A 57,671-nucleotide genomic window follows, 5' to 3' on the forward strand; every position below is an offset into this window, starting at 1 on the left:
CTGCGTGACGGCCCGGAAACGCTCGCCCGCCTTGGCGTTCAGCGTTTCAGCGACCGCTGCGACATCCGGATCGATGTCGATGCTCTCGATCAGCGCGATATCGAATCGGCGGTCGTCGAAAAACATGGCCGGCAACACGCCATACCAGCCGCCAAGCAGGATGATGTGTTTAAATTTCCCGCCAAGGCTTTCAAACAGCTTTTCGCGTGCCCATATCTTGCTTCCAACCTGCTTGTGGTTGAAGGCCGTGCCCAGGTCCGCGTCAGGATATTTGGCGACAACTTTCGCAAGGCCTTCTATCAGAGAGCTTCCCGTATAGGCGGACAGACCGCGGATAATATCGAAGGCGCTCTCGTGCCAATCTGTTGTGTTTGCTTCGTTTGTTCGGGTGGTTTTCATCATGCGCGTGTTGTAGTCTGGACTTTTCTGGAGTGCAAGGAATGCAAGTCAATCTGAAGGATGCCGCGGCCGTTTCGCCGTCCCTGGAGGCGGGAAAGGACATACCGCATCTGGCAGGACTTGGCGCAACCATGCGGCAGGTCTTTGCCGCGCACTTCATGCGCGACTGCCCGCACATCCTGGAAATCGGTGGCCACATCCGACCCATCACGCCTTATCTCACCCACCATCCACTGTCGGTGACCTCCGTCGACCCGAAGACCGAGGCTCACGAAGCGACCGAGCTGAACGGCGGGCAATGCCACGTGCGGCATATCCCTGCCAAGTTCCAGCAGATCGACTATCACTATCAGCCCGGCAGCTATGGCCTCGTTCTGCTCGGCTATTCGCTGAAACCGTTCGGCCGTAAGGATCCTCTCGGGGATCTGCTGTTTTCGCTGATCGACAATGCGAAAACCGTCGTTATCGAATACGCGCCCGAGCTTGAACGTGCTGCATCACAGGTGCCGCATATCGTCAGCCGCCCGTCCGTGACGGTCCGGGGACTGTTCGATCTTCACCTGCACGACCCGGAGATCGCCGGCACGCCCTACGCCGCCCGGCGCTTCTACGTCCTCGACACCCGCTATTCGGCTAGTTGAATTCACCCATGGAAAAACGCCTCGCCCGCTACATCTGGACCCATACCCGAGGCCAGCAACTCTGGATCCTTCTGGTCGTCGCCGTCTCGATGATTCCCTACTTCCTGTCGTTCGACCTGCCCAAGCAGATCGTCAACGGCCCCATCCAGGGCCAGGGCTTCGACCAGCCGGGCGCCACCCAGACTTTCATGAACATCAGTTTCGACCTGCCCTGGCTTGGCACCGTCACGCTCTTTGATGGCATCGAACTGACGCGTATGCAGACGCTGTTCGCACTCAGCATGGTTTTCCTCGTGCTGGTGATCATCAACGGGCTCTTCAAGTTCTACATCAATACCTACAAGGGCCGGCTTGGCGAACGGCTGCTGCGGCGCATCCGCTTCGAGCTTGTCGATCGTATCCTGCGTTTCCCGCCCAGCCAGTTCAAACGCATGAAGGGCGCCGAAGTCTCCAGCATGGTGAAGGACGAGGTCGAGCCCCTGGGCGGCTTCACCGGCGATGCCTTCGTCCAGCCGGCGCTGCTCGGCGGACAGGCGCTGACGGCACTGTTCTTCATCTTCATGCAGAATGTCTGGCTCGGCCTGATCGCCGCCGTCATGGTCGGCGTCCAGGCGCTGATCATTCCGCGCATGCGCCGACGGCTGCTCGTGCTCGGCCGCGAGCGCCAGATTACCGCCCGCGAGCTTGCCGGCCGCGTCAGCGAGATCGTCGACGGCATCGGCACGATCCACGCCTACGACACCTCGAACTACGAGCGCGCTGACATCGCATCCCGCCTGGGGCGCATTTTCAAGATCCGCTACGACCTCTATCAGTGGAAATTCCTGGTCAAGTTCATCAACAATTTCCTCGCCCAGCTGACGCCCTTCCTGTTCTACTGCATCGGCGGCTATCTGGCGCTGCAGGGCCGGCTCGACATCGGCCAGCTGATTGCCGTGATCAGCGCCTACAAGGACCTGCCCGGCCCGCTGAAGGACCTGATCGACTGGGACCAGACCCGTCAGGACGTCCAGGTGAAATATGTCCAGGTGGTCGAACAGTTCAGCGTCGACCGGACGATCGACCCGGCTATTCAAGCCATCGCCATCAAGGATGCCGGCTCGCTGAAGCATCCGTTGGCCGCGGTCAGCCTGTCGCTTGCCGATGACAGCGGCGCCAAGCTGCTGGAACGCGTTTCCGTGCAGATCCATCCCGGCGAGACGGTTGCCATCGTTGGCGGCGCCGCGGGCGGCGGCGACATGCTCGCGGAAGCCTTTGCGCGTCTTACCTGGCCGGAGAGCGGCAAGGTGACCGCCGGCGGCGACGATCTTCTGGAATTGCCCGAGTCCGTCACCGGACGGGCTATCTCCTATGTTTCGTCCGATGCCTACTTCTTCTATGGAAGTTTGCGCGACAACCTGCTTTACGGCCTGAAGCATGCGCCGCTGAAGGATGCCGTATACCAGGGCAGTGGTGCCACGCATCGCAAATGGCAGATCCACGAGGCAAAGCTGGCCGGGAATCCGGACTATGATGTCAACAGCGACTGGATCGACTACGAAGCCGCCAATGCGACCGAGGCGGGCGACCTCTTCGCCCCCATTCTCTCCGTTCTCGACACCGTTCAGCTATCGAAGGATATCCTCGACCTCGCGCTTCGCAGCACTGTATCGCCGAGCGACCATGCAGGCCTTGCCGAGGGTCTCGTCGAGATGCGCCACGCCCTTCGCGACGAGCTGGAAGAGGCGGGCCTGAGCAGCCTCGTCGTCTCCTTCGAGCCAGGCGCCTACAACACCGAGGCCACGGTCGGCGAAAACCTTTTGTTCGGCACGGCAACCGGCCCGGCCTTCATCGGCAAGGCAATCGGCAAGAATGCCTATTTCCGCTCGGTCGTCGGACGCACCGGGCTCGACCGCATCATGTTCGACATGGGCTACAGCATCGCCGAAAACGCGGTGGAGCTGTTCGCCGACCTGCCGCCGGATCATCCATTCTTCCAGCAGCTCACCTTCATGACGGCGGACGACATTCCGGAATACCAACTGCTGCTGCAGAAACTGAAAGGCAAGAGCTTCGATGGCGCCTCTGAAGATGACCGCGGGGCAATCATTCGCCTGAGCTTCCGCTACATCGAGCCGCGGCATCGCTTCGGTCTTCTGACCGACGAATTGATGGCGAAGATCGTCGATGTCCGCCGCCAGTTCCATGACGGAATGCCGGACAATATGCGCGGCGATATCGAACGTTACGACCCGGAACACTATCTGGCCTCGGCAAGCCTGATGGACAATATTCTGTTCGGCCGCATCAGCCACAAGCATTCCGACGGCTCGAAACGCATCCGCTCGATCGTCAGCTCGCTGTTGAACTCCCTCGGGTTGTTGGAGCGCGTGATCGATATCGGCCTGGACTTCAATCTCGGCGCCGGCGGCAAGCGCCTGACCGCCGTGCAGCGGCAGAAACTCAATCTGGCGCGCGCGCTGGTCCGCCGGTCGGACTATTATATCTTCAACCGGCCGCTTCCCGGCCTCGACCACCGCCTTCAGGACGAAATCGTCCGCGATGTCCTGAAACTCGTACGCCGGGACGGGAGGGATCCGGCGGTCATCTGGGTGCTGTCGAATACCGCGCTGTCGAGCCTGTTCGACCGTGTTCTGGTGTTTGACAGAGGCATGCTGGTGGAGGACGGCACGCATGCGACGCTTGTTGAGAATAACGGTATCTTTAAGGAACTTGTGTCATCATAATGTCAAAGGCGAAGTCCATGCGTGCGACGGGACGCAGGCATGGATATCCTTCCAAATGGAAGCGTTGGTGACCATCACCGGCGCGTGATCCGGAAGGAAGAAAATGGGGAATGGGCACGGAAATGCTTCTGAAGGATGAAGTTCAAATGCTGCGGCGCGTGCCGCTGTTTTCGAATGTCGAACCGGGAAAGCTGAAGCTTCTCGCCTTCACATCCGACCGTGTCAGCTATGATGCCGGCGAGGCCATTTTCCATCAGGGCGACACCGGCGACGCGGCCTATGTCGTGCTGGCCGGCAAGGCTGATATTCTCGTGGATTCCTCCACCGGGCCGATCAAGATCGCCGAAGTCGAGACAAATTCAATCGTCGGCGAGATTGCCATCCTTTGTGATGTCTCGCGAACCGCCACAGTGCAGACGACAACCGCGGTGGAAGCCCTGCGCATCCGCAAGGATCACTTCCTCAAGCTTTTGACCGATTTCCCCGAGATCACCATCGAGATCATGCGCGTTTTGGCCGACCGCCTGAGCCACACGACGAGCGAACTGTCCGAGGCCCGCAGCCGCGCGGCACGCAAGGCGCCGGAACAACCCGCCTGATCTCGCATTACTGCTGCGCGGTCTTTTTCTCGCCCTGCCGCAGATCAATCCGGCTGATCGCTCCGGTCATCCGGTCGATACTGAAATTGCCTGACGGCAGACCGGACGCGTATTTCCAGAACATCCGGAAGATGAGCGCAAACCGAGCCTGCGTCGCGTTCGTATCGCTCCAGTTGCCATCCGCGAAAAGCTGCCCCACTGCCCGGTACGACGCCATCCGCTCCCTCGTGATCCAGTCGAACGCCAGTTCGCTTCCCATCCGCAACCGATACCAGTCGGCCAGGAACTCCATCGCCGTAACCGAGAGCTGCGCAGCCCCTGCTCCCGCAGCCGCCAGCCGCTGCTGAAGCTCCGCGTCCGTGCGGGCAGCCGCAAGCGTGGCAATGGCATCCACAGCGGCGACCGGTTCGTCGATCAGCGCCAGCGCGGCCAGATCATCAAGGTCGAGGGTGCGGATCATCGCCGTGATGTCCTTCGGCCATTCGCGCTTCAGGTAGCGCCGTCCGACCAGATGGGCGAGATGTTCGAACAGGAAACCGCCGTAGTCATCGACATCCAGCAGGCTGCCTGCTTCCAGCCGCGACGGCACGATCTCCTTGTCATAGGCCAGCCTCAAATCTGCATCGAGCGGCATGGCATTGATCCCGACTGTCTCGATGTCGATGCGTTGCTCGCCGACCGTGACCACCTTGTAGGCCCCGGGAAAGGCAACCAGAGACGGCATCGCCACGTTGATCAGGAACCGATCGCCGTTGTCGTGGCGCGCGGTGTCATTGACATGCAGATGCCCGCTGAAATGAATGTCGATGCCCGCCGCAATCAGCGCTTCGGCAACGGCCCTCGTGGGGATACGTTCCGACATGCCCGTCCGGCCCAGGAGCGCCACCTCGTCATCGACCGTCGCGTCGAGCGGATCGAGAACGGGATAATGCGAAAACGCGAGCAGGCATTTGCCTTCATGGCGCGCACGCCCGGCAATATCCTTCATCCAGTCGAGAACGAAGCGCTTGTGCGTCAGCATGGCGTTCCAGCCGGCGCTGGTGCTATCGGCAAGGTCGCCGGCCTCGCCCGGGGACACGCCATCGACGGGTACAAAAACATTGGCATCGATCATCAGCAGCCAGACGCCGGGAAAGGGTTCGACCAGATAGGATGCGTCCATCAACGAGCGTGTGGTTTTGCCATCGGGTGACTGTACCTGATAGAACCGCGCTGCCGGATTCCCGTCCGTGCCGAACGGTGTTTCCCAATGAAGGTCGCCCGGCCGCGGAAAGAAGCCGAAATCTGCCATGGCATCGAGCCCATCCGGATATCCCCGGCAATACATCCGATCACTGGCGATGACCGAATGCGCGCCACGATCGCGCATATGCGGGTCGCTGCTGAGAATGCTGTAGCTGCCGTCCTCGTTCATGAACCGCTTGGCGCGATGCCGGCCGGCAGCGCCGAAAATGTCGTGATTGCCGACGGTGGCGTAGAAGCGCATGCCGAACCGCGCCGCATAATCATCGAGCACCCGTTTCACGCCCTTGACGGTTTCCACCTGCCCGTCGTCGGAATAGTCTCCGAGCAGCACGACATGGCGGATGCCACTGGCGGCGATTTCGTCGAGCGCATGATGGAACGCGAAATAGCTTTCGTTGAAGACGCGCGTCGAGCGGGCCGTATCGGCAAGCAGCCTGAATGTCAGCCGGCGATCGCCCTGCACGATGCCCGGAAAGCCATAGTCGGCGTATAGATCGTGAAAATGCGCATCGGCGATGACGGCAATGCGCGGATGCTTTGAGGATGGCATTCTTTGGTTGTTTTCCGTCTGCGCGTTCAAACCGGATTTGTTTCCTTTCGTCTCTGGCACATATGGAAAGAAAAAGCGAATTCGAGTCTCGCTTAACCCATGCAGTTTGGCTAACATGACGGCAATGAGGCTTGGTTAATCAAGCCCACCTTAAAAGACGACCTTAAGAATTAAGTGGGACAGTTGCAGAAGGACAGCCGATAGAGTTGGCCGTGACTGAGGCGAGAGAGTGAACGAAAACGTGTTTCGGGTGCGGTTATGGGGAGTGCGCGGCAGCCTCCCGGTCTCGGGGGCCGAATTCCAGAACTATGGCGGCAACACCATCTGCATCGAGATGCAATGCGGACCCCATAGGCTATTGTTCGATGCCGGCTCCGGATTGATGCCGGCGGGCCAGGCGCTCAAGTCCGAGGGCGTTTCCGATTTCAACCTGTTCTTCACCCACTGCCATTACGACCACATCGTCGGCCTTCCCTACCTGCCGGCGCTGTTCGATCCGCATGCCTCGGTAACTCTATGGTCCGGACATTTGGCCGGCCGCATGTCCACGCGCCAGATGATCGGCGAGTTCATGCGCCCGCCGTGGTTCCCCGTCGAGCCCGATATCTGCCGCGCTTCAATCAACTGCCGGGATTTTCGTTCCGGCGACGTGCTGTTTCCCTATCCCGATGTGGCGATCAGGACGGGCAGCCTCAACCATCCGGGCGGCGCGATCGGCTACCGCGTGGAATGGGGTGGCCGCGCCGTGGCGCTGGTGACGGATACTGAACACAAGCCGGGCACGCTCGATCCGGCGGTACTCGACCTGATCGATGGCGCCGACCTCTTTCTCTATGATTGCATGTATACCGACGACGAGATGCATCGCCATGTCGGCTACGGCCATTCCTCCTGGCAGCAGGCCATCCGGCTTGCCAAAACGGCGAAAGCCAAGCAGGTGGCGTTCATCCATCATTCGCCGTTGCGCACCGACAGCGAACTCGACGCCATTCAGCGGCTCGCCGAGCAGGAATTCGGCGGCGCCTTCATGGCCCGTGACGGCCAGGTGATCGACCTCTGAAAGCCGACCCTCCTCAGCCTTGATGGACCGGAGCTTTTTGCCCCCGCAGAATATCGGGGACCGGTGTCCAGAGGCATGCGGGATGGCGCGAGGTGACTGCGAACAGAGCGCTCATAAAATTCCAGACGGCGTCATCATGGACCAGATGGTGGGTCAGAAGCCCCATTGTCCCGCCATTGTCGAACATATGCCGCAAGCGTGCCACGATCTCGACCACCAATGCCTGTGGATCACGCCCGCCCCGCGTGCCGTGCCAATCCATGACATCCACATGGCTATTGATCAGGGGCAGGTCCGCCGGTTTTTCCGGGCCGTAGACCGACAGCGCCTCATAGCCGAGCCCGGCCAGATGCGGCACAAGCGCCGCATCGATGCGGTTCCACGGCGGCACGAGCATGGGGACGAACCGCCCGCTGTGCAGTCCGGCCAGACGATCAAAACCCTGCTTCAGTTCGCCAAGCACGGCGGCAGCCGGCCGGTGCCGGCCAAGCTCCTGCTTCTTCTCTTCAGCACCCGCGTAGTTTTTATGCGACCAGCCGTGGACCGCGACAGTGCATAACGGCTCCCGCTCCAGCCTCGCTGCAAGCGCTTCGCCCGTATGGGCCGGAATGATCGCCAACGTCAGCGGCACCGAAAATATGCCTGATATCTCCAAGAGCCGGTCGAGCGGCGCAGTCGGCTCGACGGCATCATCGTCCCGCAGCCAGAAGCGCGCTACCTTGCCCGTCTGCTGCCAGCGGCCCAGTTCCTCGACAATAGTCTTCTCGAAATCGTTCATGTTATCGTGCCTGTTTCAGGTGTTCATCGAGGATGATGCCCAGCCGCTCCGCCGCCCGGTCGAGCGAGCGTTCCTCGCTAGCAAATGGTCTTGCCGCGCGGGCCAGCGCCGTTCGCTCCTCATGCCGCGTCAACAGCCGCTCGATCGCCTGCGCATAGGCATCGATATCGCCGGGCGGCGTCAGCAGGCCCGTTCGCCCATGCGCCACCACTTCCGGCACGCCGGCGATCTCCTGCGCGACGACAGGCAAACCCGCCGCCTGCGCCTCGAGATAGGCAAGCCCATAGGCCTCGCCACAGCCGGGCCAGACATAGAGTGCCGAACGCGACAGAAGACCGGCGATGTCATCAGCGGGTTTTTCGCCGTGCCAGATGATCCGGCCCTCGTCGAAGCCGGCAAACAGCGCCCTCACCTCCGCTGCACGCGGCCCATCTCCGACGACGGACAGTTGCCAGGGCAGATGCATCAGCCGCGACAGAGCCTCGGCCAGCATGACGTAGCTCTGCATCTTATCGCCGGAGCGCATCATCGCCACGGTGATCAATCGCCCGGGCTCCGGCATGGGCTGCCTCGCAAGCATGAGGGCCGGGTCGATGAAGGGCGCAAGCAAGGCCAGACGCGCATCGGGCGCCGCGGCGGCAAGCCCGTCAAGATCGCGCCGTGTCAGGCAGATATTCACCGAAGCCTGCTTCACCGTTTCCAGCACCTGTTGCTGCGTCCCGGCCCACAGCCCGGTGTTGCGCCGGGCTGAATAGGATGCTTCCGCCGTCACGTAGCCTATTGCGAATTCCCGGGCGAGCGCCGGCCCGATGAGATCAGGCGCCTTGTAATAGGGATGGTAGCAGAACCAGGCATCGGGATTGCCTGTCTCTCGCCAGAGCGCCGAAAGCCGCTCCCTTTCCCCTTCCGCGGCAGTCGACAGAGCCTCGACGGCGGCGGCCGAAGCATCGGGCAGGAAAGCCCGCAACTCCGAAGCAATCTCCACCTGATGCCCCGCCCGCGCCAACGCCGCCATCAACAGACGCGCCATCAGCCGGTCCCCGGAGGGAACGGGATGGTTGGGGGATTTCAGCGGGCAATAAAAAGCGATCTTCATGAAGATGCGGTTCTAGAACATCGAACCGGCGATGGAAACGGCTGGAAGATGCGATTTGTCGAAAGACCGTCAACCCAGCGCCAGTTCCGTTTCCGCGTCGAAGAGATGCAGAGCATCCTCGTCGAAGGTAAACGCCTGCTTCATGCCCACCGTCAGCTTCGTGCGCGGCGGCAGGCAGGCGGTCACCCGCTGTCCGCTCACCCTGCCCGTCACCACCAGTTCCGGGCCTGTCAGTTCGACAACCTCGATCTCGACGTCAAGCACGCGATGGTCGGCCGTCTCCCCCACCAGCCGAAGCGCTTCGGGACGAACGCCGAGCTTGACCCGGCGTCCGGCAGCAACCACATTTTTCAGCCGAACCGGCAAGGCGATGACCGCGCCTCCATCCAACTGCACGCCCTCGCCTGTGACCACGCCATCGAGCACGTTCATCGGCGGCGAGCCGACGAAACCGGCGACATAGAGCGTGGCCGGATGGTCATAGACCTCCTCCGGCGTGCCGAGCTGCTCGATCCGGCCGTTGCGCATCACGGCGATCCGCGTCGCCAGCGTCATCGCCTCGATCTGGTCATGGGTGACGTAGACGATCGTCGTGCCGAGCATCTGGTGCAGCCGTTTCAGCTCGGTGCGTGTTTCCATGCGCAGCTTGGCGTCGAGATTGGAGAGCGGTTCGTCGAACAGGAAGACCTGGGGCTTGCGCACCAGCGCCCGGCCGATCGCGACGCGCTGGCGCTGGCCGCCGGAAAGCTGGCCGGGCTTGCGATCCAGCAGATTCTCGATCTGCAGCAGCTTGGCCGTTTCCTGCACCGCCCTTTCCCGTTCAGCCGCTGGAACCTTGCGCATTTCGAGACCAAAGCCGATGTTTCGATGGACCGAGAGGTTCGGATAGAGCGCATAGGACTGGAACACCATGGCAATGTCGCGGTCCTTCGGATGCACACCGAGGATCGAGCGCCCACCGATCCGGATATCGCCGCCCGATGCCTCGGCAAGTCCGGCAATGATATTGAGCAAGGTCGACTTGCCGCAACCCGATGATCCGAGAAGCACCAGGAATTCGCCGCTTTCCAGCGAGATATCGATGCCCTTCAACGTTTCGACAGCGCCATAGGTCTTGCGGATATTCTGGATCTCGAGCGCGCTCATGATGCGGCCTCTCCGGTTGCGTCCGATATGGGGCCGCCATAGCTGCGGGGGAGCGTGGAAATGGCACGCGAGGCGACGGCGGTGCCTGCCTTGAGGCAATCGGCAAGCGGCTTGGCATCCGCAAGCGCGGCCAGGAAAGCGGCATTGAAGACATCGCCGGCACCGATCGTATCGACGACCTTGACGGCAGGGGCGGTTGCGGAAACCAGCGCGCCGTCGGCACCGATGGCGATTGCCCCCTCGGGACCGCGCTTGACAACGACAATGGCGTTCTTGGGCATATGACGCTTGATTTCCCGCGCTGCCTCGACCGGATCGGACACTCCGGAAAGCGTCGTCGATTCCACCTCGTTCAAAAGCGCGCAGCCACAGCGCGAAAGCCAGCCGCGCGTCGCCTCCCGGTTCGCCTCCGTCCAGCCGTCGAGCGGCCAGCCGGTATCGAGCGCAACCGTGATACCGTGGCTGTCGGCCCAGTCGAACAGCGCCGGATAGTCGCGCGTCAGATCGTCGGTGAGGAAGGAGCCGCAAAGCAGCGCGTAGCCGCCGGACAGGCGAGCACCGTCGAGGGCGGCAAACACGCAATCGAGCGAAAACCGCGGCAGATGTCCGCGCGTGGTGAAGAACGTCCGTTCCCCGTCGGGATGGGTAATGCCGACCGAAAGCGTCGTGCCCTCCGGGCGGATCGGCCATTTTTCGGCGCGGCTTCCGAAGGATTCGCGCAGCCAGCGACCGAATTCATCGGTACCGGTATTGGCGGCGATGTCAAAATCGACGCCGAGCGCGCCCCAGGCAAGGGCTGCATTTCCAGCCGAGCCGCCGACCCGCAATTCGTCGTGATCGACGATGATCTCCGTGCCCGCCTTCGGCCAGGGCTCCGCCGGCCCGAGGATCAGGTCGACATTGACATTTCCGATGACGGCAAGCGGACGCATCTCATTCGCTCCGGGTGATCTTGGTGGAACGCACCGGCGTTCCCGCATTCTCGACACGAGCCTCGGCAAAGGCGATCATGAAGCGCTGGGCAACCGGCAGCATCGAGAAGATAGCAGCCAGCCCTGTCGCCGGTGCGAAACTCAGCGTCGTCGTCCCCTCCACCGGCGGCTGTCCGGAAGCATCGAACATGACGATCGGAGCCCCCGTCTCCACCGCCGACACAGCCATTGCCGTCACCAGATCGGCGGTCGCGTCATTGCCTCTGAACAGCACAACGCCAACCATCGGACCCAGCATTTCCATCGGACCATGCCGCAGTTGCCCGCCCTCCAGCGAAAAGCAGGGATAGCGCGACAGTTCGGTCAGCCCGAGCGCCAGCGCTTCCGCCAACCCCTGCAGACGACGGCCGGAGGTCACCACGGTTGCGACATTTTCAAAGACGGCAAGCGCCGCGGCAACATCGTTGGTAGCGGGTGCCGCAAGCACGTCCAGCGCCGGGCCTGAATCCTCGCCCAGCGCCGAAAGGATCGCCAGGTGCAGCGCGAAACTGACCGTCAGGCTGCGGGTCGCGGCAAAGGCGAGTTCCGTACCGCCGGCACCGATGAGGCAAGGTGCCGTTCTGGCCAGAAAGGATGTCCCCTCCAGCGTCAGGCCGAATGTGTCCTTGTTGCCGCCGGTCTCGGTAAACCAGCGCAGGACTTCCGCGCTTTCTCCCGACTGCGAGGTGATCAGAACCGTCCGCCCATCGATCGACAACGGTTCTCCCAGCTGTTCGGACAAGGTGACCGCGATCGCCTCGACGCCAAGCGCCCGGTAGAGCGGCTCGACGGCCCGGTTTGCGGCATGCGAGCCGCCCATGCCGAGCAGCAACAGGCGACCGGTGGCCTTCAGCGATGCGGCAATGGTCTTTGCCCGTTCAGCATTGCCCTCGAAGGAAGCAATGGCATCGGCATTCTGCCGCGCCATTTCGCGGTCTATTGCCTGAAGCCCTATCGGGCGGTTGTCGTTTGAAGTCATGGTCATCCCTTGACGCCGCCGCTGGTCAGCCCGGAAATCAGGGCCCGTTGCATGACAAGACCAATCACCACGGGCGGCAGGGCGGCCAGCACACCCGCGGTTGCGATCAGTCCGTAATCGGAGACACGGCCGCCGGCGAGATCGGCGATGGCGACGGTCAATGTCTTGGCGCGCAGGTCCGAGGTGAACAGCAGCGCGTAGAAAAATTCGTCCCAGGCCAGCAGGAAGGCAAACAGCGCCGAGGTCGCCATGACCGGGGCTGCCAGTGGCAGGGTGATGATCCGCAGCGTCGCAAACAGCCCTGCGCCGTCCATCATCGCCGCCGCCTCGATCTCCCTGGGGATGGCATCGAAGCCGGATTTCATCAGCCAGGTGGTGAAGGGCGCAAGAATGGTCAGATAGACCAGCGCCAGCCCGAACACGTTGTTGAGCAGGCCGAGATGCGCGAGGCCGAAATAGAGCGGCACCGCAAGCGCCACCGGCGGCAGCATATAGGTAGCGATCACCATGTAAAGCGACCAGCCGATCGACGGCGTGCGCGACACGGCCCACGCCGCGGGAATGGCAAGCGCCAGCGCCGCGATGGTCGCCATGCCGGCAACGAGGATGCTGTTGACCAGAGACGCAACAAAGGCAGCACCGGCACTGTTTTCGACGCTGGAGAGCAAGACGCCATAACGCGAGAAATCGATGGATTGCGGCCACCAGACAAGCGGTTTGGCCGTCAGGTCGGCCGCCGGCGAAATGCTCATGATGAACAGCCAGAGGAGCGGCGCAAGGATCACGGCGGCGAGCAGCAGCGCGCAGGCATGGATGAAGACGGAGAAGACAAAACTCTGGCGTTCCATCAGGCGTTGCTCCCTGCGGTCCGGCGGACGAGGACGGCATAGGCCGCAGCCAGCACCGCCACCAGAAGCGTGACGATCAGCGCCAGCGAGGCCCCCGACCCCGCACGTTGGAAGGAGAATGCTTCCTGATAGACGAGGATCGACAGCGTGCGCGTGCTGTTGGCCGGCCCGCCGCGGGTCATCACCCAGATGATGTCGAATACCTTGAACGCCTCGATGGTTCTGAGCACCAGCGCCACCACCAGCGGACCGGCGAGATAGGGCAGGATGACGAAGCGGAAACGAGCGAAAGGACCGGCGCCATCGACCAGCGATGCGGCGGTGATATCGCGCGGCACCGCCTGGAGTGCCGCAAGCGCGATCAACGCCACCAACGGAAAGTTCTTCCAGCAATCTGCAACGATCAGGGCGGCCAGCGCCGTGCCGGGCTCGCCGAGCCAGGAACGGTAGGCGTCGAGCAAACCGATCTGGGTGAGCGCGGCGTTCAGCGCGCCATATTCCGGATTATAGATCAGCCGCCAGAGGGTGGCGTTGACGACGGTCGGCAACGCCCAGGGCAGGATCATCAACCCGCGCAGCACGGTGCGTCCGTAAAATTGCTGATTGAGGAGAAGGGCTGCAAGAACGCCCAGAACCATTTCCGCGAAGACGGAGACGACGGCAAAGATGGTCGTGGTCACCAGCGTCCGCTGGAAATTGGAGCCCGAGAGCGTCTTCACATAATTGTCGATGCCGACGAAATTGCCTGATGTGCCGACAAGTTTGGCATCGGTGAAGGAAAGCCCGATCGTATCGGCAAGCGGCCAGCCGATGACGGCGATCATGACGGCGAGCAGCGGCAGCATCAGCAGCCATGCGCGTGTGGTCATCGATGTCCCGGTCATGGGGCAACTCTTCCTGAAAAGTTTATGGGATGCAAGGGTTGATGGAAGGGTCCGGGCGGCAGGGAGGGTGCCGCCCGGAGATCGGTGGATGCGAGACGGAAAGTCTCAGAGACCGCTATTCTCGGCGGCGGTCTTCAGGGCATCCTCCGGACTGGTCTGGCCGAGCAGGGCTTCCTGAATAGCCTGCTGCAGCGCGACGGAAAGTTCCTGGTATTTCGGCGTCGTCGGACGCGGATACATGGCGGCCAGCGATTGCTTGGCGGCGCCGATCAACTCTTCCTGGTCCTTGCTGACGGCGGGGTCTTCATAGGACGAGGCCCAGATCGGCAGGCTGAGCTTGGCATACTGGTTCTGCACCGCCTGCGAGGTCATGAAGGTGATGTATTTCCAGGCTTCGTCCGGATGCTTGCTGGTCGCGGTGATGCCAAGGCCCATCGAACCGTTGACGGCCGAAACCTCGCTCTTGCCCGCAACGCCCGGCGCCGGAACGACCCCGACCTTGCCGGCCACCTTGCTGTCCTTGCCGGCATTGGCGAGGTTGTACATGTAGGTCCAGTTCAGCGCGAAGGCGGCTTCGCCGTTCTCGAACACCTTGCGGACATCTTCCTCGAGGAATTCCTTGGAATTCGGGTTGGAGATACCGGATGAGTAGCTCGATACCATGTATTTCAGCGCATCGAGGCCGCCGCCGGTCTGAAAGTCCGGCTTGCCATCCTTCAGGAAGTCACCGCCGTACGCGCTGACCAGCGTCGTGTAATCGCAGATCGCGGCTTCTGCCTGCGACCAGCTCCAGGCGATCGGGGTGGCCAGCAGGCCCTTGTCCTTGATGGTCTTTGCCTGTTCGGCAAGCTCGTCCCAGGTCTTCGGCGGCGTCTTGATGCCGGCTTTTTCGAGGATTTCCTTGTTGTAGAACAGGTATTTCGTGTCGAGGATCCACGGCATGCCATAATAGGCGCCATCATACTGAACCGTCGTCCAGGCGCCGGGCAGCACGTTCTTCTTCATATCGTCGGTGACGCGCGAGGAGACGTCGACCAGAACCTTGTTGCTGGCATATTCGGCCGGCCAGATCACGTCGAACAGAACGACGTCGTAGCCGCCGCCCGATCCCTGCGCCAGAACCGTCTTGTCGTGCAGGCCTTCGTAAGGCACGAATTCAAGATTGACCTTGACGTCCGGATTGGTCTTGGCGAAGGCCTCCGTCATGGCGCGCACGTCCGCCTCGCTATAGGCCGCCTGCGCCATGAACAACGCGTTCAGCGTCGTTTCGGCATAGGCATTGGTGGCAAAAAATGCACCGATCAGAGTGGCGCCGATGAGCGCGTTGCGCTTGGATTTCAACATGTTTTTCCCTCTCCAGTGATGGACAACAATCGTTTTGTCGGCGCGAAGCAACACGCGCCCTTCCGCAAACCGCGCTGTCGCGGTGTCCGGCATGCCTTGTCGAAGTGTCGCACGGCCACTAGGAGTGATCCCGTCAGCCGTTTTGTTCCCTTAAAAGCTCTGCGGCTCTTTTTATTAAGTCAATTGCTTTGACTTATTTCTTGTTCAATATTCTAATGGTGTCAAGAGGAATTTCCGGGATGAACGAGATGCGGCCGATCCGGGCCAAGAGTGGCACCAACCAGGAGGGCACCAGCGCCCACAACCGCCGCGTCATGATCGACGCGCTGCGGCTGAACGGGCAATTATCGCGAGCCGATCTCGCCCGGGCGACGAAGCTCACCAAGCAGACGGTATCCAACATCATCGAGGATCTGGAACAGGATGGGCTGGTGGTGTCGCTGGCAGCCGTTCGCAACGGCCGTGGCCAGCCCTCGACTCCCTATCGGCTGGTGCCGGACGGCGCCTTCGCCATTGGCCTGCAGATCGACCGGCATGTCACCCGGGCGATCGCGGTTGATCTCGTCGGCACCGTGCTGGTGCGCGCCCAGGCAAACCTGCCGCCGGGCGGCCCGGCCAATGGCGCCAAGGTCATCCTCGATCTCATCGAACATGTCCGGACCGAACTCGCCGGCGTCGCCGATCAGGCCGAAAAGCGGCTTGTCGGCCTCGGCGTCGCCATGCCCGGTCCGTTCGGGCTGGCGACCGACAATGACGATCAGTGGATGATGGCCGCCTGGCAGAACTTTCCGCTGCTCGAAACGCTCGCCGCCGGCACCGGACTTGAAGTCGCGCTTCAGAACGACGCCACCGCCTGCGCAACCGCCGAGCGCATGGTCGGCGCGGCCCATGGTATCGACCATGCTGTCTGCCTTTATGTCGGCTACGGCATCGGTGCCGGCCTTATCCTCAACGGCGAACTCTATGCCGGCGGCAACGGCAATGCCGGCGAAATCGGCATGGTGCTTTTGCCACCCAGCGCCCGGCACCCAACGCAGGCCTCGCTCGAACACCGCGCGTCGCTCGCCTCGCTCTACCAGCACCTCGGTGCCGATCCGGCCGAGCCGGGCCTTCACGAGCGGCTGAACACATTGGTGAACAACGACGATCCGGCGGTTGTGTCATGGATCGATGCTGCCGCCGAAGAGCTGCGCTGGGGCGTGCAGCTTATCGAGACGATCTTCGACCCTCAGACCGTCATCCTGTGTTCCAGCGGGCCGGAGATACTCACCCGCAAGCTGTTCGAGGCCATCCCTCCGCTGCTGCCGTCCAACGCCGACCGCCCGGACCGGTCAGCGCCGCGCCTGCAACTGGGGATGACCGACCCGTGGTCGGTTGCACTCGGCGCCGCCGCCGAACCGATCAGCCGAGCCTTCGACCCGCGCTTTTCGGCCATCCTCAAGACGCGAGCCAATGCGCTGGGCTGACGTTCAGGCTGCGCGAAAGGCCATGACGAAACAGCCCAATGCGCCGATGGACGACAGGGTGCGCACATGGTTCCACCGGACCCAATCGACCAGATAGGTCGACGACCACAGGCGGGCGGCTTCGTCGCTGCCCGGCTGCAACGCTTCGAGCGCATTGTTCATCGGCACATTGAAGACCATCGTCACCAGGATCGTCCCACCGAGAAAGAGGAGCCCGCCGGCGATCAGGTAAATCCGCGCCGGGCCGCCATGGACGAAGCCGCCGGCAACGAGGACAAGCGACAGAACTGCCGTCCCCATGAAGGCGAGCAGGAATAATGGATTGAGGATCACCACGTTGATCGCCTGCATGGCGGCGATGCCCTGCTCGGCGGGCAAGCGTCCGAGCGCGCCCATGATGCAGACGGAGAAGATGAAGAACAGGCCGGCATTGATGCCGGCGCCGAGCGCCGCCGAAAAGATCAGCAAGGGGAAAAGCGCAGCCATCATTTCAGATCCTCCCAGATACCGGTTGCAGCCGTTTCGCGGCGCCCGGTCGTACCGTAAGGAAACTGCGGCGTATAAGATTGTCAACCGACAAGCCAGACTGAAGCGCCCGCCCCTCGCCACAGCGGGTTCGCATCAAAGGCCTGAAGAAATCAGCTCCGCAGCCTTTTCGGCAATCATGATCACTGGCGAATTGGTATTGCCCGAGACGATCGTCGGCATGATGGAGGCGTCCACCACCCGCAATTTCGCCAGCCCATGCACCCGCAACTGCGGATCGACCACCGCCATCGTATCGCTGCCCATCTTGCAGGTGCCGACCGGGTGAAAGATCGTTGTCGCAATGTCGCCGACGCGGCGGATCAGGTCCTCATCGCTCTGATATTCCGTTCCCGGCAGCATCTCCTGTGGCCGGTATTTGCGGATCGCCCCGGCCTGCATCAAACGGCGGGCCTGACGGATGGAATTGGTCGCGACAATCCGGTCGCCTTCGGTCGAAAGATAGTTCGGCCGGATTTCCGGGGCGACAGAAAGCTCCGGCCCGCCGATATGGACAGTGCCCCGGCTTTCCGGCCGCAGGTTGCAGACGGACACGGTGACGGCGGGGAACTTATGCAGCGGCTCGCCGAGCCGGTCGGTGCTGAGCGGCTGCACGTGATATTCGAGATCGGCCGTCGCCACCGCCGGATCGCTCTTGGCAAAGATGCCGAGCTGGCTCGGCGCCATCGACAGCGGTCCGGACCGACGCAGCATATATTCGAGCCCCATGCCGGCCCGCGTGAACAGGTTGTGATAGAGCTGGTTCAGCGTCTTTGCACCCTCAATCCGGAAGACCGTGCGAATCTGCAGATGGTCCTGCAGGTTTTCACCAACACCCGGAAGGTCGTGAGTTGGTTCGATTCCGGCACGGGACAACACATCCGGCCGGCCGATCCCTGAAAGCTCCAGAATTTTCGGCGAGTTGATCGCCCCGGCGGACAGAATGACCTCGCGGCTGGCATGGGCGAAATGGGTCTGCCCGTTCAGCCGGAACCGCACGCCGGTCACCATCCTGCCGTCGAACTCCAGCCGCTCGGTTTCAGCACCGGTCAGTACGCGCAAGTTAGCCCGCTTCATCGCCGGGCGTAGGAAAGCCTTGGTGGTGTTCCAGCGCAGGCCGCCGCGCTGGTTGACCTCGAAATAGCCCGACCCCTCATTGTCGCCGTCGTTGAAATCGTCGGTTTTGCGAATACCGAGTTCTTCGGCGGCATCGCGAAAGGCGTCGAGGATCGGCCAGGAGAGACGCTGCTTTTCCACCCGCCATTCGCCGCCCGCACCGTGCATCGGAGATTTGCCGCGATAATTGTCCTCGGATTTGAGGAAAAAAGGCAGCACGTCGTCCCAGCCCCAGCCGGAATTACCCGCCTGCCGCCAACCGTCATAGTCGGCAGCCTGCCCACGCATATAGATCATGCCGTTGATCGACGAGCAGCCGCCCAGCACCTTTCCACGCGGATACGGCAAAGATCGGCCGTTCAACCCGGCTTCCGCCGCCGTCTTCATCATCCAGTCGGTGCGCGGATTGCCCATACAGTAGAGATAGCCGATCGGCACATGCACCCAGTGATACCGGTCGCTTCCACCAGCCTCAAGCAAAAGCACGCGGTTCTTCGGATCGGCCGAGAGCCGGTTGGCCAGAACGCATCCCGCCGATCCCGCCCCGACAACGATGAAATCGTAGCTTCCTGCATCAATGGCCTGATCATTCACATGCATGTTCACGCCGCCACTCCCGCAACAACAGGCTGCACCGCCGTCAAACGCCGCCAGAGCGGTGCCATCGCGTCAGTGATATCGTTATAGAGAGCGTAGCGCCGCGCATAATGCGCCTCAAGCGAGACGTTCGGACGATAATGCCGCTCGGTCTGCACCATCGCCGCCGCACCCGCATCGAAATCAGCGAAGATACCGACGCCGGTTCCGGCCGCAATCGCCGCCCCCAGTGCACCGGTTTCCCGCGACCGGGCCACAGTAACGGAAACGCCGAGCACATCGGCAAAGATCTGCGGCCAGATCAGGCTGCGCGATCCGCCACCGGAGAGAACCGCCTCGTTGAATACGGCGCCGGCCTTGCGGATCGTCTCGATATGCGCGCGATGACCGAAGACGACCCCTTCGAGCAGCGCGCGAACGAGATGCCCCTTGGTGTGCCAGCCGGCAATGCCATAGAAACCTGCCCGCGCATGGCCGTCCTGCTGCGCGCCATAGAGATACGGATGGTAGAGCGGATCGTCCGTCGCGGGCTCGACCGCGCCTGCCAGCGCGCAAGCTGCATCGAACGGCGAAACACCTTCCGTATGCTCGCCTTCGAAGAATTCCCTGACCAGCCATTCGAGATTGGCGGCCGAGGTGGCACTGTTTTCCATCGCCATATAGCGGCTGCGATCGAAGGTCGAGGACATGAACACCGGTCCGTCAAGGTCGGGACCGTCGATGATCACCTGGTTGATGCTCCAGGTGCCGGCAATGATCGAGGCGCTGCCGGTGCGCGTCACGCCTGAGCCGAGCGCCGAGGCAACGACGTCGAACAGCCCGCCGACCACGGGCGTGCCGGCAGCAAGCCCGGTTTGCCTGGCCACCTCCTCCGTGACCGTGCCGGCAATGTCGGCACTTTCGATCAACGGCGGCAGGAGGTCCAAACAATCGCCGAGGCCATAGGCCTCCATCAGCGCCTTGTCGTAGCGGCGCTTAGCAAGATCGAGCAGGCCGGCACCGGACATATCCGACACTTCGCTGACACGCTCGCCGGTGAGGCGGTTGACGATGAAATCCTTGGAGAAGAACACCGTGCCGATCCGGTTGAACTGCTCCGGGCGGTAACGCTTCAGCCAGGCCAGCAATGTCGGCGTCTGCGATGGCCACGGCCGCTGACGGGCAATCGGATAGGTCCGGTCGCCGATTCCGGATTCGCGCCACTCATCGACCAGTCCTGCCGCCCGCGTATCGATTGACTGGATACCAAGCAGCGGCGCGCCGTCGCGATCGAGCGCATAGAGACCGTTGCCATGCCCGGCGCAACCGATCGCGGCGATCTCCTCCGGCTGGATCTTTGCCTTTTCGATGCAGGCGCGGATGACCTGCCTTGCATTCGCCCACAGTTCGTCAAGCCCGCGCTCGACATGGCCGGGACACGGCATGCGGCTGTGCCCTTCTTGGGACGCAGCGGCGATTTCGTTGCCCGCCCGGTCGAAAATCACCGCCTTGATCACGGTGTTTCCGGCGTCGAGCCCCAATAGATATTGTTTCATTCTGCCCCCTCCCAAGGTTCTGACAGTCTTGCGCGGTTCGGGCAGAAAGCCCAGCGCCGATCCCCTCTTCTCCCCAGCGGGGAGAAGGTTGCCCGAAGGGCCGGATGAGGGGGCGGCAGGCTCTGAATTCGCCGCCCCCTCATCGCCTCGCATACGCTCGGCACTTCTCCCCGGTGGGGATCACCCCTTACCCCTGCTGATAGAGCGCAAATGCCTGTTCGCCGCTGGCGTTATCATGGATGATCGCCATCAGCCCGCGCACCACGGCACTCGGATTGGCGTGCTGGTAGATGTTGCGCCCATAGACCATGCCCATTGCGCCCTGCCGCATCAAGGCCGCGGATTTGTCGAACACGGCGCGCAAATCTTCCTTGCCGCCGCCGCGCACCAGAACCGGGCATCTGGCCGCTTCCACGACCCTGTGGAAATCTTGCGGGTTGTCGGTCGGGTCGGCCTTGACGATATCGGCGCCCATCTCGCGTGCGAGCCGCGTCAGCGTGACGATCTTGTCGGCATCGCCATCGACCATATAGCCGCCCTTCTCAGTCACCGGCTGCATCACCAGCGGCTCGATCATCAGCGGCATGCCGTATTTGTCGCAATCGGCCCGCACGCGGGAAATGTTCTGCACGCACTGGCGAAACAGGTCCGGCTCGTCCGGCAGCATGAACAGGTTGACGACGACGCAGGCCGCATCCATCTCGAGCGCGCCGATCAGCGGCTCGGCTTCGTTCTGCAGCACCGCCCACATGTCGCGGTGGCGGATACGGTTATACGGATTGCCCATGTCGATGCGCATCACCAGCGCCGGCTTGTCCTTGCCGGGAACGTCCTGCAACAGGTCCGCCTGGCCATAATTCATCTGGATGGCATCCGGTCCGGCAGAAACCAGCGCCTTGACGACAGCCTGAATGTCCTCCAGCCCGTTGAGGAAGGACGGTTCGTTGCAGACGCCGTGATCAATCGCCACGTCGAGGCAGCGGCCGCTGCCGAACAGCCGGTTCATCCGGACTTTGCTGTTGTGTCGCATTCTGTGCTCCTTGGTTCGTTCCTTGCGGAAAGCATATTTTCATCGATGCCGTGGCGTTCGCTGAGAAGGGTGAGAAAACGGGTCCGCTCGCTGGCGCGCTGCGCCATCGTCCAGCGCTTTTCCTGCGCCAGGAGGTTGAGTACGGCGTCCATCATGGCGAGCGAGAGTTCGCCCGAGACGGCGAGTGTCGTGCGCCGCAAAAGCAGGTCGTCGAGATGTTCGACGGCTTCATCGCGGATCAGAAACTGCAATTCGCGCGCCGAGTAACCGGTATGCGGCAGCGGCATATCGGGGCCTGCGGCGATGAAATCGGCGATTGCTTCGGCATCCGTGCCGTAACGACCGAAAAGCTCAACTACGCGCCTAGCGGACAGGCCGGTTGCAGCGGCCAGATGCGATATCCATGCGGCCCGATCAGAAGGAAATGCCCGCCCGCCGCCGATCGGCCTGTCGGTTGTTGCGACACGCCGTTGCCTGCCGAGTTTTTCCAGCGCCATATCGGCCGCCAGCTCTCCGAACGACCGGAACGTCGTCCACTTGCCGCCGATCATGCACAGCACCGGCGGCCCACCATCCTTGGTTTCAACGACCGTGCAGAAATGATCGCGTGGAATGCGGCCGGTAAAACTGTCGGTGCTGGCAGGCAGCGGCCGCACTCCAGCAAACTGGAAGACGATCTCCTGGGGCCTGATCTTGATATCCGGCAGCACGAACGCGAGCGATTGCAGGATATAGTCCCGCTCGTCGGCCTCGCAGCGCACGCTCTCCGGATCGTCGACGCGGATATCAGTGGAGCCGACCAGAACCTTGCCGAGATAGGGAAAGAGGATACAGATCCGCCCGTCTTCGTTCTCGTAGTAGATCATGTGATCGGCGAGAGCCGCGCGCAGCTCGTCATTGTCGATGATCAGGTGCGAGCCCTTGGTGCCGCCCATCAGCGGTGCCGGCCGTGCGTCCGACGAAAACAGGGTTTGATTGGCAATGTCGATCCAGCCGCCGGTGGCGTTGATGATCAACTTCGGCTCGACGAAAACCGCCGTGCCGCCGATACGATCCTCGATGCGATACCGGCCGTCTTCGGTCCGGCGCAGTTCCGCATAATTCAGCGCCATGGCCCCCAAGGTCGCTGCGAGACCATCCTGCAACAGCTCAATACCCAGCCGCTCCGGATGGCTGACCCAGGCGTCGAAATAGGTGGCGGAACTCTTGATATCAGGATTGAGCGCCGGCCACTTGGTCAGGGTCGTGCGCCGCCCGCGAAACTGGTGGCGCGGCATCAGCGCCCGCTTGCGCGTCAGGAAATCATAGATACTGAGGCCCGCCTTGATGGCAACCGCGCCCCGGCGGCTCGGCCGGCGACTGAGCCCCAGGAACCGGACGATGCCATTGCCGAGACCGGAAAAGATATCGAACACCGGCACCGTCGTCGGCAGCGGCGCGACATAATGCGGCGCGTTGCGCAACAGCCGGTCGCGCTCGACCAGCGATTCCTGCACCAGCTTGAATTCGCCGTTTTCCAGGTAGCGTAGCCCGCCATGCACCATGCGCGACAGCGCCGAACTGGCTCCGGAGCAATAGTCGTGCTTTTCGACGAGCAGCACGTTCAGCCCCTGCAGCGCCAGCTCCCGGAAGACGCTGATGCCGTTGATGCCGCCGCCGATGACACACACGTCCACCTTCGGGCTCTGGCGGAGCCCGTCCAATATCTCTTCACGTTTCATGATGGCGATCCGCTACCTGTCCATATCAGTCAGTTTCGCCGTTATGGCCGTATCGATGGCGTCCAGCTCGGCCGCCTCCAGCCGGATGGTCCCGGCCCGCGCATTGTCGATTGCCTGCGCCGGATTGCGCGCGCCGCACAGCGCAAAGGTCACGCCGGGCTGAGCCAGCGTCCAGGCAATCACCGTCTGGGCGATGCTGGCGCCGTGTTTGTCCGCGATCGGCCGGATGGCATCGGCAAGCGCCGTTGCCTTCTCACGGTTGCCGACCGAAAAGCGCGGATTGTCCTTGCGCTGGTCGTCGCCGGAAAATACCCGATCCGGACCGATGGTGCCGGACAGCAGCCCCAGCGCCAGCGACGAATAGCTGAGCGTCGCGATGCCGTTGGCCCTGGTCGACGGCAGAAGGTCCACCTCGATCTCGCGATCGATCATGCTGAACCGCTCCTGGATCGCATCGAGACCACCGGCTGCAATATAGGCATCCAGGTCGTCCTTGCTGACATTGCTGGCCCCGATTGCCCGAATCTTGCCGGATATACGCAGGTCTTCCAGCGCCCGCATGGTTTCCTCGATCGGCGTCGTCGGGTCCTGCCAATGGGTGATGTAAAGGTCGATATGGTCGGTTCCGAGCCGTCCCAGGCTTTCCTCAACCTCGTGCACGATCGCATCGCGGCCGAGATAGCGGTGCACCGGCTTGCCGTCCTGATCGAAGAAATGCCGGCCCTTCTGCGTATGCCAGACAAGACCGCATTTGGTGGCGATCACGGCCTTGTCGCGGCGACCAACCAGCGCCTTGCCGACGATCTCCTCCGAGCGCCCCAGCCCATAGGCCGGTGCCGTATCGATCAGTGTCACCCCGGCATCAAGCGAGGCCTGAATTGCTGCGATAGATTCCTTTTCGTCGGTCCCGCCCCACATCCAGCCGCCGATCGCCCAGGTTCCAAGCCCGACTGCCGAGGCGGAAACGCCGGATTTGCCGATTTCGCGTGTCAATTGCTGCCCGCTCATGCCCATTTTCCTTCGCCATTCGCCAGTGCGAGAACCCGCGCACCCGTCGCCTCGTCGGTCACCAGCGTATCCAGATGATTGCCCCGCAGCACGCTGAGGATCGGTCCCGCCTTGTTCGGCCCGCTCGCCACACCGATCTTGGTCGGAATCGACGCAAACTCGGGAAGCGTCAGCGATACCAGCGACCGGTTGAGGCTGTAGTCGCAGACCCGGCCCTGATCGTCGAGCAGATGCGCCAGCAGTTCGCAGGACGCGCCCGAACGCTCGATTGCCGCACGATCGGTACTCGATGACGGATGCAGGTCGTAATAGCTGCTGTCGTCCGACAGGATCGAACCGATACCGACCACCGCGATCTTTGCCTCGCGCGCCCGTTTGAAGACGTCGGCAACGGAGCGCATATTGATCAGCATGCCGCGTTCCGCAGCGCTATCGGCAAACAGCGGCGCATGAATCTGGTAGGAGCGCCCGCCGAGCCGGTCAGCCATCATCGTCGAGACATGGTTCACGTCGGTATAATGCTTGCCCTGGACGCAGCCGGTCGCCGGGATCACCTCGACATCGAAGCGCCGCTGCGCATGCATGCCGGCAACCACGGCGCTGACGCCTTTGCCACCGGTAATGCAGATCGTGTCGCCGTCGATGATCTCCTCCAGCAACAGCCGGGCCGCCGCTTCGCCGACAGCCTGAAGCGCTGTCTGCGGATTGTCCGATACGGTCGGCACCACCACGGCGCGGCTGATGCCGCCGAGCGCCAGCAACCGCTCTTCCATGTCGACCAGCGGCTCGACCGGCGACTTGATCTTGATCTCGACCAGGCCGAGCTGGCGGCCGCGCTTGATCAAGCGGTTGACGGTAGCGTGCGAAATACCGAGCTGGTCGGCGATCTGCGCCTGCGTCAGCCCTTCGAGGAAATGCAGGACCAGCGCCTGGTGCATCTGCCGGGCGATGACGATTTCCTCGCGCGGCGCATTGGCGGGTTTGAGCTTGGCTATTGGCATATCAGGCAGCCTTCCGCTTGTGCAGGAAATGGTCGATGGAGACGGCGGCCAGCAGAATGCAGCCTTTGATCATGTCCTGCCAATAGACGGACACGTCAAGCAGGATCAACGAGCTTGTCACGACCGAGAGCAATGCAATACCAAGAATTGCACCGAGGATCGTGCCGGAGCCGCCATTCAGCGAGGCGCCACCGATCACCGCCGCGGCAATGATGTTGAGTTCCATGCCCACCCCGAAGGTCGGGGTCGCGGCACCGAAGCGGGACATGTAGATGACGCCGGCGACACCGGACAGCGTTGCGCAGAGCACCGTCACCCAGAATTTCACCTGGTTGGTCTTGATGCCGGAATAGAGCGCCGCCTTCTCGTTGCTGCCGGTATAGAACACCTTGCGGAACGCCGTTGCCCGGCGCAGCAGGAAATCGAACAACACGACGACGGCGACGAAGATCAGGATCACATAGGGAACACCATGGAACGTGCCCTGCCCGACCGCCTTGAACGAGGGCGGCAGGGTGAACAGCGACAGCGGCGTGCCCTTGGTGATGATAAGGCAGATGCCGCGCACGATTACCATGGCCGCAAGCGAGGTTATGAAGTGGTTGAGCCCCACCACCGTCACGAAGAAGCCCATGACGCAACCGATCAGGCCGCTGGCGATGATCCCGATCAACGATGCGCTCCAGGGATCGAGCCCCATCAGGAAGAGCGAACCCGACAGCACCATCGAGAAGCAGACGACCGAACCGACCGACAGGTCGATGCCGCCGACGATCAGCAGGATGGTCATGCCGACGACGACGATGCCTTCCACCGAGAACGACATCAGCATGGCCCGGAAGTTGCCGAGCGTCAGGAAATGCGGCGAGGCAAAGCTCATGACGATGCAGAGCGCCAGAATGATCGCGATCAGTCCCGCCTCGCGCATCGTCCCCAGCCGTTTCCAGCCGGCCGCGCGTGCCTGATGCGCCGTTGTCAGTGTAGCCTCCGCCATGACCCTGTCTCCTGCCCCTGCTTGTTCTTTACGCGGCATGCTCTGATGCCTTCGAATTGTTGTGATCTCCGACACCCGATGCGAGACGCATGATCGCCTCTTCCGTCATCGTCTCGCCCTCGACTTCGCCTGCAACCGTGCCCTCGCGGATCACCAGCACTCGGTCGCAGAGACCGAGAAGTTCCGGCAGTTCCGACGAGATGACGACGATGCCGATGCCGGAACGCGCGAGATCGCGCAGCAGCCGGTGGATTTCCGATTTGGCGCCGACATCGATGCCGCGCGTCGGCTCGTCCATCAGGATGACCTTGGGATTGACCGCCAGCTGCTTGGCAATCGCCACCTTCTGCTGGTTGCCGCCCGAGAGCGACGAGACCGGCATGTCGATGCCGCCCATCCGCACGCCGAGCCGTTTCGTCAAATCCCGGGCGCGGTCCGCCTCGGCCTTCGAATTCAACAGGCCCAGCGGTCCCGTCAGCGACTTCAGATCGAGAACAGCAATGTTCTGGGCGATGGAAAGCTCCAGGAAAACGCCGGAACCCTTGCGGTCCTCCGAAAGATAGACGACACCCGCCTTGACGGCCTGCGCATAGGACCGGGCGTGCAAGGCCTGTCCATGCAGCTTCACCTCGCCGTGCGTCACCGGCCGCAATCCGCAGATGCCCTCGGCAATTTCCGTCCGGCCCGAGCCGATCAGCCCGCCGACGCCAAGAATCTCGCCCTTGCGCAATTCGAAACTGACATCGTGGAAGCGGCTGCCGTCGCCAAGCCCGCGCACGCTCAGAATGGTATCGTCCGTCCGTTCCGTCAGCGCCTGCTTTTCCGGATAGAGCTGGGTGATCTCCCGCCCGACCATGCGGCGCACGATATCATCCGGCGTCAGGTCTGCCACATTCTCCGTCGAGACATAACGCCCGTCGCGAAACACCGTCACCCGGTCGCATAGGCTGAAGATTTCGGCCATGCGATGGCTGATATAGATGATCGAAATCCCTTGAGCCTTCAGATCGCGAATGATCCCGAACAGCACTTGCGCCTCGGATTCCGTCAGCGCCGCCGTCGGTTCGTCGAAGATCAAAACGCGGCAATCGAGCGTCAGCGCCTTGGCGATCTCGACCAATTGCTGGCTGGAGATCGACAGTTCGGCGACCTTGCGGCGCACGTCGATCGGCGCCAGCCGGTTCATCACGGCCTGCGCGTCTCGCTCCAGCCTGCCATAATTCATGAAAGGCGAGCGGCGGCGGTTGGTGGCCGCCATGAACATGTTCTCGGCCACCGTCGCATCGGGGCAAAGCGCGATTTCCTGGTGCACGAGCCCAAGCCCGAGCGATTGCGCCACGGCCGGCGAGGTCACCTTGACCACAGCACCATCGACAAAAACGTCGCCCTCGGTCGGCTGCAGCACACCGGCAATGATATTCATCAGCGTCGATTTACCCGCGCCGTTTTCGCCGCAAAGCGCATGCACTTCGCCTTTCTCCAGGCTAAAGCTCACGTCCGTCAAAGCCTTCACCGCACCGAAGTGCTTGCTGACATTGCGGATTTCCAGAACCGGCACCGGCGCCATGATAATATCCTCGTTAACACCTGCGGTGGCTGTCCGGGATCAAACCCCGGACAGCCGGCACAAAGGTTACTCCTCGATGCCTTTGGTGCCCCGCCGCTTCAGGTACTTGTCCCAGTAGAAGTCGTCGGCATTGTCCGCCGTGACGATCGACAGACCATTGTCGACGAAGGGAATGCTCATCGGGTTGAAGCCGGCGCGCTTGGCGTCGTTCATCGGATCGATGAGTTCCGGATGCTTGGCAAGCCACAGCAGCATGAAGCCCATGTAACCCTGCATGCCCTGGTTCGGGTTGATCGAACCGAACACTTCGCCCGCCTTGATCATGTCGAGAATGTTGGCATTGACGTCGGCGCACATCACGAGGATCTTGCCGCCGCTTTCCTTGTTGGCCTGCGAAGCACCGATCGCCGAGTTGGCTTCCGGCATGAACACGGCGCCAAGGTTCGGATGCGCCTGTACCAGGCTCATCAGGCCCTGATAGGCCTTGTTCGGATCCTGGTTGGACGCAGCGCGGCCGACCAGCTTCATGTCCGGGTATTTTGCCTCCATACGGGCGATAAACGCGGCGATGCGCTTGTCATGATTGTCCTGGCCCGGATTTTCGAGAACCGCATATTCGCCCTTGCCACCCATTTTTTCGGCAATCGCGTCAGCGGCATAGGTGCCTTCGCGGGTATTGTCCGAGGTGATGAACGAGATGCGCTTGGAGAGCGGCGCATCGGCTGCGAAGGTGACGACGGCCGTGCCCTGATCGATCGCCCGGTTGATCGGCTCGATGAACGGATCGGAGTTCATCGGATGGACGAGGATGCCGGCCGGGTTCTGGGCCAGCGCCTGGTCGAAGGTGGCGATCTGCTTGTTGACGTCATATTCCGGCGTGCCGGTATAGGCGGTCTCGCAACCGAGCTGCTGGCCGGCCTGCTTGAACATCTCATAGACCGGGAACCAGTATTCGACGCCCGAGACCATGACGTTCATGACGTATTTTTCGCCCGGCTTGCAGCGAAACGGATTGTCCGTTTCAGCAGCGGCAACGCCGGCAAAAAGCGTCGATGCAAGGACCGCCAATGCGGTCGTGCTTAGAAAATTGCGCAAGATTCCTCCTCGAGGCCGAAGCCCCTCCCAATATCCGGCTACGCCCAACGGGCGGCCGATGATCCAATGAAGACCGGAGTTCCTCCTCGAAGTCCGGTAGGGGCAGATAATCGCAACAGCGCAGCCATGTCAATATAATTCATATGCTGAAATATATTTCATGCACTTCTCGCCGGCGGCAGACCAAGGGCAAAAGACCGTCATCCGATCCCGGCCGCTCAGGTCCGGGGCCTCTCAACCAAAGTTTCTTGATTCAGTCGCATGGCGTTCATGTGGTTGTCAGCAAAGTCACCCAGTTTGGCCTCAGCAAAAGAGGTCACTCATATGATAATCAAGGCTTTGAAATTTGGCGGCCTGACGGCCTTCGCGATGGCGGTGGCGTTTGGGGCCTATTTCCTGGCCATTCAGGCGACCGGCAATTTCTACGCGGTCGTGCCGGGCGAGCTATACCGCTCCAACCAGCCGACGGCTTCTCAGGTCGCTGACTACACACAGCGCTATGGCATCAAGACCATCGTCAATCTGCGCGGCAGCAGTGAAGACGCAGCGTGGTACAAGGACGAAGTTGCCACCGCCGCCGCTCTCGGTGTCAACCACATCGATTTCAGAATGTCGGCAAGTCAGCAGCTGACGCTGGAGGAATCGCAAAAGCTCGTCGCGCTCCTGCGCGACGCGCCTAAACCCATCCTCATCCACTGCCTATCGGGCGCGGATCGAACCGGCCTTGCCTCCGCGATCTACCTGCACCAGATTGCCAAGGTGAAGGAAGACACGGCCGAAAGGCAGCTATCCATCCGGTTCGGCCATCTGAGCATCCCGTTCCTTTCGCCCGCATACGCGATGGACGAAAACTGGGAAAACCTCGAAAAATCGTTCAACACCGCAGGCTGATCATTGCGATAGGCTGCCGGAATAGCTGCGCCCGCGACATCGACGCTTGGAGCGCCGCCTACGCGCTGAAGACGTGCGCGCTGGCCGGATCGAAACCGAGCGAAACCATATCCCCTCGCGCAAGACTGGACGCGGCTTCATGACCGAAGGGCAGGCGCACCGAAAGCGCCTCCCCCGTCTCGGCGGCAGCAGCGACGTGGATATTGCTGCCGAGGAAGGCGATATCGGTAACGGTAGCAGCAAGATTGGCTGTCCCCTCTCCGACAGACCCCCGCGCCAACGACAGGCGTTCGGGCCGGAGCATCAGCGCCGCCATGCCGCCCGCCGCACCCCCGCCATGCATCGGCACGCCGCGGATTGTCAGGCTCGACCCGATGGAGATATCGGCACGTCCATTCTGCGCGGAAAGAATACGGCAATCGACGAAATCGCTATCCCCGACGAATTCCGCGACGAAACGGGTGGCCGGATTGGCGTAAAGCTCCGGCCCGGTACCGATCTGGTCGATGACGCCCCTGGAAAAGACCGCGATCCGGTCCGACAGCCTGAGCGCCTCCTCCTGGTCATGCGTCACATAGAGGATGGTCACCTCGGTTTCCTGATGGATGCGTCGGATCTCGTGCTGGATCTCTTCCCGCAATTTCTTGTCGAGCGCCGACAGCGGCTCGTCCATCAAAAGCACCGGCGGATCATAGGCGAGCGCCCGCGCCAGCGCCACGCGCTGCTGCTGGCCGCCCGACATCTGCGCCGGCTTGCGGTCCTCGAACCCTTCGAGCCGGACAAGCTTCAGCATCTTTTTGACCTTGGCATCGATCTCGGCCTTGGGCAGGCGCCGGACCTTCAAGGGAAACGCGATGTTCTCGCCGACCGACAGATGCGGAAACAGCGTGTAGCGCTGGAACACCATGCCGATATTGCGCTTGTGCGAGGGCGTTGAGATCAGGCTTTCGCCATCGAGCAGGATGTCGCCCGCCGTCGGATTTTCGAAACCCGCCAGGATATAGAGCGTCGTGCTCTTGCCCGATCCGGACGGCCCGAGGAAGGTCATGAACTCGCCGCGCTCAACGGTCAGATTGACGTCGCGGACGGCGGTGACGATGCCGTAGTCCTTTCTGAGAGCACGGATTTGCAGGAAACTCATGATTTCAGTCCTTTGCGCAGCAGCGCGACCAGCAGCATCAGCGCTATGGTAACGACGATAAGAAGGGTGGAAGCGGCAGCGATCACCGGCGTCAGGTCCTGCCGCAGCGTCGCCCAGATTTTGACGGGCAGCGTCTGCAGAGTGGGGCTTGCCATGAAGATCGCCAGCACCACCTCGTCCCAGGAGGTAAGAAACGAAAAGACAGCTGCCGAGAAGAGACCATGGCTGATCGAGGGCAGCGTGATCCGCAGCTTCGCCTCGAGCGGGCTTGCACCGCACAGCACCGCCGCGTCCTCGATAGACTTGTCGAAGCCTTCCAGCGCATTGGTGATGGAGAGGATCGAGAACGGCAAGGCGACGACGAGATGGGCGATGACGAAGCCGGTGACCGTGCCGTTCAGCCCGATACGGAGGAAGAAGGCGTAGAGCGCGACGGCAAGCACCACCACCGGCAGGATCATCGGCGTCAAAAACAGTGCCCTCAGCCCCTCCTTGCCGATGAACCGACCGTGCACCAGGCCAAACGAAGCGACGAGACCGATCAGGACGGACAGGACGGTGACGATCGCGGCGATGTAAAAGCTGGTGCCCGCAGCCTCCAGCCAGCGCGGATCGGCGAAGAACATGGCGTACCATTTCAGCGTCCAGCCGGGCGGCGGAAAGATCAGCCATTGCGACGAGCCGAAGGACAGCGCCGCGATAAAGACGATCGGCAGGATCAGGAAGGCCGACGTCAGGCCGGTGATCCCGAGCAGTATCCATTTCCATCCGCCGAGGCGGTCGAAATTGAGCAGCATTTCAGCGGCCCTCCATGCGAGCCGTGCCGAACAGCCTGAGCTGGATGGCATAGAGCGTCAGGGTGACGACCAGCAGCACCAGCGCCGCAGCACCACCCATACCCCAGTTGACCAGGGACTGGACGAACTGCGCGATCAGTTCGGCCAGCATCATGTTGGCCGTTCCGCCGAGCAGCGCCGGCGTAACGAAATAGCCGAGCGACATGACGAAGACCATCAGTGCGCCGGAGACCATGCCGGGTGCCGCCAGCGGAATGAGGACACGCGTCAGCGCCTGCCACCGGGTCGCGCCGCACAGCGCCGCCGCCTGCAGGATGGCCGGGTCGATCTTGCGGATGACGCCGTAGAGCGGCAGGATGATGAAGGGCAGCATGATATAGGTCATGCCGATGGTGACGCCGGTCAGGTTGTTGACCAGCGGCAGCGGCTCGCTGATCAGGCCAAGGCCCATCAGCGTCTTGTTGATCACGCCGGTGCGCTGCAAGAGCACCATCCAGGCATAGGTCCGCGTCAGAAGGTTCGTCCACATCGACAGGAGCAGGATCGCAAAGACGATCGAGGACAACCGCGACGGCATGATGGCGAGCGCCCAGGCGACGGGAAAGCCGATGGCGAGCGTAACGACCGTCACCAGCGCCGAAACGACGAAGGTGTTCAGGAATATCTTCAGATAGGTCGTCGAGCCGAGCAGAGCCGCATAGTTGCCGAGCCCCGGCTCCGGTTCCATGACGCTGCGCAACAGCAGCGACAGCACCGGCAGGATGAAGAACACCACGAGCAGCAGCAAGGCCGGAACGGTCAGCGCGAAATTCATCGGCCGCACAAGCCGCAGCCTTGCCGCCGGTGGTGGACTGTCTCGTTCGGTCAAAAGGACCATGCCGAAATACCTTCCGAAAATATGCCGGTCGAAGAGGGAAATGCGGGCGCAGACGATCTGCGCCCGCGACAAGGCTTACTTTGCCTGCCAGGCGTACCAGCGTTCGCCGATCGCATCGCGATTTTCGGCCCAGTAGCCCATGTCGGCATTCACCTGGCTCGCCGTCTGCTGATCCGGCAGCGTCTTGGCCAGTTCCGCGTCCATCAGTTTCGGCGAGTCGAGATTGATCGGCGCGTAGCCGGTTCCCTTTGCCATCTCGGCCTGACCTTCGGCAGAAGTCGCCAGCGCAATGAACTTCATCGCCGCGTCCTTGTTCTTCGCACCCTTCGGCACGACCAGCGCATCGGCCGCTGTGATGTTCTGCTCCCATGAGGTTTCGACCGTTACCCCGGTTGCGGCCAGTGCCGTCAGGCGGCCGTTCCAGAACGAACCGAAAGGTGCCTCGGCCGACGCCAGCAACTGCTGCGACTGCGCGCCACCCGTCCACCAGATGATATCGGACTTGATCGTGTCGAGCTTCTTGAAGGCGCGGTCGAGATCGAGCGGATAGAGCTTGTCGGGCGCGACGCCATCGGCCAGCAGCGCCGCCTCGATGACGCCGGGCGCCGACCACTTGTAGAAGGTCCGCTTGCCGGGGAATTTTGTCGTGTCGAACAGATCCGCCCAACTCTTCGGGCAGGCCGAGACGGCATCCTTGTTGCAGCCGATCACGAAGGAATAATAGAAGCTGCCGACCGAATAATCGGTGACAAAACGCGGATCGAGCTTGCTCTTGTCGATGGCGGTGAAATCGAGCTTTTCCAGAAGCCCCGCCTTGCCGGCCTGGACGGCATAGTCACCCTCGACGTCAACGACGTCCCAGGTGACGCCTGCAGCTTCGACCATGGCCTTGATCTTGCCGTAGTCGGTCGGCCCGTCCTGCAGAACGGCGATACCGCTCTTTTCCGTGAACTTGTCCGCCCAGGCGGCTTTCTGCACATCCTGTGTTGTTCCACCCCAGCTGGTGAAAACCATGTCGGCGGCGCTGGCCTGCGTCGTGAGGCTGAGCGTTGCGGCCAATGCCGCGATGATAACTTTGTTTTTCATGTTCCCTTGCTCCGTTTTGTTGGACTGTTTTTCTTCGTTTTCCGGACAGCCTTCGGCCGTCCGTCCCGGGGTTCCCTGGAAGGTGATGGATTCCCGAAATGTCGTATTCAGCGAGCCAGCGGCTCTGGCCGGATCAAACCGGCCGGGTTCCTCCTGCGGGTGAAAAGGCTGCCGGTTTCATGATCTTGTTTTCGGCGACTTCGATCAGATCGCGGATCTTCGGCAGAAATGCCTGCCAGTCCGCATCCGCCATCAGCCGGCCGCGCCGGGCCTCACGATCGTCAAGGCTTGAAAAGCCCCAGATATGGACGATCTCGTTGATCACGCCGATTTCCGAAAAGAAATAGCCGACCAGTTCGCCCAGATGTTTCTTCTGGATGGCGATGCCCTCCTCCTCCACGACCTTGAGATAGGCAGGAATCGCGCCGTTCTTCAGCCGGTAGGTGCGGATCTCGTAAACCATCGCCGTCACCGCATCACGAAAGGATCGGGAATGGGATCATCGGACGTCCGCAGCCACACGGTCTTCGTTCGGGTGTAGCCGAGTGCAGCCGCAAGCCCGCCTTCGCGCCCATCACCGGAAAGGCCAGAGCCGCCGAAGGCCGCGATCGGCGAGACTGCGCGATAGGTATTGACCCAGACGACGCCGGCATGCAGCGATTTCATCAGGCGGTGCGCCCGTGTCAGGTTCTGGGTGAAGATCCCTGAGGCGAGGCCGTAAAGCGTATCGTTGGCAAGCGCCAGAGCTTGCGCCTCCGTCTCGAACGAGACGACGGACAGGACGGGGCCAAAGAACTCTTTTTGCAGCGAAGGCGAGCGTGTGTCGTCGCAATCCAGGATTGTCGGCTGGTAGAAAAAGCCGTCGCCTTCAGGAGACGCGCCGCCAGTGACGAGACGTGCGCCGGCATTGAGCGATGCGGCCACCAGCGTTTCGATGTGCTGGCGTTGCCGCTTGGTGGCGAGCGGGCCGACCTCGGTTTTCATATCCAGCGGCGAACCGACGCGGATCGCCTCGGCCTTTGCTTTCAGAATTGAGAGAAACCGGTCCTTGACGCTGCGCTCGACGATCAGCCGGGATGCAGCGACGCAACTCTGGCCGGTGGCGGCGAAAATGCCGGCGATCTGGGCATTGGCGGCACTTTCGAGATCGGCGTCCGCAAAGACCAGCAGCGGTGATTTGCCGCCAAGTTCCAGCGAGGTCGATGCCAGGTTTTCCGCCGAACTGCGCACGATATGGCGTGCGGTTTCCGCCCCGCCCGTAAAGGCGATATGGGCAACCTTCGGATGGGCGGTCAGCGCGGCACCGCACGTGGCCCCGAAGCCGGTGACGACGTTCACGACACCCGCTGGAAACCCCGCCTCGTCGATCAGCCGGGCGAACTCCAGAAGCGGTCCGGGACCGTCCTCCGAGGCCTTGACGACCAGCGTGCACCCGGCAGCCAGCGCCGGGCCGATCTTGACCGCCGCCAGAAACAGCTGGCTGTTCCAGGGCACGATGGCCGCAACGACGCCAACCGGCTCTCGGCGCAGCCATACTTCCATGTCCGGCTTGTCGATCGGCAGATAGGCGCCCTCGATCTTGTCGGCAAGCCCGGCGTAATAACGGTAGTAATCCGCCACATAGGCGATCTGCGACGAGGTCTCGCGGATGATCTTGCCGGTGTCGCGGGTTTCGATCTCGGCCAGCCTTGGCGCGTTTGCGGCGACCAGATCCGCCAGTTTGTAGAGCAGCTTGCCGCGCTGCGTCGCTGTCATCTTCGACCACGGGCCGTCACCGTAAAGGGCATCGTGAGCGGCATTGACCGCACGGTCGACATCGGCCTCCCGGCTTTCCGGCATCTCGGCCCAGGCATTGCCGGTTGCCGGATCGACGCTTGGAAAACGGGCCTCACCATCCTCGAAATGGCCGGCGATGTAGCATTGGAAGCGTCGCATCTGATTTACCCCTGAAATGCCGGCATGACATCGGCGATGAAGCGTTCGAGCGAAGCCTTCTTGCGCTCGAAACTCATGCCGGTGTCGATCCAGAAGGAATATTCGTCGTAGCCCATCGCCTCATAGGCTTTTAGCCGTCCGATGACCGCGTCTGCTCCCCCGACCACATTGTTGGCCCGCATGACATCCGCCGACAGCATCGCATTGGCGGCGATATCCTCGGCCGGAATACGCTCGATCAGGCCCTGATGGATCGGCTTCTCGTTCTTGAACCAGGCAAAGAAGTAGTTGTAATAGACGCTCATCTCATGAGCGGCCTGCGCAATATCCGCTTCATCGGACCCCACATAGGTATGACGCAGCAGCATGATCTTCGGGCGTTCGACGGCGGCGTTCTTCGCACAGGCCTCGTTGAAACGCCCCATCAGCGTCTCGACTTCATCATCCCCCTGCCAGAGCGGCGTCACCTGCACATTGCAGCCATTGGCGACGGCGAATTCATGGCTGTTCGGGTCGCGCGCCGCCACCCAGATCGGCGGGTGCTGCTGGATCGGCTTCGGCGCCGAGGTGGTCGCGGGGAATTTATAGAATTCCCCGTCATGGGCGTAGTCGCCCTCCCACAGTTTCTGGACGGCGGGGATGAGTTCGCGCATACGCTGGCCGGCACCCCAGGCGTCGAGGCCCGGTAGCAGCCGTTCGTATTCGAACGAATAGGCGCCACGGGCGATGCCGATATCCAGCCGCCCGTCGCAGATGAGGTCCGTCATCGCCGCCTCGCCGGCAAGCTTGATCGGATGCCAGAACGGCGCGATCACCGTGCCGGTACCTAGCCGCACATTGCTGGTACGGCGGGCCAGATCGGCGATGGTGATGAAGGGATTGGGGGCAATGGTGAAATCCATGCCGTGGTGTTCGCCGGTCCAGATCGCATGCATGCCGCCCTTGTCGGCGATTTCGCACAGCGCCACGAACTCCTCGTAGAGGCTCCTGTGATCCTGCTCCGCGTCGAGCCGCTCCATATGGACGAAAAGAGAGAATTTCATCGCGGTCAGGCCTTCCTTGAAACCGGGTGCACTTTTCCGGCCGTCTCATTGCCGAAATACACGCCGAAATTACCGATGGAGTTTTCCATATCGAAACGCCGGAGGATATCGGCGGTCGCCGCGCTGTCGAGGGTTTGCTGCAAGGCGTCGGCCGGCGGCAGGAAGCGGCCGGCAGCGGGTTCACCGGCAGTCGCAGTCGCGCGATAGACGATGTGCTGCCGGTTGTCGGTGCGACTCTCGTAGACGGAATAGAGGAAGCCGACGGAGACGGTGAGACCCGTCAGCGTTTCGAGATAATCCCGCAGCATCTGCGTCGGCTCGCCGCCTTCCATGGCGCAGGTCGGCAGGCTGAGAACGTCGCTTCCGAGCAGAAGAACCGAGCCGTCACGCTCGATCACCGCGCTCAGCTGCGCCTCGCCTTCGGCCGCCGCCGAAACGGCCTTGCCCGCCAATGCGGGGGTAAAATAGCTGCCCCTGGCATACCCCAGACCGTTCCTGCCGCTGTTGTCGAAAGCCTTCACCCGGCCGGTCATGATCACGTGATCGCCCGCATCGAGTATGGCTTCGGTGGAACAATCGAACCATGCCGCGACATCCGAAAAAATCGGCGACCCCTCGGGTCCGGTCTTCCAGTCTACGGCCGCGAAACGATCCTCGACTGGGCGGGCGAAGGTATTGGAGACATCCTTCTGCGTCTCGGAAAGGATATTCACCGCAAACCCGTCCGAACCGGTCATTGCCGCGAAATTTCGCGACGTCTTCGCCAGGCAGATCAGCAGCAGCGGCGGGTCCAGCGACACGGAGGTAAACGAATTGGCGGTAAAGCCGATCGGCTGGCCGGACGGATCATACGCCGTCACCACCGTCACGCCGGTCGGGAAGGCGCCGAACGCGTCGCGCAGGGCGCGGGCATCGAAACTTGCTTCGCTCATCGTTTCTCCTCCGGTTTCTCCAGCCATTCCGAGAGGATCGCGTTGACCTCATCGGGGGCCGTCAGATTGACCATATGCCGGTGGCCGTCGATCAGCACGGCGTAACCATTGGGAGCAGCATATGCCATCGCCTGCGCCATCGCCGGGGTCGAGTTGGGATCGTCGGTTCCGGTCAGAAACAAGGCCGGACATCCGACATCCGGCCAGCAATCGGCATAGGCGCTGTCCCCGGCGGCAAAGGCCGCATAGGCCGTGGCGTAACCGCCGCGGTCGACAGACGAGAGCCAGCGATGGGTCAGCCGGTAGGCGCTGCTCTCGCGGCTGTCGGCCCCGAACCAGCGCAGCAGCGGACCATCGACATCGACCTGCCCGGCGCGGATTTCCCGAGCCCTGTCGATGACTGCCGCGCTCGCGGCTGCATCGCGGCGGTAGACCGCGTTCAGAAGGGCAACCCGGGACACTCTTGATCCGAACGTGGCTGCCGCGCCGCCGGCAATCAAAGCGCCCATCGAGTGTCCGGCCAGATTGGCGCGATCAAGCTCGAGGTCGTCGAGAAAAAGGCCGAGCCAGGCAACAAAGGCGTCAAGCCCGGCATTCTCCGGCAAGGCCCGGCTTTCGCCATGGCCCGGCATGTCGACGGCGATCACACGATGGCTCCTGCCAAGAGCTGCCATTTGCGGCGCCCAGGCCTCCAGCCGCATGCCGACCCCGTGGATCAGCACCAGCGGCTCGCCGGCGCCCTGCTCCGCGTAGGCAATGCCGCTTTTCGTATGGAACCGCCGGATCATGTCCATGTCAGACCGCTGCCGGATTGCTGGCGTCGTTGCCGAGATCTTTCAGATCCTGGTAGCGGTCGCCGATGCGATGGTGCGGGCGTCCGCCCACCGATGCACCGAGAGCAACAAGAATCTCATTGGCCGCCGGTGCATCGCCGATCGCCGTCTGGATGGTGAGGTAGTGCGAGCGACGGCCTTCGTCGTTCTTGTCCATCAGCGGGATCATCACCGGCGCATTGGCCGGACCACGCGTGTTGCAGAAAGCGAGATAGGACTTTGCGCCGACGGCAGTGCGGTAGTGATTGCCGAAACGCAACGTGTGGATCAAAGCGGACGCATGCTCAAGTTCGCCGTCCAGCCCCACCACCGCTGCCTTGCCATAAGCTTCCACCTGCTCGCCGGATCCGACGGCGTCGATGATCATCCGCGTCAGCAATTCGCCAAGCACCGGCGCCACCGCATGAATCTCCGGCTTCAGGTCTTCGACAAAGCCCTTTCCGGCCCACGGGTTCTTCACTACGGCCATAGCCGCATAGAGCTTGAGCGGTATCGGCGCAGCCTTGCCTCCTTCGATGAGGATGGTTTCGACCTGCAGCAGGGTTTTGCGGATTTCGATAGCCAAGGCCGTTTTCCTTCAATATGTCGATGTCTCGTATGATGGTATACCATAAGATCACGTGTCAAGCCTTGTTTGGAATCATTTCTGCGTCTATGAGAGAAGCATGAACCAGAATCTGTTTGCCCCGACCGACGAAACCGTCCCGAATCTCGAATCGCTCCGGATTGATACGCCGCCGGTCACCCTGCGCGAAATGGCACTCGAGCGCCTGCGCAACGCCATCATCGCCGGCCTTTTCAGCCCGGGACAGCGGCTTGTCGAACGCACTTTGTGCGACCAGCTCGGCGTGTCTCGATCGGTCATCCGCGAGGTGCTACGCCATCTGGAAACGGAAGGCCTGGTCGAGACCGCCCCCAAGCAGGGGCCGATCGTCGCCCGCATCGACTGGCACCAGGCCCGCCAGATCTATGATGTCCGCATCGCGCTCGAAACGACGGCGGTCGCCGATTGCGCCCGCAACGCCGATGCGGCGACCAAGGAAAAACTGAAGACGGTGCTGGAGGACCTCGACCGCAATTCCCGCAAGAACGATGCCCTGACGATCCTTGCCGCCACAACGGAATTCTACGAGACGATCTTCCTGTCGGGCGGCCACGAGATCGCCTGGGATATCGTCAAGCGGCTGAACAGCCGCATTTCCCGGCTGCGGGTCATGACCCTTTCCACGACCAACCGCACGGTATCTGGGCCTGCCAGAATGCGCGAAATCTTCAACGCCATCCTGCGCAACGATCCGGACGCGGCAACCACAGCCTGCCGCGCCCATATCGAGGAAGCGGCGCAGATTGCCGAAAGCCTGCTGGTGCCCGGCAAGCACGGGAAACCTTAGCAGGCCGTCGCTCTCGTCCGAAAGCAATGCAAAGTGAAGCGGGCCAGGCGTTTATCACGCGCCCCTTACGCGACGGAAACAGTTCTACGCAGCCCCGTGGAAGCACGCTCGACCAGGTGACAGGCCAGCTCCACACGACGCGGCGGCATCGGCAGGCCGGACAGGCTGTCGCGCAAAAGGTCGAGTGCGACCGAGCCGATCTCACGCATCGGGATGTGCATCGTCGTCAGTGGCGGATTGAGGAAAGCCGCCTGCGGCAGGTCGTCCATGCCCATCACCGACACGTCGCCGGGCACGGAATAGCCCCGCTGCTGGACGCCCATCATGGCGCCGACGGCGAGGCTGTCGCCTGCGGCCAGCACCGCGGTAAAATCGAGCCCGCGCGCCTCGATCCGCGACGCAATCGCCTGCGCCGCCAGTTCGGGCAGCCAGTCCTCCACCGGCACCACCAGATCCGCGTCGGCGGCAAGCCCGTGATGCAACAGTGCATCCTTCCATCCCTCGTAGCGCCGCTCGATGGTACGCCGTCCCGGCCGCATCAGGAACAGGATGCGCTCATGGCCGAGTTCGATCAGATGGTCGGCGGCCAGCCGCGCGCTGGAGCGGTTGCAGGGGGTGACACTGGACAGCCGCATGAACGGATCATCGCCATTGAGAAGCACGACCGGCTTGTCGAAACCGCGCGTCGCGGCCAGCATGTCCTCGTCATCGACGGTGAGAAACAGCAGGCCAGCGACCTGAGGATCGTCCAGCGCCTCTTGGAGGACGGCGAGTTCCTCCTGTCTGTCGGCGATCGGCCGCGTGACGATCTCAAGTCCAAGCGCCTGTGCGCGTTCCTGCACCCCCTCGAGAACATAGAGGGTGAACTGGTTGCGCACGTAGTCGATCATCGCAGCACTAGAGGCCGCCAGAATGACCTTCTGGCCGGCGACCGCCGTCGGGATCACATAATTGGCGATCTTGGCGGCTTCGAGCACCCGCTGGCGGATTTCCGGCCGCACACCTTTTTCGCCGGCAATCGCCCGCGAAGCTGTACTCAGCGACACGCCGCAAGCCTCGGCGATGTCCTCCAGGCGCACGCGCCTGCTCTTCTTTCCACGCTTGCCCGCGATCGGTTTTACCGTCATGTCGATCTCCCTTCCATCAACATGAGAAAAATTTTCAGATTGCGCAACAAAATTCGACGTGCATTTATTTCCGCAACGAGCCGTCCCCAAGAGCGGCGCATGTGGAGGAGCATTCATGGGTCCAGATGGCCGCGATATTCGCAACGGTCTCGATCGCCTTGTTGCCGGAACGACCGGCCTCAAGCACGACGGCCGTTTCCATGAGCCCAATCTCGACGGAACCGCCGGCGACTATATCAGCTTCGACAGCTGGGAATGGCCGCAGGGCGTCGGCCTCTATGGCCTGATCAAGCTCTGGCTGTTCACCGGCCGCGACGACCTGCGCCAGCTCGTCGAATCCTGGTACCAGGAACGCATCGCAGCCGGCCTGCCGCAGCTCAACGTCAATACCACGGCGCCGATGCTCGGCCTGTCGGTTCTCTGGGCAAAAACCCGCGATTCCCGTTGGCAGCCGGTCCTTGACGACTGGGCAAACCGGGTAATCGCGGAGCTTGGCCGCACGCCGGAAGGCGGCTTCGAGCATCACGTCTCCGACAAGGTCAATCACGACGAGCTCTGGGACGATACGCTCTATATGGTCGCCCTGTTTCTGGCGTCCTACGGGCAGGCGAGCGGACGGCGCGAACTGGTCGATGAGGCCTCTCGGCAGTTTCTCGTCCACACCCGCTATCTCGCCGATACCCATACGGGCCTCTGGTTCCACGGCTGGACCTTCGACGGCCGGCACAATTTTGCCGAGGCGCGCTGGGCGCGCGGCAATGCGTGGATCACCGCGGGATTGCTCGATCTCTTCGATCTCGCCGACCTTGCCAGGCCGGTGAAGGATTTCCTGCAGGGCGTTCTCGTCGCGCAGGTCGATGCGCTGCTGTCGCTGCAGGCGCCGTCCGGTGCATGGCGCACGCTGCTCGACGATGCGACCTCCTATGAGGAGATTTCCGCCACCGCCGGGATCGGCTACGGCCTGTTGAAGGGCTATCGCCTCGGCCTCGGCACCCCGGCATGGCGCACCGCCGGCCTCAAGGCCTTGCGGGTGGTGATGGACAATATCGATGAAACCGGCACCGTGCTGAATGTCTCCTACGGCACGCGCATGGGCCACGATCTTCAGTTCTACAGGGACATTCCCATTCAACCGACCGGCTACGGCCAGGCCCTGGCGATCCTGTGCCTGTCCGAAGGACTGCAGCATGTCGGCACAGAAGGACAAGCAGCATGACGATGAAGATTTTGTACGGAGCAGCACCGCAAGACGTCAAAGGCTATGACACGGAAAAACTCCGCAGCGCCTTCCTGATGACCGACCTGTTCACGCCGGATGCCGCCAATTTCACCTATACGCATGTCGACCGCCTGCTTCTCGGCGGCGCGATGCCGGTTTCCAGGAACGTGAGCTTCGGTTCCGGCGACGAGATCGGCACGCCCTATCTCCTGTCAGCGCGCGAAATGGGCATTGCCAATCTCGGCGGCACCGGCACTGTGAGCGTCGACGGACAGAGCTTCACGCTGGAAAACCGTGACGTGCTCTACCTCGGCCGCGGTGCGCGGGAGATTGTGATGAGCAGCCTCTCGGGAAAGACCCCTGCCCGGTTCTACATGAACTCGGTGCCGGCCGGTGCCGACATCCCGCACAAGCTGATCAAAAAGGCCGAATCGAAGGCGGTCGATCTCGGTGATGGCCGCCGGTCGAACAAGCGGCGGCTCGCCATGTACATCCACCCGGAGGTCACGCCATCCTGCCTGCTCTTGATGGGCATCACCGATCTTGCCGAGGGCAGCGTCTGGAACACCATGCCGCCGCATTTGCACGAGCGCCGGATGGAAGCCTACTGCTACTTCGACATGGCGGCGGAAGACCGCATCATCCACCTGATGGGCCGCCCCGAAGAAACCCGCCATCTGATCGTCGCCAATGGCGACGCCGTTTTGTCACCCGCCTGGTCTATCCATATGGGCGCCGGAACCGGCCCCTATGCCTTCGTCTGGGGCATGACCGGAGAAAATCAGGAATATAACGACGTGGCCCCGGTGGCCCTGGCAGAGCTGAAATGACCCCGATGAGATCCCTGATGAACCGCGAACTGAAATCCGGCGACGCCATCCGCTACTGGCAGCTCGGAACCATTGCCGAAGAGCGCTTCGATGTGCCCGACGCGCCGATGAAGGGCGAGATGGACCCGTTCTTCTTTCTCACCAAGCACAAGAATTTCATCCCGCACGAGTATCCCTGCCGGACGATCTTTGCCGAGCAGTATCGCGGCAAGCGTCCGGACGTGCGCGGCACTTTCGAGGCAACCCGCTGGTGGCTGCCCTTCGGCTCGCCCCGGCTCGACCTCTCCGGCTTCTGGTTCCGCCCGACGCGGCTGGCCACCTTTGCCCGCACCTTCATCGCCGCGGAAAAGGCAGGGACTGCCAAGGTGCGCCTCGGCACCTGCGGCGGCGCGATCCTCTGGCTGAACGGCACGGAAGTTGGCTGGATGGCGCCCTATAGCCGCAATCTCGAAGCGAAGGCCGAGTTCGACCTGCCGCTGAAGGAAGGATTGAACGAAGTCACTATCTTCTTCGACGATCTTGCCGAACGCGACGCGCGCTATTTCTTCCAGCTCGATTACCTGCAAGGCCCGGCCGCCAGCGTCGCCGTGCCGGTGCCGATCGAAGGCAAGGTCGCCGAAACCATCGAGACGGCGCTTGAAGGCATGCATTTCGACAGGACGGCCTATTTCGAAAGCGATATCACGCTTCTGCTCGCCAAGCCCCTGCCCGTCGATGTCGCCGTCAACGTGACGATCGAGGGCGACTTCATGTCGACCGAACATGTCGATTACGACTTCGTCCTCAAGGCAGGCGAAGCGAGGCTGGTCATCGGCCCCTCGGAAAAGGCCCCCGCCGACTTCCGGCATTTCCGCATCACGCTGAAGGCCGGCGGCTTTACCGCCTCGCGCTCGCTCGGCATCGAGATCTGCCATACCGGCCGCCAGGGCAAAGCACCCGCGGCGCTTGCCGACCGCATTGCCGAAACGCTGAACGAAGTCTCGGAATTCTCCGAACGCGATACCGTCCGCGCTTTCGCGCGGCTGGCAAACGGCCTTGGCGGCGCCGATACCGATGCGATGATCGAGGAAATATTGCCGTCGATCGAGGATTGCCACGACTGCGCCGACTTTTCCCTCGTACCGCTGATCTGGTCCCGCACCGTCTGGGGCAAGGATATCGGCCAGGCGACGCGCGACCGTATCGACCGCGCCATCCTTAATTTCCGCTACTGGATGGACGAGCCCGGCAACGATGTTCAGTGGTACTTTTCCGAGAACCACTCGCTCCTGTTCCACACCTCGGCCTATCTCGCCGGACATCTGCTGGCCGGAGAAACCTTCGCCCGCTCCGGCCGCAAGGGCGAAGAACAAAGCGCCATCGGTGCCGCCCGTGTCCGCGCCTGGCTCGATCATTTCGAGGCCTGGGAAATGGCGGAATTCAACTCCGCGCCGTACTTCCCGATCGATCTCAAGGGTCTGACGGCGCTTGCCGCTCTGTCGCCCGACGCCGATATCGCCGAGCGCGCCATGAAGGGCATCGTTCGCCTCTGCGAAGTCATCGCTCGCTCTGCCCATCACGGCATGGTCACGGCAGCGCAGGGACGTTCCTACGAACACACGCTTTGCGCCGGGCGCTCGCTCGAGCTTTCCGGCGTTGCCCGCCTGCTCTGGGGTGCCGGCTGGTACGGACGCCGCGTCCACGCTTTGCCGCAGCTTGCGGTCTGCCTGCGCGACCATGGGCTGGTTATCCCGCAAGACCTCGCCGCCGTTGCCAGCCATCAGACGGACGAGCATCAGGAATGGCGGTTCGCGCAGGGTCAAGACCGGTTCGCAGCGCTCTATCACTACAAGAGCCGCGATTTCGCCATGGGCTCCGCCGCCCATTATCGCTGGAACGAATGGGGCTATCAGGAAACCATCCTGCATCTGCGCCTCGGCCAGCGACCCGAGGCGGCCGTCTGGATCAATCATCCCGGCGAAACAATTCAGTTCGGGTACGGCCGGCCGTCCTTTTGGGGTGGTTGCGGCACCCTCCCCCGCGCCCACCAGTACCGGGGGCTGGCCGTACTCGACTTTCTGACCTTCGAAGAGCAGCCGGATTTCACCCATGCCTGGTTCCCGCTCGCCGAGTTCGATGAAAGTACAGTGAGCGGAAACCTCGCCATGGCCCGCAGCGGCGGCGGCGCGGTGATCCTGCTCGGCAGCACCGACCTGCGGCCGGTGACGACAGGCCCTTCGGCCAATGCCGAATTGCGCCAATACGGCCAGAATACCCGCTGGATCGTGCGGGTCTGTGAAGCGCCGGATCTTTCAACGGTGGAAAGCCGGTTCGCATCACTTTCCGTTGAAGAGACAGCAGACGGCTCACTGGTCGTCGAGGATCCCGACTACGGCACGGTCACATTCCGCAAGGACGGCACGGTGGAAGCCGAAGGCCGGACGATCGTTCCCAAGGATTTCACGGTCGCCGGCGAGGTCGCCATGCTGGCCGCACACTGACGAGACAGCGCCGGCAAGGAGAAGCCGGCGCCCATTCGAATGCGGGCAAGGAGAAGGCTCGCACCCTGAGGAGGAGAAAGACAATGACCAAGACCAGAACGATGCTCGCGGCATTCGCCGTCGGGCTTTTGACCTCCACGGCGGCACTCGCCGGGGACGTGCGTATCATGTGGTATTCCGATGGCGTCGAGGGCGAAGTCCTGAAAGACCTCATGGATCGCTTCATGAAGGACAATCCGGATATCAAGGTTGTCATCGACAACGTGTCCTTCAGCGTCGTGCGCGAACAGCTGCCGGTGCAGCTCGAAGCCGGCGACGGCCCGGATATCGCCCGTCTCGCCAATCTCAAGGCGCTGAGCAAGCATTGGCTCGACTTGCGGCCGCTGGTGGCCGAACCCGCCTACTGGGACAAGAACTTCGGCGATCAGGCCGACTGGATGCGTCCCGACGGCTCCAACCAGATTTCCGGCTTCATGACGCAGGTCACGCTGACCGGCGGCTTTGCCAACAAGACGCTGTTCGACCAGGCTGGCGTTGCCCTTCCCGGCAAGGACGCCACATGGGACGATTGGGCGAAGGCTTCCAAGCAGGTGGCCGAAAGCCAGCAGATACCGTTCCCGATGGCGCTTGATCGGTCCGGACATCGCCTGACGGCGCCCGACCTTTCCTTTGGCGCCAACTATATCGGAGCCGACGGCAAGCCGGCACCGCTGGATGATGGGGCGAAGGGCTTCATATCCAAATTCATCGGCTGGATCGAAGACGGCACGATGAGCAAGGACATCTGGGTCTCGGCCGCAGGCTCGACCTACCGCGCCGGCGCCGACGATTTCATCAACGGCCAGGTCGCCTTCTACTATTCCGGCTCCTGGCAGGTGCCGAACTTCTCGACCAAGATCGGCTCGAACTTCGACTGGGTGGCGACAGGCAGCCCATGCGGCCCGGCAAACTGCACCGGCATGCCGGGCGGTGCCGGCCTGGTAGCAATCAAGTACACCAAGAACCCGAAGGACGTCGCCAAGGTCATGGATTACCTGGCAAGCGAACCGATCGTGAAGGAGTTTTCCGAACGCACCCTGTTCCTGCCGGCGCACAAGGGCGTGATCGAAAAGGGGCTGAACTTCAAGACCGACGACGCTCAGGCCAAGGCAGCCCTCGGCATCTTCGTGACGGCCTCGACGGGCTTGTCCGACATCGCACGCAAGCTGCCCGGCTGGGCCTGGTCCGACACGGTCTATGGCGCGCTGGTCACCCGCGTCAGCCAGGCAGCCGCCGGCGAAATGACGCTCGATGAGGCCTATAGCCGCATCGACGCGGATATCGCCGCCAAGGTCAAGGACTCGGCTCTCTGAGGCACGAATAGGCGGGCGGCGGCGGGCAATCCCGTCCAGCCGCCCGCTTCGTATCTTCGACCTTAGCCGAGCATCTGCGCCGTTCACCGGGCAAAAGGAAAGTGATCAACAATGGCAGAGATATCCCGCCAGACCAGTCAGCGCCGGATCGGCCAGAGCCTGGGCGAGACAGCGATGGTGCCCGTTAGCCTTGCCATGGGCCTCATCGATGCGCCCTTGCGCTGGGTCCAGAAGACCTTTGGTCTCGGCGGCATGGCGGCTTTCTTCCTGCTGCCGAACATGCTGATCTTCGGCATCTTCGTACTCCTGCCGTTCTTCATCAACTTCGCCTACTCGATGACCGGCGGTACCGCGCTGTTCCTGTCGGACCGTACCTTTGTCGGCGTGGATCAATATGCGCGGCTGTTCGACTGCGCGAATTATCTGAACCCCAATACCTGCGCCGAAGACACATTCTGGACGGCAGTCAGCAATACCGGCTGGTTCGTCATCCTGCAGGTCACGCTGATGATCGGCTTTTCGCTGGTCACGGCCCTGATCCTCAATCGCGAGCTGATGGCGCGCAGCTTCTGGCGCGCGGTGTTCTTCTTTCCGGTACTGCTGTCGCCCGTCGTCGTCGGCCTCATCTGGAAGTGGATTTTGCAGCGGCAGGGCCTCCTCAACTTCGGCCTCTTCGGCTTCGGCTTCGAACCGCATGTCTGGCTGAACGACCGCAACTGGGCCTTTGCCGCAACCGTCGGCGTCTCGATCTGGGCGCATATGGGCTTCTACACGCTGATCATCCTTGCCGGGCTGCAGGCCATTCCGAAGGATCTCTATGAGGCGGCCGAGATGGACGGGACGCGGGCCATGCGGGTCTTCACCCGTATCACCCTGCCGCTGTTGATGCCCAACCTGCTCGTCGTCATCGTGTTGGTCCTCATCCGCGCCGTGCAGATCTTCGACGAAGTCTACGTACTGACGGGCGGCGGACCGGGCACCAGCACGCTGTTTGTCACGCAATACATTTACGAGACCGGCTTTGCGGCGCAGTTGCGCAATCCCGGCCTTGCCGCCGCCGCATCCATCCTGATGGGATTGGTGCTCGTTGTTCTCACACTCGTGCAGCTCGGCCTCAGCCGTTCACGTGACAAGAAGGGAGCCCGCAAATGAGCCGGGCCATCGAATTCCTGTTTCGCCGCAAGGGCGGCAAGGGCTGGCACTGGACGGATATCGTCACCTGGGTCTGGCTCATCGTAGGCCTGTTCGTGATGTTCGGCCCGGCCGTCTGGCTGACCGCATCGTCTTTCAAGTCACCCGCGGCCCTGGCCGAATTCCCGCCGACCATCCTGCCCTATGTCACCCAGAAGGTGACCGTCGAAGGTTATGACAAGCCGCTCGATCTCTACGAAGTGACACTTGAGGACGGCAGCAAGGCGACGCTCGCCGAGATCAGGCGCATCGGCACCGTCAGCCAGATGGTCGATCCCGAGAAGCCAGCCGAGATCGTCAAGGTCAACATCGCCAAGCGCACCCCGGTCCGGCAGATGTCGTTTGCAACCGAGAACTATACCGAGCCGTTCACTCATTTCGATTTCGTCCGCTATCTCTGGAACTCGGTCTTCGTCACGGTGACGGCGACGCTGATCACCCTGGTGGTCAATTCCATGGCGGCGTTTGCCTTGAGCAAATACGAATTCCGCGGCCGGACCTTCGCCATGCTCCTGATCCTCGCGACGCTGATGGTGCCGCTGTCGGTCATCATGGTGCCGCTCTATTCGATCGTCTCGGCGCTCGGCCTGTTCAACAATCTCTGGGGCGTCATCCTGCCGACGGTGGCGACGCCGACCGGCGTGTTCATCCTGCGCCAGTACATGCTGACCATCCCCGACGAACTGCTCGACGCGGCGCGCATGGACAAGGCGTCGGAATGGCAGATCTACTGGCGCATCATCCTGCCCTTGACGGCGCCGGCGCTCGCCGTGCTCGCCATCTTCTCCGTCGTCTGGCGCTGGAACGACTTCCTCTGGCCGCTGATCGTCCTGTCCCGCAAGGAGCTTTATACCCTGCAGGTGGGCCTGAGCATCTATTCCGGCGAGCTCAACGTGCAGTGGCATTTCATCCTGGCGATGACCGTCGTGACCATGATCCCCGTGGTTCTGGTCTTCCTCTTCCTGCAGCGCTTCATCACCACCGGCATCGCCGGAACCGGCCTGAAATAAGGGTGCATCATGGGACACATCAAACTCACCAATATCACAAAGTCGTTCGGCGCGATCGACGTGCTCCATGGCATCAATCTGGAGATCGCCGATGGCGAGCTCGTCGTCTTTGTCGGCCCGTCCGGCTGCGGCAAGTCCACGCTCCTGCGCATGATCGCCGGTCTTGAAAAGCCGACAGGCGGCGAACTCGCCATCGACGGAACGGTGGTCAACGCCATCCCCGCCTCCGATCGCGGGCTTGCCATGGTGTTCCAGTCCTATGCCCTCTATCCGCATATGAGCGTGCGCCAGAACCTCGCTTTCGGGCTGGAAAACAGCAAGATGCCGAAGGCCGAGATTGCCACCCGCATCACCGAGGCGGCCCGCATGCTGGAGATCGAACACTATCTCGACCGGCGGCCCGGACAGCTTTCCGGCGGCCAGCGCCAGCGCGTCGCCATCGGCCGGGCGATCGTGCGCCGTCCCGTCGCCTTTCTGCTCGACGAGCCGCTGTCCAACCTCGACGCAGAACTGCGCGGCTCCACCCGCGCCGAGCTGGCGGCACTGCACGCCCGGCTTTCGGCGACGATGATCTACGTGACCCATGACCAGATCGAGGCGATGACGCTTGCCGACCGCATCGTCGTGCTGCGCGCGGGCCGCATCGAGCAGATCGGCACGCCGATGCAACTCTACAATACCCCTGCCAACCGCTTCGTCGCCGGCTTCATCGGCTCGCCGCACATGAACTTCCTCGAAGGCACGGTGGAGTCGCCATCCTCCAGCAAGGCCGTCGCCACCTTCGCCGGCGGCAATAGGCTGGAACTGCCGGTGGCCGCAGACAGCCTTGCCACCGGCGCGCGCATCACCCTCGGCGTCCGTCCGCAGCACATTTCGATCGGCTCCGGCACCGACGGCATCTCGGCCAAGATCACGCTGGTCGAAGCGCTCGGCTCCGAAACCATCCTCCACACAGACGTCGCCGGCCAGAAAGTCCTGGTCGTCGCACCGGGACAGCACAATCTGACGCCGGGAGCCGATATCCGCCTGTCGCTATCGGCGGCTCCCCTGCATCTGTTCGACGAGAAGGGGCTTCGCCTTGAACACGCCATTTGATCTTTCCGGCAAAGTGGCGCTGGTCACCGGCGCCAGAACGGGCCTCGGCCGGGGCATGGCGCTGGCGCTGGCACAGGCCGGTGCCGATATCGCAGCACTCGGCTCCAGTCCGATGCCCGAGACAGCCGAGGCCATCCGCCAGACCGGCCGCCGCTTTCATCCGCTCGAAGTCGATCTCTCGCAGAAATTCGATGCGAAGGACATCGTCGGTTCCATCGTTTCTGAGTTGGGCGGCATCGACATCCTCGTCAACAATGCCGGCATCATCCGCCGTGCCGATCTGCTCGATCATTCGGAGGAGGATTGGGATGACGTCATCGACGTCAACCTGAAATCGGCCTTCCTTCTATCGCAGGCCGCCGCCCGGCACATGGTCGAGACGAAGCGCGCCGGACGCATCATCAATATCGCCTCGATGCTGTCCTTCCAGGGCGGCATTCGCGTGCCGGCCTATACGGCGTCCAAGCATGGCATCGCCGGCCTGACGAAGGCCATGGCCAACGAGCTTGCACCGCACGGCATCACAGTCAACGCCATCGCTCCCGGCTACATGGAGACGGATAATACCGAGGCATTGCGCAACGATCAGAACCGCAACGCCCAGATCTCCGCCCGCATCCCGATGGGCCGCTGGGGCACGCCGGATGATCTTGCCACATCGGTGTTGTATCTCGCCTCCCCCGGCTCAGGCTATGTCACCGGCATAACCGTGCCGGTCGATGGCGGCTGGCTGGTTCGGTAGCCAGCGTTTTCGCCTGCCCGACGGAATGGAAATCCGTGGCGTGCTGACGAGGCCGTTCGAAAGCGGCACGCCGGAACCGGCCCTCCTGTACGCCCATGCGCATGGCGGCCACCACGCAGTCTCCCATGTCCCGACATCGATCCTCTCTCTTTTTCGCGGGTGCCTACTGGGCTCGGAAACTAATTTCCATTCTGACATTCGGCAAACAATCGACCGTTTGCAAACGTGCCTAGAAGAGAAGGAAATCGTCCGCGGCCAGCGATATGCCGCGGGTCACCATTGCGAATTTTATCGCCGACGCCCCACCAGCGCCGTCCGCATCGAACAGCAGCGCGCCCGACGCCTTGTCATAGATGATACGGTCATTGCCATCGAGAGCGGCCTTGCCGATCACAAAGGCTTCGGCGCTGAGAGCACCGGCCGCAAGCCCGACGAAGATGGAGCTGTCCAGCCGGAACACGTCGTCGGCGGTGCGGAAGTCCGCAATCCTGTCGGCATTCGCCCGGCCGGGGGCGGTGTCGAAGACGAAGGAATCATGACCGGCGCCGCCGGCCAGTGTGTCACGGCCAGCACCGCCGTTGAGGACATCATCACCAGCGCCGCCCCGAAGGCGGTCGCAGCCCGTGCCGCCGGCGAGAATGTCGTCGCCCTCGCCTCCCCGCAGACGATCATTGCCGGCATCGCCGTTGAGCGTGTCGTTGAACCGGCTACCGGTAACCCGGTCGTTGCCGCCCATCGCCGCGACGATCACCGCATGATCGTACGCCTTGTAGCTGATGATGTCCTTGGCGTCCGTCAGGACGATGGATTGGGGTGGCAAGGCAACCGTGATCGTGATGGTCGCAAGATTGCTGTTGCCCTGGCCATCGGTGGCGTAGACCGTGAAGCTGTCGGTCCCCGTAAAGCCGGCCTCGGGTATATAATCGAAATAGTTGCCGTTCAGGAAGTCCTGGTGATAGTGCAGGCTGCCTGCATATTCGCCCTGGGGAAAGGGATAGTAGCCGCCATCATAGCGTGTTTCCTGCGCCAGCGTGCCATGATCCGGTCCGTCCGCGACGACAAAGCTCAAAAGGTCGAAATCCGCATCCGCCGCGCTGAACTGGATATCGTCGAGAGATTGCCCGGTTGAAAGCGTAAAGGTCAGGTCGGTGACGGTGGGGGCATGGTTGACGAAGGTGTCGGGCTGAAGTGCACCATCCTCCAGGATGATCTGGTGCACGCCGTACTGGGTGTTTTCGCCGCCGAAATATTCGTTCGCGCCTATCCATGTCACCGTTATGTCGTCGGGGCTTTCGGCGGTGACGGAGACGATCTGCGTCGAAAGATAGGCCGCCTGGGCGGACAAGGTGCGGATATAGTTGCCTTCGTTGTCGAAAACATGCGTCTCCACCCTCGAAAAGATTTCGGTCCTACCGTCATTGGTGAAGGTCGTGACGGTAAAGAAACCGTCGAACACATCGACCGAGGCGAGATCGACCCAGCCAAAAAAATAGTCCGTCTGCGCCGCTATCGGACCGATGACATCGCCGCCGTCCGCCTCCGTGATCGTAAAAAGAATCGCATCGGGGCTCTCGTTGTTGGTGTCTTCCCATACGGTAAGCGCATTACCATTGCTCAAGATCGGCATCGGCTTCGTCCTTGTTGACGCGAGGAGACGGGAGGCTGAACTCGTTCCGTCGGTACCACAGGCCGGCAATCATGAACAGGCGCCGGAGGACGCCCCCATCCGGGATGGCCAACAGTCCGTTATGGCGAGACAATCAGAGGCGTCACGCCCCGGAACAGGAGGCGACCCGCCGATATCGAATTTTACGATGCATAATCAATAGCATAAAGCGCCAGAGCGATGGGCTAGTGTCAACGCCCATTCATCCGCCTTGCCGCCTATTGCCATATTATGGTGCAGCGCAGCATCCATGTATGGCCATTCCCTGGACAAGAAGAAGCCCGCCGGATTTCTCTGGCGGGTTCCGGGTTTTGTGTGTGGGGCCTAACATCGACCACTTCCGCAGCGCCCCTGATCTCAATACGAGATCTGACCGTCAACGATCTGCCCGGTCGAGGGGGAAAGCTCGCGTTTCAACAGGTCGCGAGCCTCGCCGCTGATGACCGCGACCGGAGCCGCGACGGCAGCACGCGCTGCCGACCCGGCGAAATTGACGGCCGCCACCCCGACACGATCCGCAAATGTCGCCTCTCGGCCAGCGAGCGTTTGGCCAGCCAGCCGTCGCCCAAGCAAGCGTACGATCTCAGGACTGTCGGCGAAGGTATTGTGGCCGAGCGGATCTTTGGTCTTGATGGCGCTCGTGTCGATGACCGAAACGCCAAGTTCTTCAAGCACGGAGGCATATGGCCTGAGATCCGAGCCACCGACGCGGTCGACGCCGCCCGAGAGCCAGCCGGACACCTCGAGAGCCTTGTCGTGTGTCGACGTCAGGATGGCAAAATGCGGCCGCTTCGGACCCATCTCGATGAACTGACGACGAAATACGTCGATGTCGATATCCGGCGATGCCAGAATGACGTTCTTGACCTTCGCCGGGATCGATTTTTCGCGCATGGCGACACCGCGCAGGGCCTCTGCGGCAAGCCAGCCCCCCATGGAGTGAGCGAGGATCGTCACATCGGCAACGTCGGGACTTTTCGCAGCCTGTAGGATCAGATCTTCCAGGGCACGGCGCGAATAGTTGGCACTCTCCTTGTCGTAGAGGTAGTCGAAGACACGGCCTCTCGACGGCCAGGTGAAGAGGATCGGTGTGGCATCGGTTCCCGAGTCATGGACGATCTGCGCGAAACGGAAGACCGCATCGGCATAGGTGTTGTTGAATCCATGGACGAAAATGATGACCTGACGCTTGGAGTTTTGGTTTCTATGGTACCAGTCCAGGACCTGCCCTTCCGATTGGATTGCGGCAACCTTGGTGGCCGCAAACTCCTTTTCGGGGTTGGGCGGCATGCGCGAAGGCCATTGCACCTCTCCGATCTTGCGGTTCCGGTCGGAGGGTATCGATACGGTGACACTCTTGAGGGAAATAGCCGTTCCGCGGCCGCCGGAATAGAGTTTGCCGGGATCCTCCGACCGCTTGCGTGTCGTGGCGACCAGCATGGTGACCCGGCTTGTGTCTGTCGGAGCAGCGGCAAGGGGCTGAAGGACGTTCTGGACACGGCTGGCGCAACCCGACGCAGCAAGACACAGGACCAGGAGAAGCGGGGCGGTTCGCCCAAGGAACGTGAGCAGGGCTGTCATGCCAGTTCCGCCCGTTCCTCGCGTGGTATCCGGAACCAGGCGACATACAGCGCCGGGAGGAACAGCAGCGTCAGCGCCGTTCCCACGACGATCCCACCCATCATGGCGTAGGCCATGGGGCCCCAGAATATTTCGTGCGAGATCGGGATCAGCGCGAGTGTCGCGGCTGCTGCCGTCAGCAGGATCGGCCGCATGCGGTGTTCGGTTGCCTCCACCACCGCCGTCCAAGCCGACTTTCCAGCTGCCCGCAATGTCTCAATCTCCACGATCAAAATTACCGAGTTGCGAATAAGGATTCCGACGAGCGCAAGCACGCCCAGGAGCGCGACGAAGCCAAGCGGGGCGTTGCTCATCAGCAGGGCGGCGACGACACCGATGAGCGCCAAGGGCGCAACCGAAAAGACCAGGAACAACCGGTGGAAGCTCTGAAGCTGGACCATTAGCAGCGTTGCCATGATGAGCAACATAGCCGGCGCCACCGTCGCAATCGGACCCTGCGACTTGGCACTTTCCTCCACCGCGCCGCCGACCTTGACGGAATACCCGGCAGGCAGTGTCTTCTCGAAAGCCGCAACCTTGTCGGAGAGCGCCTTCACGATGGTTGCCGGCTGCGTCGCATCGCCGATCCCGGCCTGGATCGTGATGGCCGGGACCCTGTCGCGGCGCCAGATCGTCGGCTGTTCGAGCTCATACCGGAACGCCGCGACCGATGACAGCGGAACAGGCTGACCGCTGCTGCTCTGCAGCTGCAGATCGAGCAACGTGTCGATCGACTCCCGCTCCTTTTCTGCGGCACGGCCGACCACGTCGACCAGGTAGATGTCGTCCCTGACCTGCGTTACTGCATTCCCTTGAACGACGGTGTTCAGCGCCATGGCGATGTCCTGGGACGAAACACCGAGCTGTCGTGCCTTGTCCTGCAGTACGTCGATCTTCACGACGCGGGTCGGCTCATTCCAGTCGAAAGCCAGGTTTGTCAGCGAAGGATGCGCGCCAATAACGGTGCCGAGTTTCTGCGCCAGATCGCGCACCGTCTGGAGATCCTCACCGGACACGCGGTACTGAACCGGTTTGCCGACAGGCGGGCCGATGTCCAGAAGCTTTACATAGGCGTCAGTCCCAGGAAACGTCTTCTGAAGATAAGCTTGCGCTTCCTGCTTCAGCTTGTCGCGAACGTCGAGCCCTTTGGTGACGATGATCGTCTGCCCGAAAGAAACATCAGCCGGCTGCACGTCGAAGGAAAGGATGAAGCGCGGCGCACCTCTTCCGACGTAGGTCGACCAGTGCTCCACCGCAGGGTTGCCGGCCAGCACCTCACGCTCGAACTGAGCCATCTGACGGCTCGTTTCGGCAATGGAACTGTTCTGCGGCAGGTTCCAGTCGACGATCAGTTCCGGCCGGTCGGAGCTCGGGAAGAACTGCTGTTGCACCAGCGACAGGCTGATGATCGATCCGGCGAAAAGAACCACCGTGGCAATGATCGTCATCCAGCGCCAGCGCAGGCAGAATTGTAGCAGTCCAGAGAACACCTTTGCGAACCGGCCCTTGTGTTCGGCATGCTTCTTCATCGTCTTGGGAAGCAAGGTTACGCCGATGAGGGGTGTAAACAATACCGCGACGATCCAGGAGACGACGAGCGAAACGGCAATCACGACGAAGAGGGTGAAGGTGAATTCGCCGGCGCTGCTTTTGTTAAATGCGACCGGTATAAAGCCCGCGACGGTGACGAGCGTGCCCGTCAGCATCGGGAAGGCCGTGGATGTGTAGACGTGAGTGGCGGCTTTCCGGAGAGTCTCGCCCAGTTCCAGCCGTGCCACCATCATCTCGACGGCGATCATGGCGTCGTCAACGAGAAGACCGAGCGCAATAATGAGCGCCCCCAGCGAGATTCGCTGCAGCGAGATGTCGGCATAGAGCATCACCACGAAGGTGATGGCGAGCACGAGCGGGATGGCTATCGCTACGACCAGGCCAGCCCTGAACCCGAGACTGATGAAACTGATCGCGAGCACGATCGCGACCGCCTCGAACAGGGCCTTTGTGAACCCTCCAACCGCCTCGTCAACCACTTTCGGCTGGTCGGATACCTGTTCGACCGAAACGCCGACGGGAAGATCCCGGACAATTTTGGTCATCGTTTTTTCGAGCGCTTCGCCGAAGGCGAGCAGGTTGCCGCCCGTCTTCATTCCAATCGCCAGCCCGATCGCCGGCTTTCCGTTGAAGCGGAAGAGCGAAGTGGGCGGGTCGACATAACCGCGGGTGATGTTGGCGACGTCGGTCAGAGGAAAGAAGCGATCGTTCACTCTCAGATTGATCCCGCGCAAGGTGTCTTCGGAGATGAAGCGTCCGCCGACGCGCAGGGCAATGCGTTCCGGTCCTGCCTCGATAAAACCCGACTGGGTGACGGCATTCTGCGCCTGTAGCGTGGCGATGATGTCGGCGCGGTCGATGCCGAGGGCCGCGATCTTGCGGGTAGAGAATTCGAGGTAGATCACCTCGTCCTGTGCACCGACGATGTCGACCTTGCCGACATCCGGGATCTTGAGAATCTGCGTTCGCGCGCCCTCGGCGAAATCACGCAACTCCCTGTGACTAAGCCCGTCTCCTGTAAAGGCAAAGATATTGCCGTAGACATCCCCGAATTGGTCGTCGAAAAACGGACCGACCACGCCCTGCGGAAACTCGTGCTTGATATCGTCAATCAGGTTGCGTACCCGCGACCAGGTCGGCTTGACATCCCGGGCATTCGTATCCGGCAGCAGATCGACGAAGACGATCGCCTGACCAGCGGTCGTGATGCTTCTTGTATGTTCCAGGTTATCGAGTTCCTGCAGCTTCTTTTCGATGCGGTCCGTAACCTGCTGCGTCACTTCCTCGGCCGAGGCACCGGGCCACTGAGCCTGTATCACCATCGTCTTGATCGTGAAGGACGGATCTTCTTCACGGCCCAGACTTAGATAGGCATACGCGCCCGCCAGTGCGAAGATGATCATGAAATACCAGACGAGAGAGCGATGCTCGAGCGCCCAGTCCGAAAGGTTGAATTTGCTCACGGGCGTGGCTCCTGTGCGAGTTTAACTTTCTGTCCATCGGCAAGTTCGTTGACCCCGGCGATGACGACTTCTTCGCCCTCCCGCAGCCCGGACAGTATCCGGACAGAGCGGGCATCGGCCGCCGGGGCATTGAGCTGGACCGGTCTCGGCGTGACGGTTCCTGTCGACGGATTCACGACCCAGACCTGGTCAGCGCCACCCTTGTGACAAATGGCGGCGATCGGTAGCGCGATTTCTCGTGTCTTTCCGTCAACCATAGGCGTCGCGGTCACCACTGCACCGAGGCGGAAAACCTCCGGTGCCTGATCAACTGCGATCTTCAGCCTGTGGGTCCGGGTATTGGCATCCGCCTGCGGCCCGATCTCGCGCACGACGCCAAAGGTCTGCACAGTGCGATCGAGTTGGAGGGCGATGTTGAAGCGGTCATCCAGATGCACGGATCGAAATTGCGCCTCGGGAACATCGACGACCACATCAC

Annotated in this window: 50 protein-coding genes (2 of these 50 running past the window's edge); 15 read left to right on the forward strand and 35 right to left on the reverse strand. The window is 62.1% G+C overall.

Translation table 11 applies throughout. From position 1 onward, the window contains the following. Positions 1 to 402 carry the 5' portion of a class I SAM-dependent methyltransferase gene (locus tag J2Z75_RS24370; RefSeq protein WP_209855602.1) on the reverse strand. 276 nt of this gene lie to the left of the window's left edge, so only the first 402 of its 678 coding nucleotides appear in the window; its start codon is at positions 400 to 402; the stop codon falls past the left edge of the window. 38 nt (positions 403 to 440) lie between these two features. Between J2Z75_RS24370 and J2Z75_RS24375 the strand changes: the two genes are divergently transcribed. The 3 genes from J2Z75_RS24375 to J2Z75_RS24385 all read left to right on the forward strand — a co-directional run bounded on the left by J2Z75_RS24375 (position 441) and on the right by J2Z75_RS24385 (position 4,365). Next, complete coding sequence (locus J2Z75_RS24375; RefSeq protein ID WP_209855605.1) at positions 441 to 1,040, forward strand: hypothetical protein; 600 nt, start codon at positions 441 to 443, stop codon at positions 1,038 to 1,040. Positions 1,041 to 1,048: 8 nt separating this feature from the next. Next, positions 1,049 to 3,766, forward strand: coding sequence for an ABC transporter transmembrane domain-containing protein (locus J2Z75_RS24380; protein WP_209855608.1), 2,718 nt, complete (start codon positions 1,049 to 1,051; stop codon positions 3,764 to 3,766). Between the two features lie 122 nt (positions 3,767 to 3,888). Then, positions 3,889 to 4,365, forward strand: coding sequence for a cyclic nucleotide-binding domain-containing protein (locus J2Z75_RS24385; RefSeq protein WP_209855857.1), 477 nt, complete (start codon positions 3,889 to 3,891; stop codon positions 4,363 to 4,365). A 7-nt stretch (positions 4,366 to 4,372) separates the two neighbouring features. On the opposite strand, the gene J2Z75_RS24390 is transcribed toward J2Z75_RS24385, so the two are convergent. Further along, positions 4,373 to 6,160, reverse strand: coding sequence for a metallophosphoesterase family protein (locus J2Z75_RS24390; RefSeq protein ID WP_209855612.1), 1,788 nt, complete (start codon positions 6,158 to 6,160; stop codon positions 4,373 to 4,375). A 229-nt stretch (positions 6,161 to 6,389) separates the two neighbouring features. Between J2Z75_RS24390 and J2Z75_RS24395 the strand changes: the two genes are divergently transcribed. Then, on the forward strand, positions 6,390 to 7,220 hold the full coding sequence (locus tag J2Z75_RS24395; RefSeq protein ID WP_209855615.1) for an MBL fold metallo-hydrolase: 831 nt from the start codon (positions 6,390 to 6,392) through the stop codon (positions 7,218 to 7,220). 13 nt (positions 7,221 to 7,233) lie between these two features. Here the strand turns inward: J2Z75_RS24395 and J2Z75_RS24400 are convergent, their stop codons facing one another. The 8 genes from J2Z75_RS24400 to J2Z75_RS24435 all read right to left on the reverse strand — a co-directional run bounded on the left by J2Z75_RS24400 (position 7,234) and on the right by J2Z75_RS24435 (position 15,266). Continuing rightward, a complete protein-coding gene (locus tag J2Z75_RS24400) occupies positions 7,234 to 7,998 on the reverse strand; it encodes a polysaccharide deacetylase family protein (protein ID WP_209855618.1) in 765 nt (254 codons plus the stop codon). Position 7,999: 1 nt separating this feature from the next. Then, positions 8,000 to 9,094: a glycosyltransferase family 4 protein gene (locus J2Z75_RS24405; protein WP_209855621.1), complete on the reverse strand. Its 1,095-nt coding sequence runs from the start codon at positions 9,092 to 9,094 to the stop codon at positions 8,000 to 8,002. Positions 9,095 to 9,163: 69 nt separating this feature from the next. After that, a complete protein-coding gene (locus J2Z75_RS24410; protein ID WP_209855624.1) occupies positions 9,164 to 10,240 on the reverse strand; it encodes an ABC transporter ATP-binding protein in 1,077 nt (358 codons plus the stop codon). Next, positions 10,237 to 11,172, reverse strand: a complete 936-nt coding sequence (locus J2Z75_RS24415; protein ID WP_209855627.1) for a PfkB family carbohydrate kinase — start codon at positions 11,170 to 11,172, stop codon at positions 10,237 to 10,239. Before J2Z75_RS24415 ends, J2Z75_RS24410 begins: the two co-directional genes overlap by 4 nt. A 1-nt stretch (position 11,173) precedes the next feature. Beyond that, complete coding sequence (locus J2Z75_RS24420) at positions 11,174 to 12,196, reverse strand: SIS domain-containing protein (RefSeq protein WP_209855630.1); 1,023 nt, start codon at positions 12,194 to 12,196, stop codon at positions 11,174 to 11,176. Beyond that, positions 12,193 to 13,038 (reverse strand): carbohydrate ABC transporter permease, encoded by an 846-nt coding sequence (locus J2Z75_RS24425; RefSeq protein WP_209855633.1) that lies wholly within the window; start codon positions 13,036 to 13,038, stop codon positions 12,193 to 12,195. Before J2Z75_RS24425 ends, J2Z75_RS24420 begins: the two co-directional genes overlap by 4 nt. Then, positions 13,038 to 13,922, reverse strand: coding sequence for a carbohydrate ABC transporter permease (locus J2Z75_RS24430; RefSeq protein ID WP_209855636.1), 885 nt, complete (start codon positions 13,920 to 13,922; stop codon positions 13,038 to 13,040). Before J2Z75_RS24430 ends, J2Z75_RS24425 begins: the two co-directional genes overlap by 1 nt. A gap of 105 nt (positions 13,923 to 14,027) precedes the next feature. After that, positions 14,028 to 15,266, reverse strand: coding sequence for an extracellular solute-binding protein (locus J2Z75_RS24435; protein WP_209855639.1), 1,239 nt, complete (start codon positions 15,264 to 15,266; stop codon positions 14,028 to 14,030). Between the two features lie 239 nt (positions 15,267 to 15,505). On the opposite strand from J2Z75_RS24435, the gene J2Z75_RS24440 reads away from it, so the two are divergent. Next, positions 15,506 to 16,732, forward strand: a complete 1,227-nt coding sequence (locus J2Z75_RS24440; protein WP_209855640.1) for an ROK family transcriptional regulator — start codon at positions 15,506 to 15,508, stop codon at positions 16,730 to 16,732. Positions 16,733 to 16,735: 3 nt separating this feature from the next. Here J2Z75_RS24440 and J2Z75_RS24445 read toward each other — a convergent pair whose 3' ends face one another. The 10 genes from J2Z75_RS24445 to J2Z75_RS24490 form a co-directional block, all read right to left on the reverse strand. Next, complete coding sequence (locus J2Z75_RS24445) at positions 16,736 to 17,218, reverse strand: anthrone oxygenase family protein (RefSeq protein ID WP_209855859.1); 483 nt, start codon at positions 17,216 to 17,218, stop codon at positions 16,736 to 16,738. Between the two features lie 135 nt (positions 17,219 to 17,353). Next, the gene (locus tag J2Z75_RS24450; protein ID WP_234937551.1) at positions 17,354 to 18,973 is read right to left on the reverse strand and encodes a GMC family oxidoreductase; all 1,620 of its coding nucleotides are present in this window, start codon (positions 18,971 to 18,973) and stop codon (positions 17,354 to 17,356) included. A 2-nt stretch (positions 18,974 to 18,975) separates the two neighbouring features. Next, positions 18,976 to 20,505, reverse strand: a complete 1,530-nt coding sequence (locus tag J2Z75_RS24455; protein ID WP_209855646.1) for an FGGY-family carbohydrate kinase — start codon at positions 20,503 to 20,505, stop codon at positions 18,976 to 18,978. 187 nt (positions 20,506 to 20,692) lie between these two features. Continuing rightward, complete coding sequence (locus J2Z75_RS24460) at positions 20,693 to 21,535, reverse strand: class I fructose-bisphosphate aldolase (RefSeq protein ID WP_234937534.1); 843 nt, start codon at positions 21,533 to 21,535, stop codon at positions 20,693 to 20,695. Further along, positions 21,508 to 23,256, reverse strand: a complete 1,749-nt coding sequence (locus J2Z75_RS24465; protein ID WP_209855647.1) for a glycerol-3-phosphate dehydrogenase/oxidase — start codon at positions 23,254 to 23,256, stop codon at positions 21,508 to 21,510. The genes J2Z75_RS24460 and J2Z75_RS24465 overlap by 28 nt, the downstream gene beginning before the upstream one ends. 12 nt (positions 23,257 to 23,268) lie before the next feature. After that, on the reverse strand, positions 23,269 to 24,264 hold the full coding sequence (locus tag J2Z75_RS24470; RefSeq protein WP_209855649.1) for an aldo/keto reductase: 996 nt from the start codon (positions 24,262 to 24,264) through the stop codon (positions 23,269 to 23,271). After that, a complete protein-coding gene (locus J2Z75_RS24475) occupies positions 24,261 to 25,265 on the reverse strand; it encodes a sugar-binding transcriptional regulator (protein WP_209855651.1) in 1,005 nt (334 codons plus the stop codon). Before J2Z75_RS24475 ends, J2Z75_RS24470 begins: the two co-directional genes overlap by 4 nt. 1 nt (position 25,266) lies before the next feature. After that, a complete protein-coding gene (locus J2Z75_RS24480) occupies positions 25,267 to 26,259 on the reverse strand; it encodes an ABC transporter permease (RefSeq protein ID WP_209855653.1) in 993 nt (330 codons plus the stop codon). Between the two features lie 28 nt (positions 26,260 to 26,287). Next, positions 26,288 to 27,826, reverse strand: coding sequence for a sugar ABC transporter ATP-binding protein (locus tag J2Z75_RS24485; protein WP_209855655.1), 1,539 nt, complete (start codon positions 27,824 to 27,826; stop codon positions 26,288 to 26,290). Between the two features lie 66 nt (positions 27,827 to 27,892). Continuing rightward, positions 27,893 to 28,921, reverse strand: a complete 1,029-nt coding sequence (locus J2Z75_RS24490) for a substrate-binding domain-containing protein (RefSeq protein ID WP_209855657.1) — start codon at positions 28,919 to 28,921, stop codon at positions 27,893 to 27,895. Positions 28,922 to 29,290: 369 nt separating this feature from the next. Here J2Z75_RS24490 and J2Z75_RS24495 point away from each other — a divergent pair, with 369 nt between their 5' ends. Continuing rightward, a complete protein-coding gene (locus tag J2Z75_RS24495) occupies positions 29,291 to 29,812 on the forward strand; it encodes a dual specificity protein phosphatase family protein (RefSeq protein WP_209855864.1) in 522 nt (173 codons plus the stop codon). A 58-nt stretch (positions 29,813 to 29,870) separates the two neighbouring features. Here J2Z75_RS24495 and J2Z75_RS24500 read toward each other — a convergent pair whose 3' ends face one another. The 10 genes from J2Z75_RS24500 to J2Z75_RS24545 form a co-directional block, all read right to left on the reverse strand. Then, positions 29,871 to 30,953, reverse strand: a complete 1,083-nt coding sequence (locus tag J2Z75_RS24500) for an ABC transporter ATP-binding protein (protein WP_209855660.1) — start codon at positions 30,951 to 30,953, stop codon at positions 29,871 to 29,873. Continuing rightward, on the reverse strand, positions 30,950 to 31,750 hold the full coding sequence (locus J2Z75_RS24505) for an ABC transporter permease (RefSeq protein WP_209855663.1): 801 nt from the start codon (positions 31,748 to 31,750) through the stop codon (positions 30,950 to 30,952). The genes J2Z75_RS24500 and J2Z75_RS24505 overlap by 4 nt, the downstream gene beginning before the upstream one ends. 1 nt (position 31,751) lies before the next feature. Further along, complete coding sequence (locus tag J2Z75_RS24510) at positions 31,752 to 32,627, reverse strand: ABC transporter permease (protein WP_209855666.1); 876 nt, start codon at positions 32,625 to 32,627, stop codon at positions 31,752 to 31,754. A 75-nt stretch (positions 32,628 to 32,702) separates the two neighbouring features. Then, positions 32,703 to 33,641, reverse strand: a complete 939-nt coding sequence (locus J2Z75_RS24515) for a polyamine ABC transporter substrate-binding protein (protein ID WP_407692817.1) — start codon at positions 33,639 to 33,641, stop codon at positions 32,703 to 32,705. A gap of 205 nt (positions 33,642 to 33,846) precedes the next feature. Further along, a complete protein-coding gene (locus J2Z75_RS24520) occupies positions 33,847 to 34,176 on the reverse strand; it encodes an NIPSNAP family protein (RefSeq protein WP_209855672.1) in 330 nt (109 codons plus the stop codon). A 5-nt stretch (positions 34,177 to 34,181) separates the two neighbouring features. After that, complete coding sequence (locus tag J2Z75_RS24525; RefSeq protein ID WP_209855675.1) at positions 34,182 to 35,648, reverse strand: aldehyde dehydrogenase; 1,467 nt, start codon at positions 35,646 to 35,648, stop codon at positions 34,182 to 34,184. A gap of 5 nt (positions 35,649 to 35,653) precedes the next feature. Beyond that, on the reverse strand, positions 35,654 to 36,691 hold the full coding sequence (locus J2Z75_RS24530) for an LLM class flavin-dependent oxidoreductase (RefSeq protein ID WP_209855678.1): 1,038 nt from the start codon (positions 36,689 to 36,691) through the stop codon (positions 35,654 to 35,656). A gap of 5 nt (positions 36,692 to 36,696) precedes the next feature. Next, complete coding sequence (locus J2Z75_RS24535) at positions 36,697 to 37,623, reverse strand: flavin reductase (RefSeq protein ID WP_209855681.1); 927 nt, start codon at positions 37,621 to 37,623, stop codon at positions 36,697 to 36,699. Further along, positions 37,620 to 38,417: an alpha/beta fold hydrolase gene (locus tag J2Z75_RS24540; protein WP_209855684.1), complete on the reverse strand. Its 798-nt coding sequence runs from the start codon at positions 38,415 to 38,417 to the stop codon at positions 37,620 to 37,622. Before J2Z75_RS24540 ends, J2Z75_RS24535 begins: the two co-directional genes overlap by 4 nt. A 1-nt stretch (position 38,418) precedes the next feature. Then, positions 38,419 to 39,021, reverse strand: coding sequence for an amino acid synthesis family protein (locus tag J2Z75_RS24545; RefSeq protein WP_209855687.1), 603 nt, complete (start codon positions 39,019 to 39,021; stop codon positions 38,419 to 38,421). Positions 39,022 to 39,121: 100 nt separating this feature from the next. Between J2Z75_RS24545 and J2Z75_RS24550 the strand changes: the two genes are divergently transcribed. Beyond that, a complete protein-coding gene (locus J2Z75_RS24550; protein WP_209855693.1) occupies positions 39,122 to 39,847 on the forward strand; it encodes a GntR family transcriptional regulator in 726 nt (241 codons plus the stop codon). A 65-nt stretch (positions 39,848 to 39,912) separates the two neighbouring features. Here J2Z75_RS24550 and J2Z75_RS24555 read toward each other — a convergent pair whose 3' ends face one another. Continuing rightward, positions 39,913 to 40,974 (reverse strand): LacI family DNA-binding transcriptional regulator, encoded by a 1,062-nt coding sequence (locus J2Z75_RS24555; RefSeq protein WP_209855696.1) that lies wholly within the window; start codon positions 40,972 to 40,974, stop codon positions 39,913 to 39,915. A 115-nt stretch (positions 40,975 to 41,089) separates the two neighbouring features. Here J2Z75_RS24555 and bglB point away from each other — a divergent pair, with 115 nt between their 5' ends. The 8 genes from bglB to kduD all read left to right on the forward strand — a co-directional run bounded on the left by bglB (position 41,090) and on the right by kduD (position 50,893). Beyond that, the gene (gene bglB / locus J2Z75_RS24560) at positions 41,090 to 42,190 is read left to right on the forward strand and encodes a beta-galactosidase BglB (RefSeq protein WP_209855700.1); all 1,101 of its coding nucleotides are present in this window, start codon (positions 41,090 to 41,092) and stop codon (positions 42,188 to 42,190) included. Then, complete coding sequence (gene kduI, locus J2Z75_RS24565; protein ID WP_209855702.1) at positions 42,187 to 43,023, forward strand: 5-dehydro-4-deoxy-D-glucuronate isomerase; 837 nt, start codon at positions 42,187 to 42,189, stop codon at positions 43,021 to 43,023. Before bglB ends, kduI begins: the two co-directional genes overlap by 4 nt. Then, a complete protein-coding gene (locus J2Z75_RS24570; protein WP_209855704.1) occupies positions 43,020 to 45,503 on the forward strand; it encodes a hypothetical protein in 2,484 nt (827 codons plus the stop codon). The genes kduI and J2Z75_RS24570 overlap by 4 nt, the downstream gene beginning before the upstream one ends. Positions 45,504 to 45,586: 83 nt before the next feature. Then, entirely contained in the window at positions 45,587 to 46,855 is a 1,269-nt protein-coding gene (locus J2Z75_RS24575) for an ABC transporter substrate-binding protein (protein WP_209855706.1), read from the forward strand. A gap of 174 nt (positions 46,856 to 47,029) precedes the next feature. Then, positions 47,030 to 48,007 (forward strand): carbohydrate ABC transporter permease, encoded by a 978-nt coding sequence (locus J2Z75_RS24580; RefSeq protein ID WP_209855867.1) that lies wholly within the window; start codon positions 47,030 to 47,032, stop codon positions 48,005 to 48,007. Next, on the forward strand, positions 48,004 to 49,056 hold the full coding sequence (locus tag J2Z75_RS24585) for a carbohydrate ABC transporter permease (protein ID WP_209855708.1): 1,053 nt from the start codon (positions 48,004 to 48,006) through the stop codon (positions 49,054 to 49,056). Before J2Z75_RS24580 ends, J2Z75_RS24585 begins: the two co-directional genes overlap by 4 nt. Before the next feature lie 9 nt (positions 49,057 to 49,065). Continuing rightward, positions 49,066 to 50,151 (forward strand): ABC transporter ATP-binding protein, encoded by a 1,086-nt coding sequence (locus J2Z75_RS24590; protein WP_209855710.1) that lies wholly within the window; start codon positions 49,066 to 49,068, stop codon positions 50,149 to 50,151. Continuing rightward, on the forward strand, positions 50,135 to 50,893 hold the full coding sequence (gene kduD / locus J2Z75_RS24595) for a 2-dehydro-3-deoxy-D-gluconate 5-dehydrogenase KduD (protein ID WP_209855712.1): 759 nt from the start codon (positions 50,135 to 50,137) through the stop codon (positions 50,891 to 50,893). The genes J2Z75_RS24590 and kduD overlap by 17 nt, the downstream gene beginning before the upstream one ends. Before the next feature lie 229 nt (positions 50,894 to 51,122). Here the strand turns inward: kduD and J2Z75_RS24600 are convergent, their stop codons facing one another. The 4 genes from J2Z75_RS24600 to J2Z75_RS24615 all read right to left on the reverse strand — a co-directional run. After that, positions 51,123 to 52,520 (reverse strand): calcium-binding protein, encoded by a 1,398-nt coding sequence (locus J2Z75_RS24600; protein WP_209855715.1) that lies wholly within the window; start codon positions 52,518 to 52,520, stop codon positions 51,123 to 51,125. Positions 52,521 to 52,916: 396 nt separating this feature from the next. Beyond that, entirely contained in the window at positions 52,917 to 54,140 is a 1,224-nt protein-coding gene (locus J2Z75_RS24605; protein WP_209855716.1) for an alpha/beta hydrolase, read from the reverse strand. After that, positions 54,137 to 57,193 (reverse strand): efflux RND transporter permease subunit, encoded by a 3,057-nt coding sequence (locus J2Z75_RS24610; protein ID WP_209855718.1) that lies wholly within the window; start codon positions 57,191 to 57,193, stop codon positions 54,137 to 54,139. The genes J2Z75_RS24605 and J2Z75_RS24610 overlap by 4 nt, the downstream gene beginning before the upstream one ends. Beyond that, a protein-coding gene (locus J2Z75_RS24615) for an efflux RND transporter periplasmic adaptor subunit (RefSeq protein ID WP_209855720.1) crosses the window boundary here: on the reverse strand, positions 57,190 to 57,671 show its 3' end. Its footprint extends 616 nt past the window's final position; only the last 482 of its 1,098 coding nucleotides appear in the window; its start codon lies off the right edge, out of view; its stop codon occupies positions 57,190 to 57,192. The genes J2Z75_RS24610 and J2Z75_RS24615 overlap by 4 nt, the downstream gene beginning before the upstream one ends.

This window comes from Rhizobium herbae, from assembly GCF_017873135.1.
In the GTDB taxonomy this organism is placed as follows: domain Bacteria; phylum Pseudomonadota; class Alphaproteobacteria; order Rhizobiales; family Rhizobiaceae; genus Pararhizobium; species Pararhizobium herbae.

Bases quoted from the DNA above. Each gene is read 5' to 3' on its own strand.
- J2Z75_RS24375 (WP_209855605.1), top strand. From the start codon at position 441: ATGCAAGTCAATCTGAAGGATGCCGCGGCCGTTTCGCCGTCCCTGGAG.
- J2Z75_RS24380 (WP_209855608.1), top strand. From the start codon at position 1,049: ATGGAAAAACGCCTCGCCCGCTACATCTGGACCCATACCCGAGGCCAG.
- J2Z75_RS24385 (WP_209855857.1), top strand. From the start codon at position 3,889: ATGCTTCTGAAGGATGAAGTTCAAATGCTGCGGCGCGTGCCGCTGTTT.
- J2Z75_RS24390 (WP_209855612.1), bottom strand. From the start codon at position 6,160: ATGCCATCCTCAAAGCATCCGCGCATTGCCGTCATCGCCGATGCGCAT.
- J2Z75_RS24400 (WP_209855618.1), bottom strand. From the start codon at position 7,998: ATGAACGATTTCGAGAAGACTATTGTCGAGGAACTGGGCCGCTGGCAG.
- J2Z75_RS24405 (WP_209855621.1), bottom strand. From the start codon at position 9,094: ATGAAGATCGCTTTTTATTGCCCGCTGAAATCCCCCAACCATCCCGTT.
- J2Z75_RS24410 (WP_209855624.1), bottom strand. From the start codon at position 10,240: ATGAGCGCGCTCGAGATCCAGAATATCCGCAAGACCTATGGCGCTGTC.
- J2Z75_RS24415 (WP_209855627.1), bottom strand. From the start codon at position 11,172: ATGCGTCCGCTTGCCGTCATCGGAAATGTCAATGTCGACCTGATCCTC.
- J2Z75_RS24420 (WP_209855630.1), bottom strand. From the start codon at position 12,196: ATGACCATGACTTCAAACGACAACCGCCCGATAGGGCTTCAGGCAATA.
- J2Z75_RS24425 (WP_209855633.1), bottom strand. From the start codon at position 13,038: ATGGAACGCCAGAGTTTTGTCTTCTCCGTCTTCATCCATGCCTGCGCG.
- J2Z75_RS24430 (WP_209855636.1), bottom strand. From the start codon at position 13,922: ATGACCGGGACATCGATGACCACACGCGCATGGCTGCTGATGCTGCCG.
- J2Z75_RS24435 (WP_209855639.1), bottom strand. From the start codon at position 15,266: ATGTTGAAATCCAAGCGCAACGCGCTCATCGGCGCCACTCTGATCGGT.
- J2Z75_RS24440 (WP_209855640.1), top strand. From the start codon at position 15,506: ATGAACGAGATGCGGCCGATCCGGGCCAAGAGTGGCACCAACCAGGAG.
- J2Z75_RS24445 (WP_209855859.1), bottom strand. From the start codon at position 17,218: ATGGCTGCGCTTTTCCCCTTGCTGATCTTTTCGGCGGCGCTCGGCGCC.
- J2Z75_RS24450 (WP_234937551.1), bottom strand. From the start codon at position 18,973: ATGCATGTGAATGATCAGGCCATTGATGCAGGAAGCTACGATTTCATC.
- J2Z75_RS24455 (WP_209855646.1), bottom strand. From the start codon at position 20,505: ATGAAACAATATCTATTGGGGCTCGACGCCGGAAACACCGTGATCAAG.
- J2Z75_RS24460 (WP_234937534.1), bottom strand. From the start codon at position 21,535: ATGCGACACAACAGCAAAGTCCGGATGAACCGGCTGTTCGGCAGCGGC.
- J2Z75_RS24465 (WP_209855647.1), bottom strand. From the start codon at position 23,256: ATGAAACGTGAAGAGATATTGGACGGGCTCCGCCAGAGCCCGAAGGTG.
- J2Z75_RS24470 (WP_209855649.1), bottom strand. From the start codon at position 24,264: ATGAGCGGGCAGCAATTGACACGCGAAATCGGCAAATCCGGCGTTTCC.
- J2Z75_RS24475 (WP_209855651.1), bottom strand. From the start codon at position 25,265: ATGCCAATAGCCAAGCTCAAACCCGCCAATGCGCCGCGCGAGGAAATC.
- J2Z75_RS24480 (WP_209855653.1), bottom strand. From the start codon at position 26,259: ATGGCGGAGGCTACACTGACAACGGCGCATCAGGCACGCGCGGCCGGC.
- J2Z75_RS24485 (WP_209855655.1), bottom strand. From the start codon at position 27,826: ATGGCGCCGGTGCCGGTTCTGGAAATCCGCAATGTCAGCAAGCACTTC.
- J2Z75_RS24495 (WP_209855864.1), top strand. From the start codon at position 29,291: ATGGCGGTGGCGTTTGGGGCCTATTTCCTGGCCATTCAGGCGACCGGC.
- J2Z75_RS24500 (WP_209855660.1), bottom strand. From the start codon at position 30,953: ATGAGTTTCCTGCAAATCCGTGCTCTCAGAAAGGACTACGGCATCGTC.
- J2Z75_RS24505 (WP_209855663.1), bottom strand. From the start codon at position 31,750: ATGCTGCTCAATTTCGACCGCCTCGGCGGATGGAAATGGATACTGCTC.
- J2Z75_RS24510 (WP_209855666.1), bottom strand. From the start codon at position 32,627: ATGGTCCTTTTGACCGAACGAGACAGTCCACCACCGGCGGCAAGGCTG.
- J2Z75_RS24515 (WP_407692817.1), bottom strand. From the start codon at position 33,641: ATGGTTTTCACCAGCTGGGGTGGAACAACACAGGATGTGCAGAAAGCC.
- J2Z75_RS24520 (WP_209855672.1), bottom strand. From the start codon at position 34,176: ATGGTTTACGAGATCCGCACCTACCGGCTGAAGAACGGCGCGATTCCT.
- J2Z75_RS24525 (WP_209855675.1), bottom strand. From the start codon at position 35,648: ATGCGACGCTTCCAATGCTACATCGCCGGCCATTTCGAGGATGGTGAG.
- J2Z75_RS24530 (WP_209855678.1), bottom strand. From the start codon at position 36,691: ATGAAATTCTCTCTTTTCGTCCATATGGAGCGGCTCGACGCGGAGCAG.
- J2Z75_RS24535 (WP_209855681.1), bottom strand. From the start codon at position 37,623: ATGAGCGAAGCAAGTTTCGATGCCCGCGCCCTGCGCGACGCGTTCGGC.
- J2Z75_RS24540 (WP_209855684.1), bottom strand. From the start codon at position 38,417: ATGGACATGATCCGGCGGTTCCATACGAAAAGCGGCATTGCCTACGCG.
- J2Z75_RS24550 (WP_209855693.1), top strand. From the start codon at position 39,122: ATGAACCAGAATCTGTTTGCCCCGACCGACGAAACCGTCCCGAATCTC.
- J2Z75_RS24555 (WP_209855696.1), bottom strand. From the start codon at position 40,974: ATGACGGTAAAACCGATCGCGGGCAAGCGTGGAAAGAAGAGCAGGCGC.
- bglB (WP_209855700.1), top strand. From the start codon at position 41,090: ATGGGTCCAGATGGCCGCGATATTCGCAACGGTCTCGATCGCCTTGTT.
- kduI (WP_209855702.1), top strand. From the start codon at position 42,187: ATGACGATGAAGATTTTGTACGGAGCAGCACCGCAAGACGTCAAAGGC.
- J2Z75_RS24570 (WP_209855704.1), top strand. From the start codon at position 43,020: ATGACCCCGATGAGATCCCTGATGAACCGCGAACTGAAATCCGGCGAC.
- J2Z75_RS24575 (WP_209855706.1), top strand. From the start codon at position 45,587: ATGACCAAGACCAGAACGATGCTCGCGGCATTCGCCGTCGGGCTTTTG.
- J2Z75_RS24580 (WP_209855867.1), top strand. From the start codon at position 47,030: ATGGTGCCCGTTAGCCTTGCCATGGGCCTCATCGATGCGCCCTTGCGC.
- J2Z75_RS24585 (WP_209855708.1), top strand. From the start codon at position 48,004: ATGAGCCGGGCCATCGAATTCCTGTTTCGCCGCAAGGGCGGCAAGGGC.
- J2Z75_RS24590 (WP_209855710.1), top strand. From the start codon at position 49,066: ATGGGACACATCAAACTCACCAATATCACAAAGTCGTTCGGCGCGATC.
- J2Z75_RS24600 (WP_209855715.1), bottom strand. From the start codon at position 52,520: ATGCCGATCTTGAGCAATGGTAATGCGCTTACCGTATGGGAAGACACC.
- J2Z75_RS24605 (WP_209855716.1), bottom strand. From the start codon at position 54,140: ATGACAGCCCTGCTCACGTTCCTTGGGCGAACCGCCCCGCTTCTCCTG.